The following is a 57,671-nucleotide window of genomic DNA, read 5'->3' as shown; positions in this document are numbered from 1 at the left end:
AACCTTCAAATAGCAGACTTACTTCAAAACAATATTTCTGAAGCCATAAATCATGCAAAAGAAGCTGAAAATGAAGTTCAATTCTTGAATGAGAATGATACCAAAGCACTCTATAGTTTGCTCACCGACCTCCACAGGCGGGATGGAAATCTTGATGAAGCAAGACGATACAGACAGTTGTGGAGTGAGCTATGAAAACGGATATTAACTTTATGAATCATTTGTTTAAAATGAGTTTTAAATCACTAATTTTGTCCTTGTTGTTGATTTTCAGTTTTATAATTTCGCTCCCAGCACAGAACCTCATGGAAAATGCTAATGTATCTCAGATCTTTAGGCCGACTGCCGAACTTACTCAACAGGATGCAATTCGTGAATTTCTAAGCGGTTTATTATTGCCAGGTGACGCACAGGATATAGAACGAATTGAAGTTGTTGATATTACGAACAATGGATTTGGACCGGATGATATGGTTGTGGTCCATCCATCCATGGAAATGTATATCATTGATCAGCCCGACCCCGGTATTTCTGAAATTATGAGAAGCTGGAATTTTGAAGAACAGCAACGTGATGCCAGTAATGAACTTTCTGCTGATTATTTCTACCCTGAAGGTGCAGACACGCTCGATCTTAATTTTGTTTCTGAGGAAGAGATGATGGACCTCGTTCAAAATTCTATTCTCTCGGATTTACTTGAGTCTCTTAACAGGAATTACAATGCCCTGCCGATCAGCCTGCGCCTTGAAAGAGACCAGGAGGGGTTTACGTTTCAGATGTGGGATTACCAGAGAGAAGCTTTCTCGTTTTCACCCCGGCCACCTGCTACTCCGGACAGTATCGGGGTGTATGACATGATGTACGTTCTCTACAGCGATTCCACTATTGTTGCAGATACCACTTACTACGACCTGATGTATATCAACCGCACCGTTGAAAATACGATTTATCTGCCGGAAGAAGATGAGGTTGTTACAGACCGTTTTGATACCGTCAGGCTTCCCGGCATTCCCCGAAGCAGGGCGAGATTAGATTGAATAAGAAGGCAAGATAACGTCTTTAAATCAGTATTCATCGAGACCTAAAACTTACTCGATACGATTTTTAAATTTTACCAGAAAATCAATCTTCCGTCCTGTTTGTAAACTCTTCACCATTCCAGTATAAAATGGAATTTTTATACTCTTCCAAATATTTATAGTCCGGATATCTCTCAATCGCTCCGATTTCATACAAATAATCGGCAGCCTCATCATATTCGTTTGATGTCCCAATACTCTGAACAGAAAAATCACTATTCAGGTAAAGATGAAGACGGCCCTCCTTGATATTTTTATTTTTAATTTCATAATTTAAAAAATCCATCATGTACAGTTCAAGTAGCCCGTACTCCTCTAGAAAATTGATTTGAAAAATACTACTGTGTGAACTTGATGTTGCAATAGTTTCACCAACTATTGACTTCGGGAAAAGCATATATGACAGCATGTTTGCAGGTTCATACCCTTCAAGAGCATATTCGTCTGTATAAGGAGCATAACCCTTAACTTCTTCAATATCCAATATAGCTAAGAATGCTTTATTATAGGCATTCGATATTCCGCCGATCGCCACCTCCATTTTGCCATCGCCGTTAATATCTTCAATAATATAATCATAGATGTAACCTGGGTTTATAAATTTTGATTGTTCATTTCCGGTCTCACCATTTCTAAGGGATAAAATTCCGGGAAAATATGTAATATGATTTGCGCTAACGAGCAAATCAGTGTTCTGGTCCTTAAGAAAGTCTCCCGCAATTAATTTCTTAACTGTGAAATCATTTTGAAATACGTACGGCTTGTTCGGAAATGTTAAATCATATTTTAGTTCATGGCTCCACAGTATCTCATTATCACCACTTTCTTTCATATATATTTTCCCGGGAGAGCTGGGTGAATATTCCGCCCAAATTATTTCCTGGATTTCATTTCCGCTGACATCAGCAAAATCGACGATTTCGTAAGGGTTAGAGCTCGGGTAATTTGCTGTGAATACCGTGTTCTCGCCAACACGTATTTCCTCGAGCATTACACCCGACTGGTTCATAATTTGCAACACTTCCCCACTAAATTCATAAAGCACAGGGTTCTTATCTAACGGACCGTAGAGAAGCCGAAATATGAATAATGCCATAATGATGATGACTGCTACTCCCACCGCTTCAAACTTTTTTCCCCAAATACGACTTGCAGCATACTTTATCGTTGAGGGATTCATATGAGTAGATATTCGTCTGTCATAAAAAAGGTCATCAAGCCGTTCAGCAGCGATCAGGGTAAGTTGATTTTTCGAATGTATCTCATTGAGTTCACCTAGTTCTTTGCGAAATATCTCTGCCTGTGATAACGGCACAACTAAAATGGTTACCCATGAATAAAATGCAGCATAGACTTTTGACTTAATACTATTTACCGCAACCGGAATGAGTTTCCCATCTTTATCAATGTCACCGGTTATTGCAATATTTGTATAAAGCTGGTAGCGTTCGCGAAGATCTGCCTTTTTTTGCAGTCCGGTAAACCACAGGGCAGCGATTGCTGCATTAAAAGAGCGGCCTTTGTGCATCGCTCCTGAGAACTCGTAATTCAGTTCTCCATGAAAATTCTTAATTCTTTTCCTCGGAGAAAAACGCTCCAGCAGATTGCGAGCAGCCAATGGAATATCAGAATCCTCCAGCAATAACGGCTTTTCAACACCCACAATATTAAACCGACGCCTAATTTGATCATATGGCTGATCATTTTCACCAGTTACGGTGACCCTTATACGCCTTAACCTTCCATACGATATGTCTTTCCCATTAAGTGTTTCAAATGTCTCTACAACGGGTACGAGCACCTCATTCTCTTTTTTTTCCCTGATGATATAGTCCAGATCACGCACAATTCTGCTGGTTTTAAGTCCAGTTTTTCTTTCCCAATTTTTACTGGTTTCCGAAGTTAGAACTTCTCTTAATTCATTAAAGAGCAGCTTCTTAGCATCAGGGTCAACCGAGCCATTTCCAGTTTTAACTTGTCGGGATAACAGGTCATCTGTAAATTCCAGCAGTTCATAAGCGGAATCTGATTCACCCACCCATAAATACATTATGACAAGGACTTCCGTGAGTCTGGCGGTAATGTCATTATATTTATCCAAAAGACCTAAGGTCTCAACTTCTTCTGCTATCTCTTGAAAGAGCCCCAGATCATCCGCAATCTCTGTTGGCGGAATTCCGGAGTAAGTGATTGGACTGGAGTACAATGGCCAATAGTGAATCAGCTCGACGATATAGCTCTCAAATTTTTTATAATCACCATTAAGGAAATAAAAAAACTCCCTCAGCATCGAGTTTCTCTGCCGGATAGATTCAATCCCTTCTATATCCTCTACCAGCGTCTGGAATGTTTCCTCAACACGTATTGGATTTGGCATTTTTCAGGGACTAACTGTAGAAGAATAGAGATACATCTTTATTTTGAAATTTTGTTTTAGGAACAATGGCCCTGCCATTTTTTAACTCCCATAGAGAGGGAACTTTACCAGTTTCAAAGACGACTAATTGGTTCAGTATTTTATTCTCTTCAGTCTGATCCGGACAAATTTCAATGTGGTTCTCTTTTTGAATAATTTCGATTGATTTAATACCGGCAGATGACGGCGATTTTGCAAGCAGATATCCATTTCTTTCAGTGCTTGCACGATCGGCTTTTGATTTAAGAACCGGAAGTTTCACTCTGCAGGAGCTCCACTTTTTAATATCCTCATGTGAAATTTCCTCTGACGAGATCTCCATCTTACCGCCCGGTTCGGTGACAAGGCTGATATCCGGCCCGGATGCCATTAGTATGACAATATCATCATCTGTTATAAAATCAGAAATGACATCAATCTTGGTCGTATTTCTTGATTTCAGGTTTAGTACTCTAATGAGAGTACCATACTTTTTGGAAGCAAATGTTCGAATCTGTTCTATTGTATTGAAGCTATCTGCCCCACTAGTTTGCGCAGCCAGCACGAAACCCCTTCTACCATTTTTTTTTGTGCTCTGCAGTGGCTCGAGATCCATGACTGAAGGTCTCTGTTTCTTTTCGTTGAATAACTGTCTGGCACCCTCAACATATTTGTCTAATGTATGATAGAAGCGGCGGAGCCAATCAGCAATGAGTCTCAGTTCCTCATCATGTTGAATGGCATGTTTCACCCTGTCAAATTCCTCATCGCTTAGTTCTGATGGATTTATCACAAAGGTTTCTAATTGCTTGTCAGACGGCTTTTTCAAAACACATTATTTTTAGTTAATTCCTTACAACATATCACCGATGCTGAAAATGTGCCCAATCTTTTTTAAACGAGTTTAGCATGTCTTCTCGTACCATTTTAACGATGTATTCTAATACACTGCGATGTTTATTTCTGAACTGCTCATATTCAAGCTGGTGATAATGTAGTTTGAGCTGTTCAAACTGCGACAAGCTTCCGGATGTTCCCTCGAAATTGGATTTAACAATCTCCTTAGCTGTCTGACAATAGATCTCTATTTCATGATGTTCGGCCTTTCCTTTTTCAATGTAGTGTCGTGATATATTGTCTTTGACCCTGTCAACTGATTTTCCAAGAAATCTATCGAGCTCCTTCTGTAGCATCTTTGAATATACATCGGGATCTAAATTATCGATTTGAGAATCTTGAATAATCACAAAGCTTTCCCTTATAATTGAAGCAAGAGTCACTAGGGAAAATCTTTTTTTATACTCGTTCTGATTCTCAAGGATATCGATCACTTCAATGAGAATATCCGGAATCATCAAACTTTCTGTCAGCCTTGAACAAAGTTTTATCTGCATAAACTCAGACGGCATTCTTAATAAATTATTTACCTTTCCGTCATCAACAATCAAATCTCCGTTTTCATAGCAAACAGAGTATTTACAATTGTGCTCTTTTACAGCCAGTTTAATGTTGCGAATGATCTTTTTGAGGGACGGATCTTTTTCTCCATAAAACCTGAATACATTATCTTCGACTTTTGAACAAACAAGCCTTCGAAGTTCAGTTTTTATTTCACCTTTGCTCATTGAATCTACACGCCTATTTTCGAAATAATCTTTAATTACAATCAACTCTCCTGTATCATTTTTCTGAAACAAATCAGCAATGAAATCCCAAGCCAGATCCTCAAGATTCTCTTCCCTGATCATAAATGATTTAAATGAACCGGATTTAATTCTCAGTGACGTGACTGCAACATTAAAACAATGTGTAATTAGTTTATTTATGTCGTTTCGATTATAAGAATCTTGGACACATCTCTGTACAGTTCTCTTAATACCCATAAGCCGTAGTTATTTTTTGATCTCACTCCAAGCATCAATAAATAGAATTGGCACCGTTTTAACAAGTAATTACATATTTTTAATTTAAATAAATGAGTTTTATCTCTCACTTATAAATTATTATTTTTATGATTAAAGTCATCTTATAGATCATATTAAACTACTTGATACCAATAGGTTAAAGAAAAAAATAAATTTTTTCTCTCTAAATATTTTGGAACAAATCTCTTTTCCGCCGCTTCTGCTAATAAAGAATTTTCTGCAGCTGATGTTTGTACAAGATATAAATTGAGCTTGCAGCAACCCATTTATGAAAACAAAGCGAGCCATACATGAATATTCAAACCAACTCCCTATCCGTCCCCACAATCTCCAGAATCAAATCTTCACCATATGCTGAGGCTGGTGTTTGGTAGCCGGTTTTGAAATTTTCTTCAGACACCTTTTGAGCGATGTGAAGAGCACTTAGTGCGGTAAGCCTGTACCCTTCAAGCGTAACCTGGCGGGCTGTGACTGTCTCTCCGCTACTATTTGTTACTTCACCCCAGATATAACTTTTCCCTTCTTCTCTTTCGGTTTGATCTGGTCCGGTCACCTTTTTACTGATCAGTTTCTTTACAAAATGTCTGACCACTGAAAGCTTAAGCACCGGCGCAATCCAGTTGGATCGTTTCAGCCAGCGAATGGCCGATTTTTTCATGGCAGTATAGACAACAATATTCTCGATACCGGTTGTGAAATGGGCCGTGGATACATCACCCCATGGGATCGTAACTGCCATACGCCTTTTTTCACCAAAATCGATCTCCCGGGTTTTCCAGGCGGCCGGCACTGATTTTATCTTTCCATCTTGTCGGATGGCACCGCCGAATCCAAGATTTTCCGCCATGGTTTGAGCTGTGCCATGAGAGACGCCGCCTCCGAGTCCCATAAACGCCAGTTCAAGGTTGGTAGCATCGGGCAGCTCTTTATTCAGGTAAAGAGCCAGACAGTCGGTCGGAACCACATCAAACCCGGTTCCCGGCATCGCCATAATTCCTGCGTCAGTAATTTCCTTATCTCTTGCCTTAATCCGTTCAAAAACCCCAATCTCACCCGTAATATCCAGGTAGTGACAGCTGTTTCGGATGCACGCATCGAGCATCGGTTTCCAGGTATAAACAAACGGGCCGGCGCAGTGAATCACAAGATGTGCATCTGTCAGTATGCTGTTCATCTGCTCTGTATTAGAAAGATCTGCCGCCCGATAGGGCAATCCAAGCTCCTCAGACTGCTGTATCAATTTCTCCCGGTTGCGTCCTGATAAGATCACCTCTTCATGCAGACCAGCTGCTTTTTCCGCAATCAATTGGCCCGTGTAGCCGTAGCTGCCATAAATGATCCATTTGTTCGCGCTCTTATTTACTGGCATGAGTGCTCACCTTTTAGTTTACTTAAATGAATTCAATTTAATTTCAAACGTCTAAAGCTGTCATATTGAGCACAAATTTTGCTCTAAAACGGGGCAACACCATTTAATAGCTCCGGAAATCTTTCATATCTGCTACTTGTCATCGATAACCTCTAATTTTGCCCAAAACCATGGCATCATCTTTTGTAATGATCTATTCATTGACCTACATGACTTTCTTGAATTAGCTTTTACAAATCATTCTTAAATCACCCTTAACAAAAAATGAGCAAGCTATTCACCAAGCAACGCTTTGTACGGATCTTCCAGAGCATCGCAGACATATCGTAAAAATCGTGCTCCTTCGGCACCGTCAATCAGCCGATGGTCGTACGAAAGGCTCAGCGGTAGTGTCTTTTGAGGCACGAATGTATCCCCGTTATAAACCGGCTTGATCTTCATTTCGGAGACTCCAAGTATGGCAGCCTGCGGGTGGTAAATAATAGGTGTGAATTGTGTGCCACCGATTCCGCCCAGGTTCGAGATAATAAAGTTACCGCCTTCCATCTCCTCTTTTGAAAGCTGGCCTCCCCGCGCCTTTTCAGCAAGGTTTGTAATTTCAACGGCAACTTCCACGATAGATTTTTGATCAACATCGCGCACAATTGGAACAAGCAGCCCTTCGTCGGTATCTGCGGCAATTCCTATATGAATATACTTTTTGAGGATAACCTCTTCTTTATCCATATCTATACTGGCATTGAACGTCGGGAACTGATGCAGGGCAGTGGCAATCAGTTTGGTCAGCACTGCCGTAATTGTCAGTTTCCCGCCTTTTTCTTTAGCTGCATCCTGATGCTCTTCTATATATTCCAAGATTTGAGTTACAACGGCCTCGTCAAACTGTGTGACGTGCGGAATCTCCTGCCATGACACCTGCGTTCGTTTTGCAGTCGCTTTCCGGATGTTTGATAAAGGCGCTCTTTCTACGGCTCCCCATTTACTAAAATCGGGAAGTTCTGTTGACGGAGTTCTTCTTTCATTACTCAAACCGGCTGCTTTCTTTACGTCACCTTCTGTAATAAGTCCATCCGGACCGCTGCCGTCAATTTCACTGAGATCGACATTATGCTCCCGGGCAAGTCGTTTTGCTCCCGGGGCAGCCGGAATCTCCTCAGTCTCCGGCTCCTCTTTTTCAGGCTCACCCTCGACTTCTTCTGCTTTCTTTTCTTTTTTTTCTTCAGGTTCTCCCGGCTCTTCCTTTTCCTCCGTTTCTTCTGTTTCCTCTTGTGGCTCTTTATCCTCTGTTTTTTTGTCGGGTTCCGCTACTTTCTCATCATCCTCATCCTCATCCTCTTCCATTTCTTTTTCTTCAGATTCACCGACCTCAAGAAGCAAAATCACATCACCTGTTTTAATGGTGTCGCCAGCACTGACTTTTATTTCCTCCACAGTGCCCGATTCTGGACACGGCACTTCAACTGTCGCCTTATCGCTTTCAACGGCAATAATCGATTCATCCTCTTCAATTGAATCGCCTGCTTCCACCATTATTTCGGCAACTTTTCCCTCATCAACATCTTCGGATAGTTTAGGTAGCGTTATTTCTTTCGCCATAAGTCAATTTTTTAGGAAGTTCTTGGATTCAATTTATCCGGGCTAATTCCCAAATCACCAGCTGCTTCTGACAGCTTTTCTTTTGAGATATCGCCCTTTTTTGTCAGTTCAAACAGGGCCGCATATGCGATATGATTGGCATCAACCTCAAAGAATCTCCGGAGTTCTTCGACGGACTCACTGCGGCCAAAACCATCGGTTCCCAAGACGCTCACCGGTTCCGGAAACCATTTTGCAACGCTTAGTGGAACGGATTTTACATAGTCAGATGCCATCACAAAAACGCCGTCTGTTCCGTCCAGGGCAATTTCGATATTCGTCCGCTTACGGTTCAAATTACCGGTCACCCTATTTTCCTGCTCGGTATCTATCGCATTGTCATACATCGCCTTATAGCTTGTAATACTCCATGTATCTGTTGAAACAGTATAATTGCCCTCAAGAATTTCGGCAGCTTTCAATACCTCTTGCATAATAGCTCCGCTTCCGAAAAGATGGGCTTTCAGATCATCGTTTTCCATTTCAGATTCATTAAACCGGTACATCCCTTTGATGATATACTCATCAATATTCTCAGGTTTATCCGGTTTGGGTGGCATTGAATACACCTGGTTTGTCACCGTGATATAGTAGGATAGGTCTTTTTTATTTACATACATCTCCTCTATGCCGTTCTGAACAATCACCGCAAGTTCATAGGCAAACGCGGGATCATATGCACGCAGTTTAGGAAATGCGAACGCGTAGAGGTGGCTCTGTCCGTCTAAGTGCTGCAGGCCTTCTCCTGAAAGTGATGTCCGGCCTGAGACACCCCCGATATAAAACCCTTTCGCCCCGGCATCGGCTGCAGCCCAGGCAAAGTCACCAATTCGCTGAAAGCCGAACATGGAGTAAAAAAAGAAGAACGGAATCATATTGATTCCAAGATGACTGTATGCAGTTCCGGCCGCTATGAAGGAGCCCATGCAGCCGGCTTCTGTGATTCCCTCTTCCAGGATTGCCCCGTGCTCCTCTTCCCGGTAATACATCAGGCTGTCTTCATCCACCGGATCGTACTGCTGACCTTCGGGAGCATAAATCCCAACCTGCCGGAAGAGTGATTCCATCCCAAATGTTCTCGACTCATCCGGAATAATGGGGACGATGTGATCTCCCACTTTCTCATCCTGAAGCAGCTTTCCAAGAATCTGGATCATCACCATCGTGGTGGCGGCTTCATCGTCTCCTGACCCTTCGAAATAATCTTCAAAAATAGAGGGATCCGGGTTTTCCAGTGGTTCAGTCCTGTCTTTGCGCTCGGGCAGATATCCTCCAAGATTTTCGCGGCGATCCCGAAGATATTTAATTTCCCCACTCTCATCACCGGGATTCAAAAAAGGCACGTCTTCAATGTCATCATCTGAAACGGGCACATCAAAAAAGTCGCGAAAATGTTTTAGTGCATCTGAATCCAGCTTTTTTTGCTGATGGGCTACGTTACTAGCTTCACCTGCATCCCCCTGGCCATAGCCCTTGATTGTCTGGGCGAGAATAACCGTAGGCTGACCTTCGTGTTCTAGTGCTGCTTTATATGCATTGTAGATTTTTTGAGGATCATGACCGCCCCTCTTCAACAGCTTTAGTTCGTCATCAGAATAGGGTTCTGCCAGTTTTTTTAGTTTCTCATCTCTTCCAAATAAATCTTCTCGAATTAAGTCACCTTCAGCGTACGCATATTTTTGCAGCTGACCGTCGGGGAGATTTGTAAGCTCATCTACTAATAGTCCCTCACCATCCTTTTCAAACAGAGGATCCCAGTCACTTCCCCAAAGGACTTTAATCACGTTCCAGCCGGCCCCTTTAAACTGGGCCTCCAGCTCCTGGATGACTTTCTGATTTCCACGGACAGGGCCATCGAGTCGCTGCAGATTACAGTCGATCACAAACGTGAGATTATCGAGTTTTTCATTTGCCGCTACCGCCAGGTTCCCGATCGATTCCGGTTCATCCATTTCACCATCACCAAAAAATCCCCAAACATGCGGCGGCTCTTGTTCAATCAATCCTCTTTTTTGAAGGTATTTGTTAAATCTTGCCTGGTAAATAGATGTGAGCGGTGCCAGGCCCATCGAAACGGTGGGGTTATTCCAGAAGTCCTTCATCAAGTGGGGATGCGGATATGAAGGCAGTCCGCCGTCGTCTGCCAGTTCCCGGCGAAAATTTTCGAGGTCTTTTTCCGACAGGCGCCCTTCCAAAAATGCCCGTGAATACACGCCCGGTGATGCGTGTCCCTGGAAGTATACGATATCCGGAATTCCATTCTCCGATACTTTAAAGAAGTGATTGAACCCGACTTCAAACAGGTCCGCGATGGATCCATGTGTTGAAATATGTCCGCCGATCCCCTCCAGCTTTTTGTTTGCCCTGACAACCATCGCCATGGCATTCCACCGGATAAGCGCCGTCAATTTCTTTTCAATCTCCGGATCGCCCGGATACTCTATTTCTTCCGTCGGCGGGATAGTATTTACATAGGGTGTGTTGATGGAATCAGGCGGGGAAACGCCGTATTTTTCAGCCTCTTGATTCAATAATGTCAAAAGTTCCTTGGCCCGTTTACCCGGCCGGTTATTTAAAATCCACCGTAACGAATTGATCCACTCCCTGTTCTCTATCTCTTTGCTGCTCTTGTCCATATTAAGTCTCTTCTATATTGATATAAAGTCAATAAAGGTGTTATTTAAAAATAGTTAACACCGCCGTAGAATTCCAGAATAATAGCTTTGAGGCCTGAATATCTATCTCTGATCTCTGATCTCTGGTCTCTCAGGACTCACTTCTACTGCTTTAAACTATCCGGAATCACATCAGCCTGTTCACCCCAGTGTTCTTCTATAAAACTGCTTCGGCCCGAGAACTTCCGGTAAATAGTGTACTGCACGGTGTCATCTTTGTAATAATCCTGATGGTACTCTGATGCCATCCAGAAAGGTTCTTCAGGGAGCACCGGTACCTTCAATTCCTCCTCAAAAACATTCCTTTGCGCAATATCAGCAAGCACCTCCCGGGCATCTTTTTTCTCTTCTTCTGTTTCATAATAAATGGCGGGCGAATATTGTTTGCCTCTATCCGTAAAAGATCCCTCTGCGTCAGTAGGATCAATATGCTTAATGAAGTAGTATAGCAGGCCTTTGTAGCTTACCTGCTCCGGGTTGTAGATGACCCGGGCTACTTCCCTGTGGCCGCCCTCGGCATAATTATCATAATCCGGATTCTTGATTTGTCCCCCGCTGTAGCCTGAAATAACCTCAATGACACCGGGTGCTTTCTCCATATCGGCCTCAACGCACCAAAAACAGCCGCCTGCTACAATCATATCTTCCCGCTGAGCGTTTGTTGTATCACTTGCTGAAACAGCATTCTGCTCTGCAATGTTAAGGTCGCTTTGATCTGAAGAATCCGGAGCGCATGAATAAAAACAAAGGCTTATGATTGTGCATAAAATCAGCAGAACAGTGAAGATTCTTGATTTATCAGATTGCATAATGCCAAATATTTGTTGAGTTCAACGTGCGCTCTACAGCTTAAAAACTATGAGCATGCTAAACTGTCGACCCAGCCTTTTCTTCAAAGTGTTCGATAAGTCGGTCCCGCTCGTCCTTCAGGGATGCCGACAAACCAATTTTGTAGATATGCGGGTTTTCAAATCGTTTAAATTCATCCGGTAATTTATTCAGGCGCTGCCGGCTGTACTCAGCGATGTCTGTGATGTCTCTCTTTTCGGTCAGCCGCCTGCCTTGTTCTACTATTTTCTCCAGCAGTGGTTCTTTACTATACTTTTCCAGGTTCAGTGATTTTGTGGGATCAGATGGGTGATGCATACTTTCGATATCATTTTTGTCCTCATCAGCAATTGCAACAACATCTCCGCCATAAAAACCGCCGTTCGATTTGAGCCGATAGACCTGTTTTTTTCCGGGAAGATTTATTTTTTCGACGTTTTCAGAAAGTTTGAGCCGAGGTTCACCGTTTGCGTACGCCAATTTGTAGACCCCATCAAGTGCGGCATCTGGCCTGCCGGTTACAAGACTCGTACCAACGCCAAATAAATCTATGGGTGCTCCCTGATCCAGCAGGCTTCTAATCACATGTTCATCAAGCTGGTTTGATGCGGCAATTTTCACGTAATCAAGTCCTGCGTCGTCCAGCATTTTTCTTGACCGCTTGGCCAGCCAGGCCAGATCTCCGCTATCAAGCCGGATCCCTTTCATCTTTTCGCCCCGCTCTTCCATCTCTTTTCCAACTTTTATAGCATTTGGAACTCCACTCTTAAGGGTATCGTACGTGTCCACCAGCAGCACGCAGTCATCGGCACGAACGTCCGCAAAATCCCGAAAAGCGGTAAGTTCATCATCATACCTTTGTATAAAAGAGTGAGCCATCGTACCCGAAATGGGGATATTGTAATCACGGCCGGCCCGAACGTTGCTGGTGGCATCATAACCGCCAATCATGGCTGCACGACTGGCAGAATACCCGCCGGCACCCGGAGCCCGTCGCAAGCCAAAATCTACAAGCTTTTTGTTATCACCGGCTGAGGATCTCATCCGGCTGGCCTTAGTGGCAATGAGCGACTGATAATTCAGAATGTTCAGCACCATTGTTTCCAAAATTTGAGCCTCAGGCAAGGGGGCTTCCACACTGATCACCGGCCGGTTTGGAAAAACTAGATCTCCCTCTTTTACGGCATAAATATCTCCGGTGAACTCAAACGTTTCCAGGTATTTGATGAACTCATCATCAAAACTCTTCTGCTTCAGATAAGCAATATCCTCTTTTGTAAAGTGAAAATCTTCGAGCGCCGTTAAGAGATCTTCCAGCCCTGCAAAAATAGTGTACCCGCCGCCAAAAGGATTTTTCCGGAAGAAATAATCAAAAATGGCCGTCTCTTCAGTCATCCCCTTATTAAAATAAACCTGCGCCATCGTTAATTGATACTGATCAGTATACGTGGGTGTGTAGTCAATCATGGACTCAACCTTAATTTTTAAATTTCTCTTTATAACTGAGGATCTCTCCCAGTTGCTTTAGGTAATAAAATACATCACTTTTTTAGATGTCGCGACAATTTGAAGAAACTATTCTTGCTTAGTACAAATGGCTGCTAACTGTATAAAAAACAGTTTAAACTTCGAAGCCATTCATACAATTTATAGATCTGCCGGAAACTTTAAGAAGGGAACTTAGGGCCAGCCCGCTTGGAAGGGGTAGTTAACAGTTTGGCAATTCTGTGACCGGGCAATCACTTTAAATGAGCCACAAGGAAGCTGCACCGCTTCGCGGGAAACACTTGTTAAATTCCACGTATTCAAAAAACCAGTGCATCGCACAAAGTTTTTAAAATCAAACCATTTATGGAATGTTAAATGTATTCCATAATTGCTCACCATCGGCTACCTGAACGATCCAGGCATATTCTCCGGGTTCGTCAATTTCTAAAGAGAAGTAAGTAGCACTTTCATCAGGAGTAGCATCATAGGTACTGACACCCCCGAGGAAATCAGCCGGGGCAGGAGCTCTGAGGCCACCCACTTTATACCAATCCATCCATGTATTTACTTCATTCAGATCGGTGTTTTCTTCTGTCTTGATCAGATGAATATTATTATGAACCGGACTTCCCGAAGAATCTGCTTCAATCAGCACAGCGAAAGAATGGAAACCGGTTTCAGCATTCCACTGAACATCAATCTCATTTTCTTTCAGTGTAATTTTATTTTCGGCGGATGGTTCAGGGCTATTGGCAGATTCATCCGTAACAGTAATGGGGCGCGTCATGCCGTTTGAGAGGTGAATAATACCATCTTCAGTCTTAACCCAGCAATCCAAGGCATACGATCCCGGTTCTAAATACACTGTTTTCTCAGCTGATCTGCCCGGTGAAACCAGCCCTCGGGCGTTCACATATTTCACACCATCAGCCCAATCGGGCAATAGCTCATTTATTCGTGCCGAAATACCGGATCGTTTAACTTCACCGGCCTGAAATTCTTTCAATAGAATTTCCCAAGCCCCAACATATTCATCCAGATATTCTCCGTAAGTAATCTCTTCAGGTAAACGGGCAAAGCTTAATTCATGGATTTCATGAGCTTTTTCATTATTTAAAATAAAGGTGATCCAGCCGGCAGGCAATTCCTCCGGAGCCTGAAATGCATAGTCGTATGCAGTAATCTCTACTCTATATTCACTCAGATCTTGTAAACTGCATCCCCAAATTCCAACTGAGATCAAGGCTAAACAGCTAAGACTTTTGAAGGTATTCATTTTGTATAGGGTGTGATTTTTTGATTGAATGAATAATGGCCGGCTTGGCATTTAATTTTCTTAAGGCCTCAAAGCACTGCGTTCTGGCGAATAGTAATCTAAATAGCCTGATCGTGCAAATGTATTCCAGGAAAGGCGCAGCTAATGTTTACCGGCTGAAGCAAAATGGAAGAATAAAACACATATAAGTAAGACAAGCTGATTTATCGCATAATTTAGATGGCACAAATCTGAGATGACATCTGAGTTTGCAGGTTCTGTAAATGAAACCGGTTAGCGATGCTCTTCTATCCCTTCCTGTATAGTTTGGAAACACTGTTCCAGCAGCTCTTCTTCTATGATCAGCGGCGGGGCAATTCGGACCAGAGAATTGGAATGAAGTGTCCAGCCTAGTATGATGCCTTTTTCAAAACAATACGCCACTACTTTTCGAGTCAGATCAGCATCGCGCAGCTGAAGGCCAAGCATAGCGCCCCGGCCCCGAACTTCCGTAATCCCTTCTCCCCTGAGCATATGGCAGGCGATCTCGGCAATTCGAAATGCTTTCTGCTCGAAGTTTCCTTCAAGCAGGGTTTGCAGGTTGGCGTGTGCGGCGGCGCAGCTGACCGGGTGGCCGCCAAAGGTCGTGACGTGGTTCAGCGGCGGATCGTGTTTAAACGCTTCAAACCGGTTGCTTGAGGAGACAAACGCTCCCATCGGCATGCCGCCGCCCATTGCCTTAGCGAGGCAGAGAATATCCGGGACCACGTTGTAGTGCTGAAAGGCAAACAGGCTGCCGGTCCGGAAAAAACCGGTCTGAATTTCATCAAAGATCAGCACCGCACCAGTTTCATCACACCGCTTTCGCAGTGCTTTCAGCCAGTCGACGTTTGCCGGTATAATGCCGCCTTCCCCCTGGATAGGCTCCGTAATAACGGCCGCGGTTTTGTCATCAATCTGGCTGAGCTGATCAGGTTTGTTAAAATCAAGAAAGGTTACATCGGGCAGAAGCGGCAGGTATGGATCCCGATAGACATCCCGGCCGGTGACGCTAAGGGAGCCGTGTGTGTCGCCGTGATAACTATTCCGAAACGCCACAAATTTTGACCGACCGGTAGACTTTTTGGCTAGTTTAAGAGCGCCTTCATTTGCCTCTGTTCCGCTGTTTACAAAATAGACGCGGTCAAGCTGAGAAGGGAGCTGATCACACAAAAGCTGGGCAAATTCGCTCTGCGGTTTTTGGATAAACTCGCCATACACCATCACATGAAGATGGGAATCGAGTTGCTTTTTGATGGCTCTGATTACATTCGGATGACGATGCCCCAGGCTGCTCACCGCAATCCCTGAAATCAAATCGACAAACGATCGTCCATCGGTGGTGTGGATGTAGCAGCCTTCAGCCCGTTCAATTTCGAGGCCCATCGGGGCATCGCTGGTCTGTGCGATGTGGTCGTAAAAGGAAGATCGAATATCAGGCATTACGGATGTATATTTTTTTGACTCATCTATCTGTCACAAAAACTGCTCGAACGATTCATTGGATGAAGCGAATTCATGCGATGAAGGATCCACATCCGCTGACTTTCCGTCATCGGATGAGTTTATAAAACTCAAGATCTAACCAAGATGCTGCCAAAAGGCGATAATGCACCACAATGTTGATAGATCTCACTCCGACACGGAAAGTCATACTGTGCAAGATCAACAATCAATTCAACGCTGTTAGACTGAGTATGTGCTCAGGTTGATAATTACCGAACTCTGCCAGGTCTCACTTATTGTCGACTCTTGCAGGTTCTCTATTGATTCACCCACTCGTCTATAGCATGCATAAATTCCTTTTGAATCTCTTTACCTTTGTCATCGGCATACCATTTATGCAGGTGTTCGGCTACTTCCTGATAGGGTTTATCAGTATTATTCCGAAGATCATCATACAGTTCCTGGGCTACTTTCGGCCGGGGGCCCCAGTCGCCAAGTACTTCAAGTGTATCGGCGTCGATACAAATGAGCTTTGGTATAGACCGGCTTTTCCCATTGTATAAAAACTGGTCCATCACATCCAGGTTTTGATCACGAAGGATCAGCTTCAGTTCTATATTCTCAGTCTGTTCCGCCATTTTGTTGATGATCGGTACAGATTGGGCGGCATCGCCACACCATGCTTCAGTGAGCACCAGCCAGATCAAATCGCGATCAACCTGCTGCAGTTTATCAATCATGTCATCTTTGAGCTCGGTGCGCTTATCATGGCGCTTCATTCTATGAACATTCATTTTGGTGTAGTGAAGCATCGCCTCGGAATGATTCTCACCCGTGGTTTTACCCTCTTCAAGAAGACTGTCGATCATCTCCCTGTATTCACTATAGCTCATCGCCTGATCAACCAGCTGCCGGTCGATTGTCCTGTCTTTTACTTCTGTCATCTGTCTGTAGATATTTTAATTATTATAATAAACCATTTTCAAAGCTCCCTATGAAGGCTTTCCAGAACCAGTGATTTTGTCAAAGTTCAAGGTCATAGTGACGTTGAAACCGGAGCGTATTCACTATACGTGAGGATTTCAATGTCACGATAACGATGGAATATGGCAAAAGCACGGTTCTGCAAAGTCATCACTTACATCCATCCATACTTGATTATATTGCCAATCAAAAAGAAACTTACGAATGAAAGAGACGCCAAAAATTTCGTTTTCATAACGTTTCTGTAATCTTCAGAATCTCCTTCTAACCTATTGATAATTGTTGCAATAAGCATGCCTGAAATGGCTATACCCGCAAATAACAAGAGTGCGGTCAAAAGGTCAGATATTGCAATTGCAAGACATAACAATAGAGAGCCACCTACAAATGTAAATCGGAAAAATGTCTTTACTCCGCTCACTCCATATCTGATTGCAAAGGTCTCATCATTCCTCATTCTGTCCTCTTTTATTTGGAATATTTGTGAAACCGGATACATCGAAATCAGGATAAGTGAAGCGCCTGTTGCACCCAACACTATCGATAATGAAATCGCTCCTCCCGCGGCAAGTGTTCCCATCAAAACAGAGTTGAATCCCGTGCTGATTGCAATGGCCACAACGCTGAGATGCGGATCGCCTTTCCATCGGGCGAGGGGGGTTGAATAGAGCCAGAAGAGAATGAGGCTGCAAAGAAATATGAGTGCATAAATGGTACCCATTGTTGTTGCAAAAAAAAGACCCGCTGCCATAAATAAAAGTGAAAGCGGGTGCATCCAGCGGGTCATTTTGGGTGGATTCCGAAGCCCGCCGATCGGTCCTTCGTCTTTGTCCCACCAGGAATTATAAGCTGTTGCCCCACCGAACAGAAGCACGTGAACATTGATGAACTGTAGTCCATAACTGAGCGTATCCATCTCCCCGGATAAAAAACCACCCAGCAGATAACCGCCTGACAAAATCAGCACCTGGTAGTGAAGCCGGAGGTGAATGATGAAGTGATAGATTTCTTTGAGCATGACGCTACAGTAACACGTGTTAATAATGACACCAGATTTTATTGTACTGATTTTGGGATTTACTTCGTAGTGAAAAGATTGATATTTTATGCAGATGCAACAAGATGTATTATCAGACAGACGAACAGCACAAATTTTAAGCTTTGATGAATGGTCCGAAAAAATGAACCATCATCGCACCTCCCTCGGGAGAATCCTCAATCCTTACCTGAAAAAACGGTCGGAACAGAAAAAGGATCCTGTCCTGGATTTTTTGTTTGAATACTACAAGTTCCGCCCCTCTCATTTGATGCGATGGAGCCCCGGAATTGGTGTTGATCTCCTGCACGGCGGACAACAGGATCAACTACCCGAGGTAAGCGAACTGAGCGTTAATGATGACACTGCATATTTAGATCCAAAATTCTTCCCCGAAAAAAGGCTTCGTGCCACTCGCTGGATTCACGAATTGCTGGTTAAAACCAATAGCAGGAAACCGTTCTTCGGGTGTTTTGGTATGCACGAGTGGGCGATGGTGTACAGAGCTGAGGGAGTGCGCCACAGCCAGGTACCGCTACGTTTTTCTGATGACAAGATTGCTGAGATCGTGGAATCACGGCCGGTGCTTTGTACCCATTTTGACGCCTACCGGTTTTTTACAGACGCCGCCAAACCGCTGAATAAACATCAACTGACCCGCGACACTTTCCAGGATACTGAACAGCCCGGCTGCATCCATTCCAACATGGATATCTACAAATGGGCATATAAACTTTACCCCTGGATTTCCAGTGACCTGATCCGTGAAGCCTTTTCCCTGGCCCTCGAGGCAAGAACCATCGACATGAAAGCCAGCCCCTACGATCTGCTTGATCACGGCCTTGAGCCGATCAAAATTGAGACGGAAGCTGGTCGGAAAGAGTACCTCCAGCATCAAACAGATATTTGGGAAAAAGGTAAGCCGGTCAGGCAGAAATTGATTGAGGCGTATGAGAAGCTGCTTGATTTTGTTGATTGACCCACCGCAACCCACCCCTCTCGTTCTCCCCTCCCTACGACGAAAAACACGTCGCATGGAAGAGAGAGGCTTCAGATCGAATTTCGAAAATCGTAAATCGGAAATCGGAAATCGGAAATCTTATAAATCGCTACATCACGATGGCTTCCAAACATTGAGAGGTTTTCGGGAGATTAATTCAACGATTTGTGAGACGTAGCGATTTAACGATATCGCAATTATTAATGAAGACCTCTCCTATCGGGAGGAGACCGCCTCCAAAGCGTCTGCCGCAGGCAGGTCAGCGACGAGACAGAGGTGGGTTCCGGACCCACCCCTCACAGTCTCCCCTCCCTATGACGAAAGACACGTCGCATGGAAGGGAGAGGCCTCAGATCGAATTTCGGAAATCGAAAATCAAAAATCAAAAATCAAAAATCGATAGATCCCGGAGGCGACTGCTTCTGTCCACTCCGGCGGATGGGAGTTTTTTCCATCATACCGGAAACGAAACCTTTCCCAGAGTAAATCGTGACCCATCGGGCTTTAGCCAGCCGTCACCTGCTATAAGCTCATTGGCAAATACCGCGAATAGGATTGCTTCTTTGGCATCTGAATTTATACCAAGTGTATCGGTAGATTTCAGGCTGCAATCTGGCAACTCCTCTGCTATCATCTCCATAAAAGTTTTATTGTGAACTCCGCCTCCGCTGGCGTAAATATTGATATCATAATCACTGATCTGCTGCCGGATTTCCCGGGCCACACTCCATGCACTAAAACGGGTTAGCGTAGCAACTACATCTTCTGGTTCTATTTTCTTGTTTTTTGCATCAAACAAGGATATCACCCAATCAAAACTAAATTCCTCCGGCCCGGTACTTTTCGGGGATTGTTTTTGAAAAAAGTGGTGAGCTTTTAGCTTCTCCAGCAGATCAGTATCAACAGTTCCCAATGCGGCTATTTTCCCGGATTCATCGTATGTTTTTCCCGGATAGTAATCCTTCACCGCCGCGTCAATCAGCGTATTGGCGGGACCGGTATCCGTGGAAAACGGCAGAGTGGCTTCTCCGCCCGAATTCTCGAGATAAGTGATATTGGCAATGCCACCCAGGTTCAGCAAAATACAGGGCGTGTGCTCATCGCTAACGAGGAGCCGTTCGCCCAGGGGCGCCAGGGGAGCTCCATCAAAACCGGCGACAATGTGCTTTTTACGAAAATCAGACACCGTAATAATTCCCAGATACGCGGCGAGAATATCGCCATCAACCAGCTGCCAGGTTGCCGCTTTATCACCATCGCCCGATGGCAGGTGCAGCACCGTCTGACCATGGCTGGCAACCAAATCAATCTCTGAAGGTGATAATCTCCACTTCGACAACTGTCGCTTGATGATCTTCACCCAAACCTCTTCCAGCTCTGCCTGCAATCGAAGTACATTACCTTGCGTGGCATTGTCATCAAACAAAACGTCCGAAAGCTTATCTGACAAAGTTTCCGGGTAGGAAACCGTACTGAATTCCAGAAGGTCAGCCGTGGTTTGCAGACCGCTTCCCCCACAGCGAACCAGGCCGATGTCCAGCCCATCGGCCGACGTACCGCTCATGAGCCCGAGTATTGTCCGTGATTCTTTTTTTGCAATCTTTTGTAGCGAAATCAATGATTGGTTCATGGTGAAGGATTCAATATTTTTGGTCAGATAATATTAGTTCAACAAATGCTGTTATGCCCGATGAAACAGAACAGGAGTACCAGGCCTGGCACGAAGATATCGAATACCTGGTAAAGATTTTAAAGGAGAGTTTTGAATCGACCAACGCGTCTTATTACGTCGATGAAATAAATGAAATTCTTTACGTGGAACTTGAAGGGCTTGACGACTATTCCGAAGAGGAAATTGTTGAAATAGCCGGGCCGATTCTCGAAGAGCTTGATCTCGATTTTGAGGATATCTTCCTTCTGCCTCTTTCGTAGTTGGGTTATTAGAAAATTGATGAATTCGTCTGTTTGTCTGCTTTGGTATTTAATCATTCAAAGGGATCTATTATCCGGTCAGGAATTAAGAGGCAAACAAATGGATCGGTGCTTAGAACGCTACCAATAACTATTTACCCAATAACGAATTAACTAACAAAAAGCGCTTCCATTTCAGTTTCGGCTTGATTGAATTGATTCGTATTTTTAAAAGCCTTTGTTAAGGAATAAACGCAATAACATCATATTACAAGAATGTCTGATATACACACCGGATACAAAATGACCTGCATTATGTGCGGGGCGATAAACAGAGAGAAAGAAACATCAACCTACTGCACCACATGCGGCGGAGTCCTTCAGATTGAGTATGAAGAGGCCCGGAGTGAGATTCAGTACCCACTGAGCTCCATTGTGCCTGATCCACTCAAAAATCACCCGTCTGCTCTGCGGCATCTCAATCGCCTGTCAGAAACCTATGGTGCCGATCTGTATGCCAAACTTGAGTTTGAGCATCCCACCGGCTGTTTTAAAGACCGGGGCAGCTATATTGAAGTCCAGAAAGCTATCGAGCTTGAAGCTGATGCTATTTGTCTCGCATCTACCGGAAACATGGCTGCGTCAGTAGCTGCCTATGCATGTTATTTTAAAATTCCGTGCTACGTGTTTGTGCCGGAGCAAACGTCTGAGGCCAAATTAGCCCAGGCTACTATTTATGATGCCATCATCATTCGAATCCAGGGAGATTTTACCCGGTGTGAAGCTCTCTGCCGTGAATTTGCCAAATCGGGCAACTACTACCTGGCCGGTGATTATGTGTTCAGGGAAGAAGGTCAGAAATCGTTTTCCTATGAGCTGATTGATCAGGATGATGAACCTTTCGACTACGTATTTATCCCGGTTGGATGCGGCACAAATTTCGGGGCTATTTATAAAGGATTCCGCGAAATGAAGGATGCCGGAACCATCGATAAAATTCCAAAACTGATAGCGGTTCAGCCCGAAACCAGTTCGCCGGTTGTTCAGGGAATTTTTAAAAGGGAGAAGATTGTGGACGCACAATCCAATACCATGGCCTCATCTGTGGCCACATCAAACCCGATCGATTTCTACAAAGTCTTACGGGGTATTGATGATACCGGCGGCGATGCACTGACCGTGACCGAAGATGAAATTCTTGAGTCTCTGCGGGAAATGGCAACCGTTGAAGGCCATTTTACGGAACCCGCTTGTGCACTGCCGCTTGCATCATTCAAAAATAACCTTGAGAAATTTGCCGGAAAACGGTGCCTGTTTGTACTTACCGGTTCCGGGTTGAAGGACACGAAAGTGGTGGCAAAACACTCACTCACCCCTCCCGTCCTCAAACCCGATCTTGACCACATTCACAGCTATATCAATTCAGGGTTTGTGGAGATTCAGCAAAAGTCGTTTGGTAAATCGCGCGATAACCTTCTGGCCAATCTTAAGCTGGGAGAAAATCAGCAGGAACTCTACCGCAAGCATGTGGAACGGATCAATAAACGAGGCAAAACGCTTCACAAAAATGAGATGCAGTATCTGCAGACGATGGTGCTGAATGAGGAGACCGATCTGGAATCGCCGGTTGAAGTGCTCGATTATAAAATCACGATGCGCAAGGAAGAGCTTATTGAGGCTGGTGTGATGCTGAAAATCAACGGCGAAGAAATCACCTCTCGCGAAAAAGGTGTGGGGCCGATTGATGCCGTCATCAACGCAATAAAAGCCGAAAGTGATAAAATTTTGCCGATTGAGGTAGTCGATCACGAGGTAGAAATACTGAGCCCTGATACGGACTCCCTGGTCGTTGTGACGCTTACCTTTGAAAAAGACGGACAGAAATGGCGGGCCAAAGGCGCGTCTGCCGATACCATTGAAGCGGCGATTAACGCGTTCGAAAAAGGCCTTGCGATTGCGCATAAGTCCATGCCTGTTTAAATGCTTCTTCAGGCCAAAAGTATCAATTTTTCATATGGTGATGAAAGCATCTTTGATGACTTCAGCTTTGAGATTGAACAGGGTGAACGGGTTGTTCTGAAAGGCGAGTCCGGTGGTGGTAAATCAACGCTGATGCGGCTTCTGCTTGGATTTGAAACACCCGACAGCGGAGCGTTAGAATATAAAGGATCATCGCTTGAAGGGACGCATCTGAAAGAATTTCGAAAGCAATGTGCATGGCTGCCGCAGGACCTAAATATCGGTGCAGGCAGCGTAGAAGAGGTAGTCCGGTTTCCATTTAGGTTCAAAGAAAGCGGCAATCAAATGCCGGATGATGATCGCATAACTAAGATTCTGTCCGACCTGGGTCTTGATGCCGGAATTCTTGAAAAGGAGTTCGCTGACCTTTCAACCGGTCAGCGGCAGCGCGTGGGTATCGCTCTCTGTATTTTGCTTGATAAACCCATTCTGTTACTGGATGAACCCACATCTGCACTTGATGAAGCGTCAAAAGAGAAAGCTGCTGATCATATCTTCTCAGACCCAAACCGAACCGTGCTTTCTACGTCCCATGATCCCTTCTGGATTGAGAAATGCGACAGGATTATTGATCTTGATTCCAGCAGCCAATGACGATAGCAAGCATTTCGTTGATTACACCTTCTGCTGCTGTAGCTATTGGTATATTTGTGAATTGGTTAATAGCAGACTTGAAGAATTTCCTGCACAATATCACTCTTGTGCTATATCAAAGATATGATGTCGAAATCGAGTCATCGGATGAGTTATCCATACATATTATATTGATCCAGCGTGACTTGATTATTCGAAAAACTCACCCGATGACTTTATGCCCTTTCATCAATTACAAACCAGTTGTTCCTTATAAATAACCTTGTACTATCATGGAAATCATACAGCTCAGCTGGCTGCAACTTGCTATAGGCTTCATCATTCTTATCATTCCCGGTGCCATTCTGTGGTGGTACAACACCGGCCTGAACCAGAAGATGGTAGTAGCAACCATCCGCATGACGCTTCAGCTTCTGTTCGTTGGATACTACCTGGAGTATCTCTTTGAGTACGATAATACCTGGCTGAATCTGGCGTGGATTATGGTGATGGTAATAGTGGCAGATTTTGCAACCATCGACAGAAGCGACTTAAAAACAACCCGCTCGCTTGTGCTACCCATTTTCTGGGCAACTTTTATCGGGATCATTCTGATCAACTTGTTTTTTCTTGAACTGGTCATACAGCTTCCAAAATTCCTGGAAGCTCAGTATGCCATTCCAATCACGGGCATGGTGCTGGGGAACTGTCTTCGAAGTAACGTCATCGGCATCAACGATTTTTATTACAACCTCAAAGAAAATAATGAGCGCTACCGGTTTTATCTGGCTTCCGGAGCAACACGTCAGGAAGCTCTTTATCCGTTTTTTCAGCGGGCGTTACAAAAATCAGCAAATCCCACCCTTGCCTCCATGGCCACTATCGGACTGGTTTCACTCCCCGGCATGATGACCGGGCAAATACTCAGCGGAAGCTCACCAATGACCGCCATTCAGTACCAGATTATGATTATGCTGGCTATCTTTTCCGGGACGATTCTATCCGTTTTTCTGGCAATATTCTTCTGCAACCGTGCCGTATTTCTTGAAAACGATATGCTGGATGAGTCGATTTTTAAGGAGTGAGATATGAGATTTGAGATATGAGAGACCTTCAAGCGTCCGCAGGTCCTTGAAGCGTCTCTTTTAAAAGCACAGAATCAGGTAGAAGACAGAAGACGAAAACGGGAAAGTGGCTCGTCTATGCTTGATGATAAAAATAGCCAAATACTCTTTCTACTAAAAAACGCCAAACACATTCAGGCAGCAATAATACATCATCATCTTGAAACGCTGACTGAATTTTGTAAGTCTCTGGTCTACTGTTTGAACTATAAACACAGTTATATCTTTTCTTTTCACGTTTGACGTTTCACTTTTCACATCATCAGTCTGATTAATGTGCCCGTATCAAATAACACCTTTCCGCGACGCTTCAAGGACCTGCGGACGCTTGAAGGTCTTTTACCTTTCACCTCTAAAGTCTCCCCTCTCACATCTCGATTTTCACGACTCAAGACCAGTCCCTGCTACATATACAAATACGGCTTCCAGTCGTCCTGAACAGAGCTGATCAGATTCTGGAAAAATGTGATATGTATTGGGCGGTAGGGGTCTGTTTTGAGGTGCATCGAGGCTTCATCCGGCGTACGATTTCCCTTTTTGACGTTGCAAATATTGCAGGCCGTTACCAGATTTTCCCAGCTGTCAGCACCATTCCTGCTTCGCGGCATAACGTGATCGAGTGTAAGGTCGGACCGGCGTCCGCAATATTGACAGGTGTGATTGTCCCGCTTCATAATGTTACGTCGCGAGAGCACGATGCGTTTGTAAGGAAGTCTGATGTATCGCGTCAGGCGAATGACCGATGGATATGAAAAGTAATCATCAACGGTACGTATTCGTCGCTTCGGATCATCATGGAGCAATTCAGCCTTATCAAGGAATAGCAGTTTCACAGAGCGCTGAACTGAGCAGACACTCAAGGGCTGATAATCTTGATTGAGAACGAGTACAGGGCTGTCCATTAGAAGATATTGATGTCGTATTATTTTATGAACCTTTATAACGGCTTAAACAGCCCTTATTATGGGTTTTTTATTTCTAAATATCAACTAAAAAAGTAATTCACCAGTTCATCCCAAATGACCGGGTTTATGGCAACAGCAATTATGATAGAAATAATCAGGCCAATCATTGCATAGCTTACATCTTTTGCAATCAGTTTGAAGCTGTAAGAAAGTGGCCGTCCTTTACCTTTGGAATCAGTCAGGCTCATAGCAATTTCCCGTCCGGCCAGCAGACCTATGAATACCCAGGTTGTACTCATTGGCACTACACTAACCGATTTAAAATAATATAGAACGCAGGCGTAAACGCCATCAATGATTGTAGCAGATCGAACATCGGTAACGTAGGATTTCTCAGTTACAATTTTCTGTATTTTATCCCCCCTGAGGTAAAACAGTATACCAAGGCCAAAGAAAATAAATCCCGTAAAAACCAGAAAGCCGGATAGTTCAAGACTCCTCGGCAGATACACCGCAATATTTGCTGCATCCTGCATCAGCCAAACAGCCCATAGCAAACCACTGACAATCCATTGTACCGGCATCCAGAATGAGCCCGCCTCTCCCTTGAACAATCTGTTTAGATATTTACTCAATCCCAGCCAAATCACAATGGCAACTGCAAACGCGATAAAGTATCCCGACAGACTTTTGATGAGTACATTAATTATTCCTTCCGGACTCGTTGCAAATGCACTTAAAAGCAGGAATGTGGTAGATACCGGCATTCGAAGCCGGGTAATAATAAGCAGAAACAACGGAGCCGCCACCTGTAGAAATTTAAATGAGGTGGGAGCTTCCGAAAACCCTTTTGAAGTGAGCCGCTGGTAGGTTACATCACCGTCGTACACGTACCAGCTGTAGGATACGGTGATCACAAAAATGCCGCCGATCCACAGCCACAATAACCACCATTTTTTATCGGCATTAGACGCCAGGAACGTACCGATGGTTTGAATACTGTCGTTGGCAATGGCAGAGTAGGCCGCGAAGAAAAAACCGAGCCACATTGCAACCTGTGGCCTATCGTAAAATGCACCCGCCAAGAAAAAGAATAGTCCAATAAGAATCAGAAAACGACGCTCTTCACGAATCAGTTCAATGAAGCTCGTCGGAAGCAAACTCTCGATGTACGATAGCCCGCTCTTTTTTCTATTCTTTTTTTTCCTATTGGCCACGTCTAAAGCAAATCCATTTTTTTGATTAGCTTGTTAAAATAGAATGCCAATGTTAAGAAACTATTACCCCAACCGATAATTATACCAGCACTTAGCTGCACCCGATTTACGGCTGTGTTTATGATCGATGTAAGCTCAAAAAAACTTTATTAAATTTCAGCTTCACCTTTGTTTAAAAGTGACGTATTTTTGGTATAAATTTAATCAAAATAGATCTTGACGGTCTAAAAAAGCGCTACCATAACAGCATACTATCTATGGCACATCAACCTTCTATTCTCACCTCTTTTTATAAAGAACCCGGCCCAAAACTCGATCAGGAATCTCCGTTTGACTCTATGATGGAGCGGTTTCGTTTTGCCGCAGATATTCTTCAGCTTGATGAAGGCATGTTCCAGTACCTGGCAAGTCCCGTAAAGCAGGTTATCGTGTCTGTTCCAATTGTGATGGACGATGGCAAAATTAAAGTCTTTGAAGGATTTCGCGTCATTCACGATAACGTACTGGGCCCGTCTAAAGGCGGTGTCAGGTTCGCCCCTGATGTTCACCTCGATGAAGTTAAAGCCCTTGCCGCATGGATGACCTGGAAATGCGCTGTTGTAAACGTGCCGTTTGGCGGAGCAAAAGGGGGAATCCGGTGCAACCCTAAAGAACTTTCAAAAGGCGAGCTTGAGCGGCTCACCCGGCGCTATACCGCTAATTTGCTTGAGGTCTTCGGTCCCGATCGCGATATACCCGCGCCCGATATGAACACCGACGAACAGGTGATGGCGTGGATCATGGATACTTACAGTATGAATTCTCTTCGTACTGAAACCGCTGTAGTGACAGGAAAACCAATTATTCTGGGTGGATCGCAGGGACGAAAAGAGGCAACCGGCCGCGGTGTCGTAACGGTAACGCTTGCGGCTCTCAGCAAAATGGGACTCATGCCAAACAAAACAACTGTGGTAGTTCAGGGCTTTGGCAACGTAGGATCCGTGTCGGCCCAGCTGATGTACGAACAGGGCGCTAAAGTCATTGCCATCAGTGATATTTCCGGTGGCTACTATAACGCAAATGGTATAGACATTCCTGAAGCCATTAAATTCATGAACGACAATAACCGGTCGCTTGAGGGTTATTCTAATGCCGACCCAATCTCCAATGAAGATCTGCTTCAGCTCAGCTGCGATGTTCTGATTCCAGCCGCTAAGGAAGATCAAATTAACAGGCACAACGCTCATAAAATTGATGCAAAAATTGTGTCGGAGGGTGCAAACGGTCCTGTCACCGCCAATGCAGACTCAATTCTGGAAGACAACGGAGTAATGGTAATCCCGGATATTCTTGCGAATGCCGGCGGTGTAACGGTTTCTTACTTTGAGTGGGTTCAGGATCGTCAGGGATACTTCTGGACCGAAGAACGCGTAAACAGACGCCTCAACCGAATGATGAGAAGTGCATTCGACAATCTGTACGGAGTGGCCGAAAAACATAATATCACGCTCAGACAAGCGGCTTATGTTTACGCGATCGACCGGGTTGCTGAAACACTGAAACTCAGGGGAATTTACGCCTGATGACAGTTTAGAGCGATGGGGTGCTGAAACAGTCAGTTCCTTATTTGTTAGTGTACCCTGAAAATTTTGCCTGCAAGCCGATTCCTGAATTCGTATAATGAGACAAATCATCTTATGTATGTTGCTATACTAATATTTACGGCTAAGGAATGGATAAAACCTACAATGTAACGCTATCATCCACCTTTGATCAGGCTGAAACAATCCCTGACTTTGTTGATAATATTGCGAAGGAGTGCAGCCTTGATGAAGACCCGGCTGAAACGTTTAAACTCATATTAAGCGAAGCTGTCACCAATGCAATTGTTCACGGTAATAGCGAAGATCCCGACAAATCTGTCCACGTTAAGGTCGTAATCAAAGATAATTTCATAACAGCGGATGTGAAAGATGAAGGAGTCGGCTTTAAACCCGAGGAGAAAAAAGACCCGCTCAAAGAAGAGAATCTGCTGAATACCAGTGGCCGCGGAATTTTTTTGATCAGGCAGTTCTCTGATCATCTTGAGTTCCGGGAGAACGGAACTCTACTGCATTTTCGAGTGGATTTGTAACCTGCATTTCTTGGTGAAAAATGCAGATTAGATACATGCATTTCACTTATCTGCAATTCATCACTAACGAGACGTCATCCTGCGCTTGACGCGGGATCTCCCAATCTGTACAACCGCCATTGGTATACCATTTCTCTTTGCATAGCTGGGAGATCGCGGCTCTGGGCCCGCGATGACAGTATCCTCGGTTCTCTTTTGATTTGAACGACCTTATACTTGAGTTCGATTAGTAAATCATAAAGGAAGGAGTCCCCCTTCCCCGCGAGAGATTCCTTATGGAGAAAAGGGGGAATTAGGACGATGTTTATCAGATTCAGGTAAAATCCGAATAACACCCCTCTCGATCTCCCCTTGTTAGGGGAGAGTTTTTTTCTAATTTTATTTTAACCAAACTCAGATTTACAGCTCACCACTCAATCTCAGCAGCTCTGTCTCTGCAACTTTGGCGTTGAACTGAGAATTAATCAGACGATTTTCAGCTTCCAGAAATGAGCGCTGAGCTTCCCGAAGTTCCAGGGAACTGATACCCCCTAGCCTGAATCTTTCAAGAGCTATATCAAGCGTTTCTTCAGCATTGCTGAGATTATCTTGTTCCAGGTCAACGAGCTCAATGTTGTTCTGATAGGTTCGAAACAGAGTTCGAAATCGGGATCGTATCAGCAACCGGCTCTCATCCAGCTGAAGATCACTGTTTTTCCGGTTGATGCGGGCATTCTCAACCCTTCGGTTTATGTTAAATCCATCAAACAGATTTACCCTTGCGGTTAACCCTACGCTAAAACCGGTAGTTTCGTTAAACTGAAAAAATCCGCCGCCAGCTTCATTCCGATTGTATCTGTATCCTGAATTGAGTAAAATTTCCGGGTACCGTTCTGACCTTATTTGCTGAACTTCAAGATCAGCGGCATTTTGCTGCATCCGCACAAGATCGAGCTCGGTATTTTCGGTAATGGTTTTCTCATACAAGTATTGCTCATCAAGTCCGCGCTGAATGGGAATCTCCCCGGTTACACTGTAGGCCGTATCGGGATCGCGCGCCAGGAGTTGATTAAGCACAATCTTAGCTTCGGTCAGGATTATCCCCTCCCGTAGTAATGCTGATCTGTCGGCATTTAAATCTGACCGCGCCTGAAGGAGTTCAACCTCGGATCCTGATCCCAGATCGAGCTTGGTCTCTTCAATTTCAATTCGCTCAAGAGATACATCCACCGTGTTTTCAAGAACACGCAGCTGGTTTTCAATACGAACAATATCAAAATAGGAAAGCGTGATCCGGCTGACAAGATTTTCAACTTCAAGACGATACTCCGCATCGCTGATCTCTTCAAGCACCCCAAGAAGATCATACGTTTTGAACATTCCCAGTCCGTCAAAAAGCGTCCAGTCCAGGGTTACCGCCGCATTTGTGGTGGTGCTCCGGGCTCCGTTTGTAGTTTGAGACTGTCCCCCTGCATTAAACTCACTATCCTCTACACTTTCCGTGCGGGATGCACTCAGGTTCAGCGCCGGCAGAAACCCGGCATTGCCAAAGCTCCTGTTATTTTCAGCGATAGAGAGGCGGTTCTCAAAAATCTGGATGTTATAATTATTTTCAAGACCGATGCCAATGGCGTCTTCGAGCGACAGCCGGTCCTGCGCTGAAACAGATCCTGCAAGTACTATGAATAGAATAGCGGTCAGAAATAGTAATTTGTTCAAGATATTATACGCTTGCAGTTTCAAGTTCTTCCGCTTCCCTGGCACGTTTGTCAATTTGTTTGGTTTCGCTTTTATCGGTAGACATGTAAGAATAAATGGCCGGTATCACATAGAGAGTAAACACACTTCCAATCAGCAGTCCGCCAATAACGGCGATCCCCATAGATGAGCGGCTTTCCGAGCCTGCGCCAAGGGCCAGCGCAATTGGGAGAATTCCAAGGATAGTTGAAATGGTGGTCATCAAAATCGGGCGGAAACGAACAGCGGATGCGTCCATAATAGCGTCCATAATCGACAATCCCTGTTCCTGCCGCTGGTTTGCAAATTCCACAATCAGAATTCCGTTCTTGGCAATCAGACCGATAAGCATAATCGCGCCAATCTGGCTGAAAATATTCAGTGTCTGATCGAAATACCAAAGTGATAACAACGTCCCGAACAGAGCCAGAGGCACCGTAAATAAAATGATGAGGGGATCGATAAAGCTTTCAAACTGCGCAGCCAGCACGAGGAAAATAAGAATCTGTGCCAGGATAAATATAAACAGAAGGCTGGCGGCACTTTCTGCAAAATCCCGTGACGGGCCTGCAAGATCCGTAACCACATTCGTTGGCAGCACACTTGCGGCAATGGCATCCATCGCCTCGATTCCATCCCCTACTGTTTTACCATCCGCCAGCTGGGCCGATATGGTTGCTGAGTTAAACCGGTTGAACCGGTAGAGCTGTGGCGGACTGCTGCTCTCCTGGATGGTTACAAGGTTATCCATCTGAATAAGCTCACCATTCTGATTTCTCACAAAAATGGTTCTCAGGTCGATGGGCGCATTTCTGAACTCGCGCTCCATCTGGCCAATTACCCAATACTGTTTGCTGTCTATAATAAAATAGGCAAACCGTGTGCCTGACAGACTCAGCTGAAGTGTTTGTGCGATATCCCTTACAGATACACCAAGTGAACGTGCCCGGTCACGGTTGATCTGTACCTGGAGTTCGGGCTGATTGAACTTAAGATCTACCTCGGCAAACACGAATGTTTCGTTGCTGTTGGCTTCTCGTAAAAACTGTGGAATTACTTCCTTAAGCTGATCGAGCGACTGAGCCTGGAGCACGTATTGAACCGGCAAACCGCCCCTGCGATTCCCGATGGACTGCGGCTGAGAAACAAATGCCTGTGCTCCGGTCAATGTTGACATCAAACCGGATAACTGGTTAGCAATTTCCTGCTGGCTGCGCTCACGCTCGTCTGCATCAGTCAGAGTTAAAAATCCAAACGCTGAATTAACGGATCCTGCAGCACCAAATCCGGGTGACGTGACCGTGCCGAGAAATTCAACCTCAGGTATATTGTTCTGAATCCCTTCTATCATGTCATCCACATAGGAGTCCATATATTCATAGGATGCACCTTCAGGTGCGGTAGCGAATATTCTTATACTCCCGCGGTCTTCTCTCGGTGCCAGCTCTTCCGGTATGTTGGCGTAGAGTAAGGCGATAAACACACCCGTGATCCCGATAATGACAAATGCCATCCAGCGAACATTCATAAATGATTCAAGAGACGACTTGTACACATTATTCAGCCAGACAAAAAACGGTTCAGTTTTACGGTAAAACCAATTTTTTTCAGCGCCTTTTGTTAAAATCTTCGTCGCCAGCATTGGGGTGAGGGTCAGGGCAACGAATGATGAAATAATTACGGCACCGGCAATCACCACTCCAAATTCCCTGAACAGCCGGCCGGTCTGTCCGCCAAGAAACATAATGGGGAGAAATACCGACACCAGTGCAAGAGACGTTGCCACAACAGCAAAGAAAATCTCTTTTGAGCCAAGGATTCCGGCCTCAATAGTCGGCAGGCCTTTTTCCATCTTGGCATAAATATTCTCAAGAACAACAATGGCGTCATCCACTACAAGGCCAATCGCCAGAACGATGGCTAACATGGTGAGTACGTTGATTGAAAAACCTGCTACATACATCACAAATAGCGATCCAATCAAAGCGATAGGAATAACGATCACGGGAATGAGAGTCGACCGCGGATCACGCAGGAAAAAGAAGATGACCAGAATAACAAGCGCCAGCGCTACAAAAACGGTCTGCTGCACTTCATTGATAGATTGCTGAATATATTCGGTCGTATCGAAGCCAACCGCCACATTGATATCTTCCGGAAGGTCTGTCTTGATCTGATCAACACGTTTGTGAAACTCCTCTGCGATTGACAGCTGATTTGATCCCGGCTGAGGAATAGCTACCACACCCACCATTGGAATACCATCTCGTTTCAGTACGGTACGTTCATTCCGGGCTCCTAATTCAGCTCGCCCAATATCACGGAACCTGATTTTTTGCCCGTCCTGTTCCCGTATTATCAGATTATTAAACTCTTCAACCGTAGAAAGCCGCCCCATGGTACGAACGCTAAGCTCGGTTGACGTTCCCTCAATTCGTCCCGATGGCAGCTCTACATTTTCGCGGTTCAGTGCATTTTGAACATCCAGCGGAGTGAGTCCGTAAGCCGCCAGCCGAATCGGATCCATCCACATGCGCATCGCATAATCTTTAGATCCCCAAATCTGAATTCCGCTAACGCCGGGGATGGTTTGTAAACGCTCTTTAAACGTGTTATCCGCAATCGATGTGAGATCAAGCAGATCGCGGCGTTCACTGTTTATCGTCATAAAAACAATAGGCGATGCATCGGCGTCGGCCTTTGTAACGGTCGGTGGCTCGGCATCTGCAGGAAGGCTTCTCTGAGCACGAGACACGCGATCACGCACGTCGTTGGCCGCTGTTTCGAGGTCCACATCAAGGTTAAATTCCACCGTAAGTGTACTTTGCCCTTCCCGGCTTACCGACGTTAACGTGCGAATCCCCGCAATTCCGTTGACCGACTCTTCAAGCGGTTCGGTAATTTGAGATTCCATCACATCAGCATTCGCTCCCACATAGCTGGTTGATACCGTAACGATGGGCGGGTCAACCGATGGGTATTCACGTACTCCAAGGTAGAAGAACGAAATTACACCAAAAAGAACAATAACAATAGACATGACCGATGCAAGAACCGGCCGCCGGATACTTAAGGATGAAATACTCATAAGTCAGGCCCGTTTATCAATTTGGTAATTTCAACCTCAGTTCCCGGGTTTACCTGGAGAATACCTGTTGTGAGCACAGTATCGCCTGGAGCAATACCACTGATAATTTGTACTTTTTCGCTGGTTCGCAGTCCTGTCTGAACTCTCACCTCTTCAACTAAACCGTTTCTGATCACATAAATCTTTTGACTGTTCAGTTCCGGAATTACAGAAATGGTAGGCAGCATGAGCGCGTCATCAATTTCATCGAGTACAAGCGTGATATTTGCAAAAGCCCCCGGGAAAAGCAATCGGCCGCTGTTATCACTGCGCGCCCGAATAGAGATAGAACGGGTGTCGCGGCTGATTCTTGGTTCAATGGCATATACCTGGCCGCTGAACGTGCTATCGACTCCTTGTACTGTAAAGCTTATTCTGTCGCCAATGGCAATTCTGCTGATATACCGCTCAGGTATTGAGAAATCAATTTTGATTGGATCCAGTGATTGCAGTGATGCAATCTGGGAATTCGGGCTGATGTAGCTTCCCTCACTCACATACTTCAAGCCAACTTGCCCGCTGAAGGGTGCCCGTATTTCGGTTTGATTGATTCTCGCGTTGATCAGATCGAGTTCCGACCGGATCACGTTCACTTCGTTTAGAATTGCATCATAATCATCCTGACTAATGCCGCCGCGTTCAAGAAGGGCTTTCTGACGTTCTTCGCGCTGTTCGGCGAGATTGAGGCGGAACGTGGCACGGCGCTTTTCGGCCTGCAGTTCACTGTCGTTTATTTTTACGAGAAGATCCCCTTCCTCAACCATGGACCCTTCATCAAACAAAATATCTGTAATGATTCCCGAAGCCTCTGCACTGAGCTCCACATCTTCTTCAGCGAGAACAGAGCCGCTCGTAAATATTTGGTCCTCGATCGTTTCTTCTTCTACCTGAACTGCTTCAACCTGCAGCAAACTAGTTCTGTTTTGCGAATTTTCTGTAGTTGCTGGCGTACTGAATAACGGCTTAACTTTGGGATAAGCAAGTAACGCTGCGCCGACGAGAACAACTGTTATACCAATGACCTTTTTCAAAGAATATTGACCTTAGGGGTTAATCTTATGTTAATTTTAACGTAAAAGTTAAAAAGAAAGTTATGGGTAAGCCCGAATGAGTTGTAAAACTATGTATGGCCTGTCTGCACGCTGCTTTTGCGAACTGAAAGGTTACTGATTCGAACTCCGGGAAGAATTATTGAACAACTCGTGATTCAACTCTCAAAAAAAAGAGGCCCACTTTAAATAAATGAGCCTCTAATAATATTATTCCGTTTGTACCTGAAAATCAGGCTAGCTGAGCATCGAGCTGTTTTTTGATCTGTGCTTTTGGAACGGCACCTACGATTTGGTCAACAACTTCGCCGTCTTTAAAAATCAACAGAGCCGGGATGCTGCGGATGCCATACTTCACTGATATCTCAGGATTATTATCTACATTTACTTTTCCAACTTTTGCTTTGCCTTCATATTCGCCGGCAATTTCGTCAACAACCGGACCTACCATTCTGCAGGGGCCGCACCATTCTGCCCAAAAATCGACAAGAACAGGTTTATCAGTTTCTTCGACTTCATCAGCGAAATTGCTGTCTGTAAATTCAAGTGTATTACTCATGGTATTCTTTGTTTATTTTTGATTTTCTTTAATATCGTAAATTATTCATGGATAACCTTATATCGAAATCCTATCAATTCTATCACAAAATGTTATCGCTTTCCAAAGTGTGCTGTCTAATAAAATAACATGCACTACCGACGCAATCGTTCTAATGATCGGGTAGATCCTTCCCACTCAGTCGAATGTATCTATTGCGGGTTTTTTCTACAACTCAACACTAAAAACTGATAACTAATCACCAAATTCATACCCTACTCTACAACATACCCCGGGCCTTCAATTCAAGATATTTATTAATTGCGTTCACAGATAGCTCTTTAGGTGGCGTGAGGATTGTTTGGATGCCGTGGTGATTCAGCGTTCTCACAATCTGCCGCTTTTCGTACATGAAGGATTCAGCCACTGTTTTGGTGTAAATATCTTCCACCGTTCCGGGTGCATTTTCTAATAATGATGTCAGTTCCGTATTCTCGAAAAATATGACCACAAGAAGATGATCTTTTGCGATGGCTCGCAGAGTTGGCAGCTGTCGCTCCATCGACGACAGGCTTTCAAAGTTGGTATAAAAGAGAACAAGGCTGCGGCCGTTCACACTGTTTTTCAGTGACACCATCATCCTTCGGTAATCCGATTCAAGAAAATTCGGCCTGATATTATACAGCTGTTCCTGTATGCGCCGGATGTGCGCCCGTTTTTTCTGAGGTTTCACAAATGATGTGCCTTTGTTACTGATGGTCATCAGGCCGGCTTTGTCATCTTTCAGGAGCACAATGTTTGATATAACAAGACTCGTATTGATGGCGTAATCCAACAGGTGCATCCCGTCAAACGGCATCTTCATCACCCGTCCGGTATCAATCACGTTGATGACTTGCTGCGAGCGTTCATCCTGGTACGTGTTTACCATCAGGTCACCGGCACGGGCTGTGGCTTTCCAGTTGATCGCCCGCACATCATCACCGCGAACATATTCTTTAATTTGGTCGAACTCCATGGTATGCCCCAGCCGCCTTATTTTCTTGATACCCGCATCCGCCGGTTTATTTGAAAAGGCAATCAGCTCGAATTTTCTCATTTGGATAAACGACGGGTATACGGGAACACTTTGCTCATCGCCAAACGTATATCGCAGCTTAATCAGCCCGAGCCGTGATTGAGCATACACCAGGAGCCGGCCAAATCTGTACTCGCCCCGTTCTGTGGGCCGAAGCGAATAGCTTTGCGCCTGTTTTTCGGCCGGATTTAGATGTATATCAAACCTAAAATTTCTGAGTTGAAACTCTTCCGGAAGTTCATCTATCACCTCAGCTTTTATCATGAAAATATACCGGTTGATGACCGAAAACTGAATCCTGTTTTCATCACCGTTAGAAAGGCGTTCCGGCAGGTGGCGCTCAGCCTCAATACCGTTTAGGTTGCGGTAAAGAAGCAGCAGATCCGTCACAAGAACGACCGAAAAAACGATTAGCGACACAGTGACCACGGTGCCTGGAAGTGACAACAAATATTCCAGCAGATAGAGCACTACCAGCCCTGCGATACAGAGGAAAAACCGGTTGGTAAGGTAGAGCCGTTTGAGCTGGTTAATTATCGCGGCACCTCCACACTTTCAACGATCGATCTGATTACTTTATCGGGGGCAGTGCCCTCCATCTCTTTTTCCGGCGTGAGTGATATCCTGTGGCGAAGCACCGGCCCCATCACCCATTTCACATCTTCAGGGGTGATGAAATCCCGGCCGTTCATGGCAGCCCACGCTTGGGATGCCCTCATCACAAATACAGCGGCCCTCGGTGATGCGCCAAACGAAACCTGGCTGCTGCTTCGCGTTTTCTGGATGATTTCAGCAATATACTGCATCAATTTTCTTTCTACATGAACATCACGGACAACAGCTTGTTGGCGGACTATATCAGATGCCGTCACTTTTTTCTCCAGCGCTGAAAAGTCAATTCTGCTTTTCCGGCTGTAGCTCCCCTCCAGTATTTGAACCTCTTCACCCAGGCTGGGATATGGCACACTTATTTTGAACAAAAACCGGTCGAGCTGCGCTTCGGGGAGCCGGTAGGTGCCTTCATGCTCAATTGGGTTTTGCGTGGCCAGCACCAAAAATGGCGATTCGAACGCGAAGGTTTGCCCGTCAACGGTAATCTGACGCTCCTCCATTACTTCAAACAGCGCCGCCTGTGTTTTGGCCGGCGAACGGTTGATCTCATCAATCAGCACGATGTTGGAAAAAACGGGTCCGGGCTTAAATTCAAACCCAGTAGTCTTCTGGTTGAACACGCTCGTACCAATTACATCAGCCGGCATGAGGTCCGGGGTAAACTGAATGCGCGAGAACCGGGAATCGATCAGGTGGGCAAGAAGTTTTGCAGTCAGAGTTTTTGCCACGCCGGGCACGCCTTCAATCAGCACGTGACCATCAGCCAGCAGAGCAGCGATAAGCAGATCCACCATCTTCTTTTGACCCACAATCACGGAACCAATCCCCTCACGAAGATCCTTAACAAGAACTTCCACCCCGCTCAGGTCAACTCGAGATTGAAATGATTCTTGTGTTTCGGGCGCTGCTTCTCCGCCTGATTCACTGGTTTGAGATGGCTCGTCGGGGTCGATATCATGTTCGTTCATCGTAGGCTTTTTTTATAAAATTGATCAATTTTTGATGTTACGTCTTGTAAATCTTGTTTGCTGATCTCGGGTTTCTTCTTCATGTTAAGAATGATATCCATCATCTCTTTAATCTCCGGCTCAGGAATTCCAGACCGTTCAGCGATTGCACCAGCCGGATCATCTTCTATTTCAATTATGTTGATTCCGAGATTGCGCCGGCAGTAGTCGGTAAAGAACCTGATTTTCTTTATGGCAATCTCTTTATGGGTTCCCTTTTCGAGGTACAGGCTTCCGATTGTCCGGGCAAATTCAAGCGTGCTGTTCTTTGGCGGATGGCGTTCCGGAATAGCCCGCTGCACACGACGGCCTTTAAAAATCATGAACAATACGACGCCTGTCAGGGTTAAAAACCAGGCTTTTCTCAGGGGAGGCTGACTCAACACATATCCCATCGGGGTTGTGTAGCCGCTTCGGCCGGCTTTGTAGTATTCATCCCAAACCACATTGCGAACCGGTAAATAAGAAAGCGCCCTGAACACATAATTTGCGTGCTGAAAATCCCTGACATAGTAATTTGTAAACGCCCTTGGAAACAGGTGTATATAGATATTACCATCCCCATGGCCAATGCGGATGAAGTTGAGCCGGCGGCCATCCGTATAGCCAAGGCGTGCGGTGTTGGCAGTATCAACGCGGGTAAAATAAGCCGATAGCCGTTCCTCATACTCCCAGTTGGCGTCTCGCTGAAGCTGTGGATTTTCAAAGTTAAGCTGTGTATCAAACCGGGTGGTATCGAGAAGTGTTTCAAGGGAATCACTCGTCCCAAGCGCGGTTCGGTAAGCAACATCAAATCCGAGTGTGTCAGCCAGTGCCTGTCCGGGGGCCGATGCTGAAATGAACAGATCATCACCCCGCGAAACGGCGCCCATCAGCAGCTCAAGCTCCAGCGGGTCCGGATTGATCTCGTTATTAATGAAAATCCAGTTTCTTCTCTCGCTTTTATCAAACCCGGGATTCCTCAGGTATTCAAACGGCGGAATGATGAGTTCATGGATGTCACGTTCCGGGAACACCTGGCTCAGCTCTTCGTTGAGAATGTATGTGCCGTATGGAATGGTGTCGTCCCGGCTATAGGAATCACTCCAGTCTGTTGGTTCGGGAGCGGTTACCTGGTAGCCAATGTATAGAATGGTGATCAGCCCAAAAAGGAACAGAAAAAATTTATCCCGCTTAGACATCCGAGTCCCCGTTCAGATGATCATTCATAGCAACATACAGCGTACGCATCCGATTGAATCCGTCCCGGTCGATTTCAAAGTCTCCGTACTCAGTGTATTCGTAGATGCGTGTTAGCCGTCGGAATGATGCCGACGAGGAATGGGAATCCATCTCGTAAAGGTAATCGAGATTGGTTTTACTGGCCGTCCACCGGATCAGACCTGCCCCGCTGAGTTCTTTCAGCGCTTTTTGATAGAGTAGTCGAACCGCCTCCCGGTAGTTACCGTCACGGGCTGCTGATTCAATTAACCGGTTTAAATCTTCATCTTTTTGGACTGCCGGATCCTGCCTGAAATGGATGGTCTCTGACGCAGATTGACCGGTGAAGGCGGTAGAGATTTTTCCTTTCATAATCTGGTTGAGAACCAGGTACACAACACCAGCCATAACTGCGAAGAATATAACCTGTAAAATTGTATTTCCTGTACCCTCACCGAGCGCCTGATCTAAAAACTGAATTACTTCACGAATGATCATGCCAATCAAGGAGGTCTCAGGCTCAGATTCATCATACACAAACGCAGGATCATTTTTGTAGGACTCAATCCGGTCGGGGTCAGCCTGACGCACGTTTACGTCAGACTGATCCGCCGGAATTTGACTATGTAACACGACCGGCGACAGAAGGAGCAACAGTGCAGCAAAATACACGACAGTAATTTGTTTCGAATGTGGATGCATGATTGTCATCAAATTTCAAACAACAGTACGGTATCAGCCCTGACTCATTCAGGCTTGATGTATTTAAAGTTTTCGTTGTATTAAGTAAAAGGTTAAGATGCCGTGAGCAAGTCATCGGATGAGTCATCCATGAAATACAAGCTAATTTAGCATGACTCGACATTTCGAAAAAAACTCATCTAATTACTTTCGATTTTTATCGATGTCACTGCACCTTATTAATGCACTCCCATTTTTTCTCATCCATGTTAAGCTGTTTCATTTTCCAGCCCGGCAACCTGCTCGCCTAAGGTTTGTCCCTCTTTTCGTTCTTCAAGATTAAAATAGTGAAGGCCGAGAGCAATTGACTGGGCCGCGAAAAACAGCACTTGAAAAACAAAGGACAGTGTGTAGGTAAAAACCACTATAATCTCCATTATTCCACTCTCGGTTCCCAGGCCGGCACCGGCAATTGCCGTCACCACGAAAAGCGGGGTACTCAAAAGCTGAGACAGAATCCCGAAGACAATCGTAATTAATAAGTAGACACCAAATGTTGACCAGAAATATCCGTTTGTCAGCTCCCAAGATCGGACAAGTGAATTGAATCCACCGGCGTCTTCCACGAAAAATGCGATGGGGAACAGAACTAACTTTATCATCAGGTAGACACCAAGTGGAATGAAAAAAAGCACAAGAAATCCCGAAATTTCAATAGCAGCAAAACCTCCCAACAGCACCACAAAAAAGAAGAGTGCAGCAACAATCAGCAATGCAGGAATGAGTCGCAGGAGTTTCGAAAACATCCCGTCACTAAAATCGGAAATACTTTCCGGCACCTCTCCTTTCCCGGCATAATAGATATGCTGGTAGACAACTCCCATCAATAAGAAGTAGGAAATCATCAAAAAAAAGAAACCGGCAAAAAATTCAAGACCCGTACTGAATAAATTGGGATCGGGCTGATCTTGTAGCCCCGCCGTGAATTCGGTCATCAACTCTCCCATTGAGCTTGAAATAACTATTGAACCTACCATAAGCGGTGCTAAAACATAAACGGCAATCATTTTTGCCAGGCTTTTATAGTATACCCGGATGTAGGTAAAGGTGTCGCCAAGAACGTCCCCCACGGAGCGCGCCTGTCTTACATTAAAGTTGTGATCCATTGGTTGTGGTATTTGATAGAGGACTTTGCACCAAAGCAGTGCCCTCCGATGGTGGTTCTAAATTAAATTGAGAGCGTTTTATTTTTTGCGGTAACCAAACGTAATACCAAAGTATAAAAAAGGAGGACAGCCCAATGATGGCAAGGCTTAGGGCAACCGGCATTCCCGTGTAGCGCGTCACAAAAGACTCAAGCACGCCGGCAGTGATAAAAACCGGGATCAGCCCCACAATCATTTTCACACCTTCTTTGGCACCTTTCAAAAAAGACCGGCTTCGGGTATAGGTGCCCGGAAACAAGAAGCTATTGCCTAAAACAAAACCCGCCGCGCCGGCAATGACAATAGCAGACACTTCGAGCGTGCCGTGAATAAAAACGATTCGCAGCGATTCGCCCATTAAATCGTACTGGTTGAAAAACTGCAAGAACGACCCGATCATGATTCCATTCTGAATCAAGATAAAACCGACCCCAATGGCAGTCAGCAGACCGAAGACAAAAATCAGAAATGACACTCGCACATTATTAAAGGTGATTCCCAGGAACATATCCATCTGACGGTGGCTCGAATAAACTGCCATGGGATCGCCGGTTTCGATATTGTTGATCGTCATGTTTACATACTGATCGCCCAGTATAGATCGTACAAAATCAGGGTCACTGCTTTGGCTCAGGTAACCGATCGACAGTGCGAGTATCATCACCACAAACGAATAGAGTAGCTCTTTTTGCCTGATCGCGTAAATTTCGGGAAGCTCGCGGGTCCAGAACGTCACAAACCGCCCCATCTCCTCTTTGCGGGTTTGATGGATTTCATCGTGGACTTTTACCGTAAGCCGGTTCAAATACCGTTCCGACTCACTTCCCGGAAAGTGGCTTTGTGCATAGGCGAGGTCATCGGTCAGTTCGATGTAGAGTTCCGCAAGCTGATCGGGATCTGCGACCTGGTCTATATGAAGCAGATTCTCGAACGTTTTCCACCGCTCTTCGTTATTTTTTATGAAGGTAACTTCTCTCAACAATAGCTGGTTTTAGTTAACAGGGAAAACAGAATAGTGTTTAGTCAAATATGAAATGTCGAAAGCAACCTGTCAGCACCCACCGCCCCGAAGGGATCCCTATGGGGGATCTGACAGCGTTGGTTTTAGACGCTGACATCTCGACCGCCGCGGGACGGAAAGCCCCGAGGGATCGGGACCAGAAAACACTGGCACCGGGGATGCTTTCAGGTCTTTATTCGATAAATGAAAGTTGACATGACACTATAGGTGATCTCCATTCGGTTTGTTAGTTTTCGGTCTATTTCATCAGTTGAACGGGACGTTGTATATTAGCCGCAGGAAAATTTCTTGGTGAGAAATCCGGGTTAGAAGATAGTAATTGATTTGAGTGATAAAAGAAAAGAAATTTACAAATGGACCAGATTGGAATTGAAACAAGCAGGCATGTTCGTCTTACTTACAAGCCTGCACCCCTTATCTACAGAATAGTTGCCTGGCTGTATGACGTTTTTTTATATGTGATTTATATCATGGTTTTTATGTGGTCATGGGGCGGTATTGTTCCTTCCGATATTGTTGAAAGCCTGAACATAAACTGGATCGTCACACTTGCCATTTTTCTGCCCTATTTCATCTATTTCCCCCTCATTGAAACGCTCTGGAATGGCCGGACCGTTGGTAAAAAAATTATGGGCATTCGCGTCACCCGCATTGACGGAACACGCGCCTCACTCGGTTCCTACTTGATACGCTGGCTGTTTCGGTTCATCGAGATTTCAGCCACCGGAGGAGTCGTGGCCATTTTAACCATTCTCATCAATGGCAGAGGCCAGCGACTTGGCGACATAGTAGCCGGCACCTGCGTTGTAAATGAGCGGGATGATCAGCTCTCTCACCGGCAGCTCTTTAACCATACAGAGCTCGATCGTGATGTTGTCTACGAAGGTGCAGCCGAACTTGAGGACAAGGATATTAATGTGATCAAAAATCTTCTGAACGCCCGCCAAACCTACTCGCCCGACGCTCATCGAAAGCTAATGGCCCGGACGCGAAGCGCCATTGAGCAAAAAACGGGAGCTGAAGATTCGTCCATCTCTGATGAAGCCTATCTTGAAACTGTCATCAAAGATTATAATACTATTTACGGTTCAACGTCAGACTAACCAGCCAATTAGATTTCTCCATCATACAGCGTTTACTTCATGTTTTTTATGAATTTAATGCCAAATTTTTCTCCCCTTTTAATAGAAGTTGACAATCGAAATCCACCGCTTTTGCATTGTGGCTTAAAGACTGTAGGTGCCTAGCATAGGTTGACATAAATTTTCACTTAAAACTTGAATACTTATGTCTAAAAAATATCTTCGGCAACGCCGAACTTTTTCACCTACCTTGCGCAAAGAAGTTGTCCGGTTGGTTGAATCCGGCAAACTCAGTATAGCGGCTGCTTCGCGTGAATATCAGGTCTCTATGACCACCATTTATCGCTGGATTCACCGCTACTCAACCTATAATAAAAAAGGAGCCGTACTCGTGGTCGACAAAGATTCTCAAACCGAGAAACTTAAGCAAATGCAGCAGAAGATCGCCGAACTCGAACAGGCCGTAGGCCACAAACAGATGCAGATCGATTACTATAAGAAGTTTATCGACCTGGCCAGTGATGAGGTCGGCGAGGATTTAAAAAAAAAGTACGACTCCGCTGCTTCGAGTGGTTCTTCGACAACAAAGAAAAAATCACCTGGACAATGAAGCTGATGCTTGACTGGCAAAATATTTCCCGACAGGGTGCCCACCAGGGCATTGCCCGGCTGAACCAGGAGAAACGGGATTTGCTTAAAACCGTAGAACTGGCCAGCGAGGTTCGCGAGCAGCATAACCAAATGGGGTGCCGTGATATCCACTATGCAGTGCGCGAGCAAATGCCTCGTGGCCGCGATTGGACCGAACAGGTACTGCTTAACTGTGGGTTTCGGGTAAAATCATCCCCACGATCGTTTACCGTAGCTGGAGTGACTATTTGTTCCAACTTGATTGAAGGGATGAATATAACCGCTCCGAACCAGGTGTGGCAAACCGATATCACCTATGTGTGGAGCGGCGGTCGCTGGTATTACGTCAGCTTTGTAATTGATGTATATACCCGCCAGATCCTGGCCAGCCGGTGCAGCCGGGATCTGAGCGCGGCAAGTCAGGTTCGTTGCCTCGCCAAGGCGTTTGCCGGCCAAAAAGGCGAGGATACAAGCAACCTGGTTGTTCATACCGATCGTGGGGTCCAATACACCAGTGCTGAGTTTACCGGCTATCTTGGCCGACGGGAGGTCCGTCACAGTATGGCTCACTATGCCTGGCAGAATGCCTATTGCGAACGGGTCAACCGAACGATCAAACATAATTATCTGGCGTATTACACAACTGATGGTTATCGGTCATTATGCCAGGGAGTTGCCAAAGCAGTGCGGTTGTACAACCGTAGTAAACCACACCGGGGGCTTCCGAAAAAGTTGTCACCGAATCAATTTATCAAAGAACGTAATCAGGGTGGCCACCCTGATTATCGCGTAAATATTTGGTCGCCGTTAACGGCGACCAATAGGTTACATGTTAATTAAAAGTGTCAACCATATTTAGGCATCTACAGACTTAGAATATTTTAATGACACTCATGTCCCTACACTTACGCAAGTTATGTGTAAGGATAACTTATATCATCTGATTCGGCATCATAAATCATCTACGGAAAAAATCCGACCGAATCTCTGCTTTAAATTAATCAGAACTACAGGCTACCATGACGAAACGAATACTTTCTATTACCCTTCTATTGTCACTATTTTTGCTCACTTCAACTGCACTTGCTCAGCTTACAGTTGACAGCGACATCACCACAAACACAACCTGGGCAGCTGCCGACAGCCCGGTGACCGTATCTCAAACGGTTACCGTAACCGCCGGCAATACACTTACGATCGACCCCGGAGTTACGATTATCATGGGAAGCGGTGCCTCGCTTTTGGTTGATGGAGCCCTGGCCTCAGCGGGCTCTGATACTGATGGAATAATCTTTACATCTACTGGTGAAAGTCCGGGTGACTGGGGATCAGTTGAATTTCGAAATACAACAGACGCCGGTTCGGTGATCGACTACACCACGTTTGAGTATGGTGCGGGAGCCAGCCGATCAGGGATGATATTTTTCACGACAGATGCTTTTCCGGTATCCATCAGCAACTCGGTATTTCGCAATAGTGGTGAGCACGGAATTAATCTTCGGGCATCTTCATCAGATATCAGCAACTCTAAATTTTATGATAATACCGGGTTTGGCATCTTTGCTGATTTGAGCCTGAATTTTAGCGTAACCCAAAGTGAGATTTACAGAAATACGGCCGGTGGTATTCGAATCCCTATCAATTCTCAGGCTGTCATTAATGAGTCCCTGATTGATACAAATGGCGTTGGTATCCTGATTGAAAACAATGGACGACCGGAGATAACTAATTCCGAAATCAAAGCCAATGATATTGGTATCCAGTTACAGGAAGTAGGTTCGTCACAGCCTACGATACGTGATAATAATATTGCCGGGAATTCAACATGGGGAATTGAAAGCCTGGGCGGTGATGTACTCGATGCACGTTTTAACTATTGGGGAAGTCCTCTCGGTCCAACAGTTGCATCAAATCCCACCGGAAATGGAGATGCCATAACAAGCAATATCAACTATACACCCTGGCGAGACGGCTCCGGCATGGATCTGCCAGTTATTGGAGTAACATCTAACATTAGCTCCAACACAACCTGGGAAAGCGGCAATGTTTATTTGGTATCATCAAATATTACCGTGACTGCCGGTAACACGCTAACCGTTGAACCGGGGACGATCGTAAAGTTTGGGTCCGGCATTTCGATGACGGTTAATGGTGTATTATCATCAAATGGTACGGGAAATTCACTTATCATCTTTACATCGACGCGCGATGATGCGGCCGGCGGCGATTCCAACGGCGATGGTGATGCCAGCACGCCCGGCCCTGGAAACTGGGGTCAGATTGAGTTTTTTGGAGCGGGCTCACAACTTTCACATAGTGTATTCCGGTATGGTTCAAGTAATTCAAATGACGGAGTCCTCTATTTTGATAACACTGCAAGTTTATCCGATCTGTATGTGAACAATAACAACGGTAACGGAATTTATTCTGAGGTATCTCAAAGCGGCTGGAGCAACGTGAACTCCATAAGTAATAGCCGAAATGGTTTCTATTTTCGGGAATCTTCACTCAATATGACCGGGGGAGAAACCAGCCTCAATGGAAATACGGGGCTCTATTTTTTATCTGCAGAATCAAACGCACCCGTCAATCTTGATGGGTTTACATCAAATAATAATGGTGACCACGGCATTTATATTAATGGCGGGGGCAGCAGAACCAAAACCCGCATTGAACAACTGGCAAATTCCGAGATTTCAGGCAATTCGGGAATAGGGGTTGTTGCAGAATATGCCGATTCGGGACCGCAGCTTTATGAAAACAACACGATCAGCAACAACTCAAGTCATGGGGTAAGGCTCTATCATGGAATGAGCACGGCTGATATTATTTTCCGCGGCAACTCATTTGCCAACAACGGTCAATCCGGTCTTTTAACCAATAGTGCACGCGTGATTGACAACGCCTTTGATGGAAACAGGTTTGGCGTTGGAACCTGGCAAAATATGTCTCTCTCCTATACAGATGATTCTGATGTCGACAGTAATACGTTCTCTAATAACACCTATGGCGGGGTTGCACTTTACGCTGAGAACCTGCGAGGCACTATAAGTGCAACCGTTCCTGAAGCACTGCCGAATCCTACCTATGTTCTGGCATCATCTGGAAACGCAAGTGCTAGTGGAAGCGTCGTTACTATCGAAGCAGGCGTTACAATCAAAACGGCTCCATCTATAACAAATTCGAACACAGCATTGCGGTTTGAAGGCCAGGTAATCGCACAAGGCACCCAGGAAAACCCAATTACATTAACATCACTGTATGATCATGATTACGGTGGAAATATAGCTCCCGAGGGCAGTACCACATCACCGTCTCGTGGCGACTGGGGTGGAATTCACCTGCGAAACAACGGTACACGAAACTCAAGTTTTGATCATGTTAATATCCGCTACGGACGGTACAACCTGGAGATGGGGACTTCATCTTCAAACACGGTCGATTATTCCAACACATTTAGTAATATCTTGATTGACAATGCTGAATTTTATGGGATATTCATCGAAGAAAGTCTCGTTTCCTTCGACAATATAACCGTTACCAATAGCTCAAGAAACGGAATCTGGCTTCGCGACAGAAGCAGCAACGGGACTGTTTCGGTTGTTGAAATCAACAATTCTCTGATCAGCAACAATGGCGGATCCAATGGTTCCTATGCCGGGCTATACGCGGATAATAATGATGACGGAGCTACATTCGGCAGTGTCACAAATTCCGTGATTGAAAACAACGCCAACGGAGTGGTCATTGAATCTGCAACAGCAGTTACTATTTTTGGCGCCAATCAGATTCGCAACAACGTTTATCATGGTGTTAGCTTGAACTCGAATCGGCAGCGACAGGATATCAGTTTATTTGGGAATACGTTTGCTAATAACGGTCAATCCGGCGTGCGAAGTTCAAAAGCAGTATTTATTGACAACCGTTTTGAAGGAAACCGGTTTGGAGTTGCTGCGTGGAACCGCCTTGGGCATATATTTGTGGATGAAAACGGTGTAGACGGCAATGAATTTGTTGATAATACATACAATAATTCAATTGCTATTTACTCTTCAAACCTCAGTGATACACTGAGCGCCACAATGCCGGAAGCATTCAATAACTCGAGCTACCTGCTTGCGTCTATCGGTAATGCGGTAAACAGTGGCGACAGCCTTGTCATTGATCCCGGTGTTACCATTAAAACGGCTCCTGAGCTTGTAAATAACAATACTCAATTCAGAGTCGAGGGAAAACTGATTGCTGAGGGTAGTGAGCAAGATCCAATTGTGTTCACGTCTCTTTTTGATCACGATTATGGCGGAAACATTGCCCAGGTAGATGATGAAACGTCTCCATCCAGAGGTAACTGGGGAGGCCTTCATCTGAGAAATAACGGCAGTGCCGATACAAGGCTTGCCAACGTGTATGTGCGATATGCACGCGTAAACCTTGAGCTTGGGACTTCCTCGTCATCACAAGTTGAGTACAGCAGTATTTTTAAAAACCTCTGGTTAGATAATGCATCGCTATACGGGGTGTTCCAGGAAGAGAGTGCCGTTGAATTTGATTCGCTTACAGTTACGAACAGCAGCAGGCATGGTGTATGGATCAGGGACAGAAGTTCAAATGGATTTGGTACCCGGGCGATCCTTCGAAAATCTGTGATTCAAAACAATGGCGGCTCAAATAACAGTTACGCCGGTCTGTTCGCCGATGATAATGATGATGGAGCATCATTCACTGAAATCACGAATTCCGTTATCGAAAATAATAGCAACGGTGTGATTATTGAACGATCAACCCAGCCAACATCCATGCAGTTCAACGAGATTCTCAATAATGCCGGTAACGGTATATATGCGAGAATATCAGGAATAGAATCTGATGAAGCGCTGGAGATTAGCGGAAGTACAATCAGCGGACATACATCAGGGACCGGAATTATTTCGACACGTGCATTTATCGAAGACAATACGTTCGAGAATAATAATTTGCCCATCGCCGTAATGGGGGAAATTTCCCGGGATGGAACCACCAATGCCGATGGTAACTTTTATGATGGTAATACTTTCACAGATCATACATATGCCGATGCGATTGGTATTTATTCCAACAATAATCTGCCGCTCAATGGTAATCTCGGCTACAGCTGGCCTTCTTCATATACCAATCCGGCCTATATTCCGATAACAGGGACAACCTACATCAATTCAGGCGACAGCGTTAATATTGCACCCGGAACCGTAGTAAAACTTGGCAGAGGCAGCAATAATGATTCTTTCAGGATAGAAGGCAGCCTGGTTGCCGAGGGAAGTGCAGACAGCAAAATCATCTTTACATCTTTGCTTGATGACACCTATGCAGGAGATACAAACCGTGACTCGACAGACACGGCTCCTTCAAGGGGAAACTGGCGTGAACTTCTGTTCTATGGATCCTCCTCTTCACAATCTCTTGTTAAGCACGTGATCGTCCGGTATGCCAACACAAACTTATTTTTTGACCAAAACTCAGAAATTCTGGTCGACTCAAGTTTTGTGTCGAATGCTACTTACGGAATTTTTTCTGAAGATGGCGCGAAACCAACAATTCGCAATTCGGATATCCACAGCAACCGGTACGGGTTTAGAGTTCAGAACGATTCGGACGATCCGAATATCCATCTGAATAATTTCTACAATAATGATGATGCAGCTCTGTACGCATTTCGCGATGTAACGGCCATCAATAACTACTGGGGAGATTCCACAGGTCCATTTGTTGCTGATGATTCAAATACCGATCCCAACCTTGGCGGCCAGGGTAACCAGATTCTCGTCAGTGGTTCGAACCGTGTTGAGTATGAGCCATGGCAGGTATCGCGGTCAGGCGTGCTGCTTGGTGATGTAAGTGAAGAAGGATCCGTCACCGCATTCGACGGTTCGCTCATTCTTCAGTTTGTCGTAGGAGATTTAGAGTTGGCCGAAAGTCAGCAGACCGCCGCCGACGTCACCGGTGATGGAGATATTACGGCTTTTGATGCATCCAATGTGCTTCAATATGTTGTCGGAGCTATCGGCGGGTTCCCGGGTGCCGGAAAAGCGCCGTCTTTTGCTCCCGAAGATCTGTTTGAGCTGAACACGCAAATCAGTGACGCGTCTTTTGATCTGATTATACAATCGAAAGGTGCCTTGCCTTTATACTCCGGACAGATTTCTCTTGATTACGACGACACCCGTTTCACTTCCGTTGAACTGATTGGAACTACTGAAACAACCGAATGGTCTGACAGAATCAGGGCCGAAGATGGCACAGTTACGGCAGCAGTTGCCGGTGTTGAACCATCCGTAACTATGGGAGATCTGGTCCATCTTCGATTCCATTTTGACGAGTCCTTTGCAGGTTCGCCTGGTGATTTTGACATCACTGACTTAAAACTTAATGAGATCGACCTGACCGAAGCAGCTAACCAGGTTGCCACAAGCACAATGGATGAGCTTAACTTACCGGAAGCATTTTCTCTTGAGCAGAACTACCCGAACCCATTCAATCCTGCTACAAACATTCAGTATCAGCTGCCCGAAAGCGGTAAAGTAACCGTATCGGTTTTCAATTCCATTGGTCAGCAGGTTGCTCTCCTCGCAAACAGGGAAAACCGACCGGCCGGAATTTATACGGTGAGCTGGGATGCCGGGTCTGCAGCCAGCGGTGTCTACTTCTACAGAATTGAGGTTGCCGGCGAAAGCGGCGCCACCTTTATGGATGTCAAGAAAATGACATTGATCAAGTAATCATAGAAATCAATCATTGTAGAGGAGATATCCATGTTTATAAAACGACTCACATTCATACTGTTTCTAACACTGTCATGGGCAGCATCCGGTGTTGCCCAGCAGATTACAATCTCTATGCCCGATACAGCCGTTGATGCAGGCTCAGAGATTGAAATTCCCGTAAACGTAACCCAGCTCACTGAAGCCGACGGCGTGGTATCCGGTGAATGGGAGTTTACCACATCTTCCGGAATGGTTTCACTGGTTGATGTCGATGCCACAGGAGCACTGCTTGAGGGCCGTAACCTGTTGTTCAACTCCACAACCGGCCGGCTGGCTTTTGCCGGCACGGACACCCTCACCGGTTCCGGTACGCTATTCACGCTTACTGTTCAGGTTGATGGCGAAGCAACAAAATTCCAGGAAGCCGACATCGGGTTCCGGAATACACAGCTTAATGAAGGCAATCCTGGTGTTACCACGGAGGGAGGAACTGTTCGTATCCGCGGCATTTCTATTAATCCGCAGACTCCCCGCAACGCAATTGTTGAAGGAACAACGTTTCAGTTTAACCTGGAAGGTGATGCAGTAGCGCCGGTCACATGGTCTACATCAAACAATTCCGTGGCTCAGATTAACTCAGATGGCCTGCTGTCAGCGCAGACACCCGGTACTATTCGCGTGTATGCTGAAGACAGCAACGGACTCAAAGATTCTACCAGCCTGTTTCGGATTGAACCGGAATCGCTGCTGGACCTGACGATGTCTGTGGGCGATGAATCCATCACCCAAACGCTCGAGGGTACCGTAACAATATCTATCACCGACATCACAGGATTGGATATTCAATCGGGGCAATTTGAACTGACTTTCCCATCAAATAAAATCGATATTCTTTCCTTCGACACGCAGGGGACAATCTTGGAAGGATCTGAGCCAACAACGTATATAGATGGAAATCTAATCAGCGTGGCATTTGCCAATTCTGATCCGTTCTCTGGTGCGGGTGATCTTTTGAAGATTAATGTTCAGATACCAAGAAACGCAAGTGGTGAAGCAACCATCACGCCACAGAATATTCTGTTTAATGAGTCCATTGAGGCAATGGCCCAGGCCGGGACTATTACGATAAATGATGCCCCCGTTCCTGAGATCACGCCTCTTCAGGCGGAACTCACCATAGGTGACACTCAGCAGTTTAGCGTGGAATCAGGCGGAACGGCGCCCTTTACCTGGAGCAGCAGCGATTCTGAAGTTGCTTCTATTGACCCATCCACCGGCCAGCTTGAGGCTGTGTCGCGAGGCGTTACCGAAATTACAGCCACTGACGCGGACAATTTTTCATCTGAAGTTGCCGAAGTGATCGTAAATGATATTACGATGACGATCTCCGAGTACTCGTTGTCAGATGGCGGCTCCGTATCTGTACCATTGGAAGTAATGGATGTGACCGGCCTTGGTATTTATTCCTACGAGATTGAAATTGAGTACGATCCGTCTGTTGTGGCTTTTGACGTTCTTGATGCTTCCGGTTCAATTTCCGACGGAATATCAACAAGTGCTTCAGCTGAAAATGGCGTTGTTACAATCGCTGCCGCATCAGCATCTCCGCTGGAAGGTAGCGGCAGCCTGACTGATGTGGTGTTTAAGCGAAGTGAATCACCCGGATCTGAGCAGGAAACAGATCTCACCTTAAAAAGAGTACAGTTCAACGAACCCGGACCTGATGCCCCCACTGCCACTCGTATTAACGGATCTATTTCAGTTGAAGGCGTAAGCTGGACCGGAAATGGCGACGGCTCGTCCTGGGACGATCCAGCAAACTGGAGTTCAACAGCCGTTCCCGGTACCGATTCTGATATTTTAATCGGCCTTAACCCCGGGAATTCTTACACGATTACTGTACCGGGCGATGTAACCGTCAACAGTATTTTGCTTTCAAGCCCCACCGCTGAGCTAAGCATACAGGATAGTATGTCTGTCCTCACCTCATATATTCAATCGGGGGGGACACTTGGCGGGCCGGGAGCAGTAAGCGTTACCGGTCAACTGACCTGGAACAGCGGTACGATGAGCGGCGCTGGAACAGTATACCCACTGAATGGAATGGAAATTTCCGGTAGCGGTGGAAAAGTTCTTAACGCAAAAACCCTGATTATTCCATCCGAAACAGAGCTGACCCTCTCAGGCTCAAACCTGACCGGTGAGAATGGCGGCTTACTCAAAATTAGCGAAAATGCACTGCTCAATCTCACCGGTGACAATGGCAGCTCACTGTCTCAAACAGGCACAGGCGGAGCCACACTTCGAAATCTTGGCAATATTCAGAAAAATTCCGGCTCCGGATCGATCTCAGTCGGCTGGGCTCTGGATAATTCTGGTTCCATTTCAATCAACGAGGCTAATTCTACATTACGGTTTACCGGGCCTGTCACAGACAACAACGGCTCGTATCATTCAGCTTCCGGTTCATTGGAATTCAACACCAACGGCACCTATAGTTTTTCCGATGGTTCAACGATCACTGCTGCGCCCGAGGGAACGATAAGATTTGGAACATCAGGTGACGGAAACTCAGACATCACGCTGTCCGGCACATATAATGTAAATGGAACAACGGAAATTCGCTCTTCAGGAGATGGCATTGCGACGGTTACCTTTCCGGCGACAGCTGATGTAACATCCATCGGCGGTAGCGGCCTGATTATAGGCGGCAGCCAGGGAGAACTTTTTCTGGAAAGCAATACCTCCGTCACCATCGGAACATTGGTTCTGAATGCCGGGGGTTATTTATCGCTGAGTTCCGATCTGACGGTTACAGACTCTTATGAGCAAAACCATCAAACCGCCACGCTCGAAAGTGACTTTGATGTTACAGTGGACGGTACTTTTACCTGGAGCGGAGGTACAATGGCCGGCAGCGGGACCACGTTTGCCACCAACGGCATCAGCATCAGCGGCAGCAATGAATCAAATACCAAGGTGCTGGACACGAGAAACCTCAGTATTACCGCCGGAACAATTGACTACCGCGGCGACCGGTTTTTTGCCGGGAACGGCAGTACATTTCTTGTTGGTGAAAATGCAGAAATGGATCTGCGTCCCACTAATGAAACAACCACGATGAGTGTGCTGTCAGAAAGCAGTGAAGCTCCGTTATTTCTGAACGAAGGACTGATTAATTCCATCGCCAATAACAATGTGCTTACGGTTAACTGGGAGCTCGAAAATTCAGGAACCCTCGATCTTGGTAATAACATGCTCGTTATTGATGCGCCAAACGGCCTGCTAAATCGAGGAACCATAAATGGATCAGGGAATATTATTGCTGATGTAATGAATAACTCCGGTGGATTGGTTCAACCGGGATCAGCAACAGAAATAGGACAGCTGCAGATCCAAGGTAATTTAACTCAAAGCCCGCAATCTACCATCGCCCTAAAAATTGCAGGAACCACAGCGGGCAGCACGTACGATCAAATTCGTGCAAGTAATGTGGCGCTTGCCGGAACATTGTCTGTAGAGCTTCTGAATGACTTCACCCCGGGGCAGAGCGATCGGTTTCAATCCCTTGTGTGGCCCGGTGGTTCACGAACCGGAAATTTCACTCAGTTTGAGGGGATGGAGACAGGCAGCTTAACTCTGGCTATCCGGTTTCTCGACGGGCTGATGGAAATTTATGATGGAAGTTTTGGATCAACACCGGGAGCGGTATCCATTAACGTAACGGTTACAACACCGCCGTTTCAGCGGGCAGGACGCGATGTTCCCATCGAGGCCACGATACAAAATTCGGGCGGCGCATCCATGCAGCGCATCCGGGTTGAAAATTTTGATTATGGCGTTTCCTCGTCACCCGGCCCTAATTGCCCGACGAATGATGCTTATGAAAATTTGAAATGCAGAATGGAGCAGTTTGGCGTGACCCCTCCCCCTCCGGAAGACGGCATGGAGGAAGAGTACCCGTTTTTGCCGCAGCAGCGTTTTCCGCAGGCAATTGGAAGTGGCGGTGGAGGAGGTGAAGGCACAGAGTTTACAAGCGTTACAAGCGGCGGAAGTTCGTTTGGAATCAGCGGAAGTAAAGTCTGCGAAAACGAACCTGTAAATCCTGTAGTCAAAGCCGGAATGCCGGTAACTGGCGCAGACTTGAACAAATGCGCCTACGAGATCGCAAAACTGGCGCTTGAATTTGTGCCTGGAGCCGACTGCTTTAAACTGGGCGCGGGCATTGCAACCTCTATTGGAGAAGGCTTTTACGATAAACAATTTGATATATACGCCCATATAAGTGCCAATGTGGTTGGGGCCATCAACTGTGCAGGCGATGCAGTTCCGGCAACAAAAGCCATCAAAGTCATGAAAAAGCTGAATGATCTCGCAAGTGGCGCAGGCGGCATTAAGGGCGTTTCCGAAGCGTGCAGCAATTCAGCAGGCGGAGGGTCCGTGAGCGCATCGGGTTCATCCAGCACAACCTGTATCGGGTCGTTCGATCCCAACGATAAGGTGGGGCCAAGCGGTGTCCTCGACAATCGCTACATCGCATCAGGCGATTCCCTGCCCTACGTTGTCTTTTTTGAAAACAAGGCTGAAGCCACTGCAGCAGCTCAAACCGTGATCATCAAAGACACACTCGATACCAGTGTTTTCAATGTCGACACGTTCTCCTTCGGTATGATTGCCTGGAGCGACACATCCATCAGCATGGAATCGAATGTACTGACTACCAGTAAAGATGTCGATTTGCGTCCCGCGATGGACCTGATCCTGAGAATCGAAGCTGATCTGGATGAAACAACCGGCGTTCTTAGCTGGGTGTTCAAGTCACTTGATCCGGAAACAATGGAACCCACGCTGGACCCCCTGGCCGGATTTCTACCACCTAATGAAACGTCCCCTGAAGGTGAAGGGCTAGTAAGTTATTATGTGAGTACGAACGAAGGAACTCCGTCTAACACTACGTTTGGGAATTCAGCCCGCATCATATTCGATGAGAACGACCCGATCGATACGCCGGTCTGGTCCAATACACTTGACATTGAAGCCCCCGTCAGTTCCGTTCAGTCGCTCGACAGCCTGCAAACGGAAACAGACTTTTCCGTAAGCTGGAGTGGTGATGATGACGCAAGCGGTACTGAACTCTACAACGTCTACGTATCGGAAGATGGCGGTGAATTCTCGATCTGGCAGGAAGAGACGACGGAAACATCCGCTACCTTTACCGGAGAAAACGGAAAAACATATGAATTCTTTAGCCAGGCTATCGACTATGTTGGCAACGAAGAAGACCGCTGGGATGAAGCCGATGTTCAAACTGAAGTTCAGATTGGAACAACGGTGGAACCATCCAGCGGAATTCCGGGGCAGTTTGTGTTAGAACAGAACTACCCGAATCCATTCAACCCAACCACAACCATCCAGTTTGGTCTGCCTGAAGCGGGCGATGTCTCTCTTGAGGTGTTTGACATGACCGGACGGCGCGTGGCCACGCTGGTCAATGAAAACAAATCAGCAGGCTGGCATAACGTCACATTCGACGCATCCAACCTGGCCAGCGGCATGTACATTTACAGGATTCAATCGGGCAACTTTATCAGCACCCGAAAACTGACCCTGATTAAATGATTCTGTAACATTTAAAGCGCTTAATCAACCAAAAAAGCCCGCTCTCGAAAGAAAGCGGGCTTTTTTTATATCCTCCTCTGCATTCTGCTTTTGAAGGCTGACGAGTTCATGTGACTCACAACCCAGTCAACGCGATCCTTGGAATGAGTTCTCGCCCTCAGAAATTCGTCAGACGAAAAAGACAATCGTCAGACGAAGTTACATTACTTATCCGTCAGCGAGGCCACACCGGGCAGCTCTTTGCCTTCAAGATATTCCAGGCTGGCTCCGCCGCCGGTTGAGACGTGTGACACTTTATCGCTCAAACCCGCTTTTTTGATGGCCGCTGCAGAATCTCCGCCGCCAACTATGGTGATTGCATTATTTTCGGCTGTTGCATCGGCAAGTGCCTGTGCAACCGTAAATGTGCCTTCAGCGAAATTTTCCATCTCAAACACGCCCATCGGCCCATTCCAGAGAACCGTTCTCGCGTTTCGGATTCTGTTGCCGAATGCGATCGCAGATTGCGGGCCAATATCGAGTGCCATCCAGCCGGGCTCAATTCCGTCTTGGTCCACGACTTTATTTTCAGCATCGTTTTTAAATTCTTTAGCCACAACGGAATCGATAGGCAGCATAAAATGAATACCGGCCTCTTCAGCTTTCTTCATCAGTTCGCCCGCAAGTTTTACTTTGTCATCTTCAACCAGCGAGTCGCCCACGGGAAAACCACTTGCTTTATAGAACGTGTAGGTCATCCCGCCGCCGATAATAATCGTATCTACTTTGGTGATGAGATTTTCAATCACGCCAATTTTATCCGACACTTTCGCACCGCCAAGAATAGCCACAAACGGGCGGCTGGGGTTGTTCACGCTATCTTCCAGGTATTGAATCTCTTTCTCAAGCAGAAACCCGGAGACCGAGGGCTGCAGAAATTCGGTCACGCCCGCCACGGAAGCATGTGCTCTATGGCTGCTTCCAAATGCATCGTTCACAAAAAGATCGGCATGAGTGGCAAGTTTCATTGCGAACTTTGGCTCATTCTGCTTCTCTTCCGGGTGAAACCGCACATTTTCAAGAAGCACAATTTCCCCTTCCTTTGCTGATTTGATGATCACTTCTGCCTCTTCGCCAATACAATCTTCAGCAAAATGCACAGGTACATCCACAAGCGTGGCCAGGTGATCGGCCACCGGTTTTAAACTCAAGTCGGAGGATGGCTCGCCTCCGGGCCGGCCCAAATGGCTCGTCAGAATTAGCTTTGCTCCATGCTCAACCGCATAATTTATAGAGTCAAGTGCTTGCACAGAGAAGTTACCCCGTTATTTTAGGTGAATCCGATGCCTAATTGGTTGGGATCAAGCCCTTCGG

The 57,671-nt window shown here is 45.7% G+C and carries 40 protein-coding genes (1 of these 40 running past the window's edge); 14 read left to right on the top strand and 26 right to left on the bottom strand.

Translation table 11 applies throughout. The features are described from left to right. Both AABW11_RS16755 and AABW11_RS16750 read left to right on the top strand, forming a co-directional pair. Positions 1-195, top strand: partial view of a tetratricopeptide repeat protein gene (locus tag AABW11_RS16755; protein ID WP_340106289.1) — the 3' portion only. 1,320 nt of this gene lie to the left of the window's left edge; 195 of the gene's 1,515 nt are visible here — the last part of the coding sequence; the start codon falls outside the window, past its left edge; the stop codon is at positions 193-195. A 110-nt stretch (positions 196-305) separates the two neighbouring features. Then, positions 306-1,037 carry a Sec7 domain-containing protein gene (locus tag AABW11_RS16750; protein WP_340106288.1) on the top strand — a complete coding sequence of 244 codons (732 nt, stop codon included), beginning with the start codon at positions 306-308 and terminating at the stop codon, positions 1,035-1,037. An 85-nt stretch (positions 1,038-1,122) separates the two neighbouring features. Here the strand turns inward: AABW11_RS16750 and AABW11_RS16745 are convergent, their stop codons facing one another. From AABW11_RS16745 to AABW11_RS16690, 12 genes are all read right to left on the bottom strand, one after another. Further along, positions 1,123-3,456 carry a hypothetical protein gene (locus tag AABW11_RS16745; RefSeq protein ID WP_340106287.1) on the bottom strand — a complete coding sequence of 778 codons (2,334 nt, stop codon included), beginning with the start codon at positions 3,454-3,456 and terminating at the stop codon, positions 1,123-1,125. Between the two features lie 10 nt (positions 3,457-3,466). Then, a complete protein-coding gene (locus AABW11_RS16740; RefSeq protein WP_340106286.1) occupies positions 3,467-4,303 on the bottom strand; it encodes a hypothetical protein in 837 nt (278 codons plus the stop codon). 34 nt (positions 4,304-4,337) lie between these two features. Beyond that, a complete protein-coding gene (locus AABW11_RS16735) occupies positions 4,338-5,222 on the bottom strand; it encodes a hypothetical protein (protein WP_340106285.1) in 885 nt (294 codons plus the stop codon). Between the two features lie 475 nt (positions 5,223-5,697). Further along, the gene (locus tag AABW11_RS16730; protein ID WP_340106284.1) at positions 5,698-6,768 is read right to left on the bottom strand and encodes a saccharopine dehydrogenase family protein; all 1,071 of its coding nucleotides are present in this window, start codon (positions 6,766-6,768) and stop codon (positions 5,698-5,700) included. A 273-nt stretch (positions 6,769-7,041) separates the two neighbouring features. Next, on the bottom strand, positions 7,042-8,364 hold the full coding sequence (locus AABW11_RS16725) for a dihydrolipoamide acetyltransferase family protein (protein WP_340106283.1): 1,323 nt from the start codon (positions 8,362-8,364) through the stop codon (positions 7,042-7,044). A gap of 11 nt (positions 8,365-8,375) precedes the next feature. Beyond that, on the bottom strand, positions 8,376-11,039 hold the full coding sequence (aceE, locus tag AABW11_RS16720; protein ID WP_340106282.1) for a pyruvate dehydrogenase (acetyl-transferring), homodimeric type: 2,664 nt from the start codon (positions 11,037-11,039) through the stop codon (positions 8,376-8,378). Positions 11,040-11,182: 143 nt separating this feature from the next. Beyond that, on the bottom strand, positions 11,183-11,887 hold the full coding sequence (gene msrA / locus AABW11_RS16715) for a peptide-methionine (S)-S-oxide reductase MsrA (protein WP_340106281.1): 705 nt from the start codon (positions 11,885-11,887) through the stop codon (positions 11,183-11,185). A gap of 58 nt (positions 11,888-11,945) precedes the next feature. Continuing rightward, the gene (locus AABW11_RS16710) at positions 11,946-13,373 is read right to left on the bottom strand and encodes a nicotinate phosphoribosyltransferase (RefSeq protein WP_340106280.1); all 1,428 of its coding nucleotides are present in this window, start codon (positions 13,371-13,373) and stop codon (positions 11,946-11,948) included. A 382-nt stretch (positions 13,374-13,755) separates the two neighbouring features. Beyond that, positions 13,756-14,670: a hypothetical protein gene (locus AABW11_RS16705; protein WP_340106279.1), complete on the bottom strand. Its 915-nt coding sequence runs from the start codon at positions 14,668-14,670 to the stop codon at positions 13,756-13,758. A 273-nt stretch (positions 14,671-14,943) separates the two neighbouring features. Next, positions 14,944-16,131: an aspartate aminotransferase family protein gene (locus tag AABW11_RS16700; protein ID WP_340106278.1), complete on the bottom strand. Its 1,188-nt coding sequence runs from the start codon at positions 16,129-16,131 to the stop codon at positions 14,944-14,946. A 320-nt stretch (positions 16,132-16,451) separates the two neighbouring features. Continuing rightward, the gene (locus AABW11_RS16695; RefSeq protein WP_340106277.1) at positions 16,452-17,078 is read right to left on the bottom strand and encodes a thioredoxin family protein; all 627 of its coding nucleotides are present in this window, start codon (positions 17,076-17,078) and stop codon (positions 16,452-16,454) included. A gap of 194 nt (positions 17,079-17,272) precedes the next feature. Next, a complete protein-coding gene (locus AABW11_RS16690; RefSeq protein ID WP_340106276.1) occupies positions 17,273-18,136 on the bottom strand; it encodes a UbiA family prenyltransferase in 864 nt (287 codons plus the stop codon). 88 nt (positions 18,137-18,224) lie between these two features. Between AABW11_RS16690 and AABW11_RS16685 the strand changes: the two genes are divergently transcribed. Continuing rightward, complete coding sequence (locus AABW11_RS16685; protein ID WP_340106275.1) at positions 18,225-19,133, top strand: 3-methyladenine DNA glycosylase; 909 nt, start codon at positions 18,225-18,227, stop codon at positions 19,131-19,133. A 475-nt stretch (positions 19,134-19,608) separates the two neighbouring features. Here AABW11_RS16685 and AABW11_RS16680 read toward each other — a convergent pair whose 3' ends face one another. Next, positions 19,609-20,784: an anhydro-N-acetylmuramic acid kinase gene (locus AABW11_RS16680; protein ID WP_340106274.1), complete on the bottom strand. Its 1,176-nt coding sequence runs from the start codon at positions 20,782-20,784 to the stop codon at positions 19,609-19,611. A gap of 53 nt (positions 20,785-20,837) precedes the next feature. On the opposite strand from AABW11_RS16680, the gene AABW11_RS16675 reads away from it, so the two are divergent. The 4 genes from AABW11_RS16675 to AABW11_RS16660 all read left to right on the top strand — a co-directional run bounded on the left by AABW11_RS16675 (position 20,838) and on the right by AABW11_RS16660 (position 24,742). Then, entirely contained in the window at positions 20,838-21,086 is a 249-nt protein-coding gene (locus AABW11_RS16675; RefSeq protein WP_340106273.1) for a hypothetical protein, read from the top strand. A gap of 255 nt (positions 21,087-21,341) precedes the next feature. Next, a complete protein-coding gene (locus AABW11_RS16670; RefSeq protein ID WP_340106272.1) occupies positions 21,342-23,045 on the top strand; it encodes a pyridoxal-phosphate dependent enzyme in 1,704 nt (567 codons plus the stop codon). After that, on the top strand, positions 23,046-23,678 hold the full coding sequence (locus tag AABW11_RS16665) for an ABC transporter ATP-binding protein (protein ID WP_340106271.1): 633 nt from the start codon (positions 23,046-23,048) through the stop codon (positions 23,676-23,678). Between the two features lie 272 nt (positions 23,679-23,950). Beyond that, a complete protein-coding gene (locus tag AABW11_RS16660; protein WP_340106270.1) occupies positions 23,951-24,742 on the top strand; it encodes an ABC transporter permease in 792 nt (263 codons plus the stop codon). Between the two features lie 443 nt (positions 24,743-25,185). Here the strand turns inward: AABW11_RS16660 and AABW11_RS16655 are convergent, their stop codons facing one another. Beyond that, positions 25,186-25,614 (bottom strand): HNH endonuclease, encoded by a 429-nt coding sequence (locus tag AABW11_RS16655; RefSeq protein WP_340106269.1) that lies wholly within the window; start codon positions 25,612-25,614, stop codon positions 25,186-25,188. 152 nt (positions 25,615-25,766) lie between these two features. Then, the gene (locus AABW11_RS16650) at positions 25,767-26,903 is read right to left on the bottom strand and encodes a hypothetical protein (RefSeq protein ID WP_340106268.1); all 1,137 of its coding nucleotides are present in this window, start codon (positions 26,901-26,903) and stop codon (positions 25,767-25,769) included. Between the two features lie 257 nt (positions 26,904-27,160). Between AABW11_RS16650 and AABW11_RS16645 the strand changes: the two genes are divergently transcribed. Together AABW11_RS16645 and AABW11_RS16640 are read left to right on the top strand one after the other, a co-directional pair. Next, the gene (locus tag AABW11_RS16645; protein ID WP_340106267.1) at positions 27,161-28,465 is read left to right on the top strand and encodes a Glu/Leu/Phe/Val family dehydrogenase; all 1,305 of its coding nucleotides are present in this window, start codon (positions 27,161-27,163) and stop codon (positions 28,463-28,465) included. Positions 28,466-28,614: 149 nt separating this feature from the next. Then, a complete protein-coding gene (locus AABW11_RS16640; protein ID WP_340106266.1) occupies positions 28,615-29,016 on the top strand; it encodes an ATP-binding protein in 402 nt (133 codons plus the stop codon). Between the two features lie 399 nt (positions 29,017-29,415). Here AABW11_RS16640 and AABW11_RS16635 read toward each other — a convergent pair whose 3' ends face one another. The 10 genes from AABW11_RS16635 to AABW11_RS16590 form a co-directional block, all read right to left on the bottom strand. Then, the gene (locus AABW11_RS16635; protein WP_340106265.1) at positions 29,416-30,714 is read right to left on the bottom strand and encodes a TolC family protein; all 1,299 of its coding nucleotides are present in this window, start codon (positions 30,712-30,714) and stop codon (positions 29,416-29,418) included. A 4-nt stretch (positions 30,715-30,718) separates the two neighbouring features. Continuing rightward, complete coding sequence (locus tag AABW11_RS16630) at positions 30,719-33,820, bottom strand: efflux RND transporter permease subunit (protein ID WP_340106264.1); 3,102 nt, start codon at positions 33,818-33,820, stop codon at positions 30,719-30,721. Then, positions 33,817-34,890 (bottom strand): efflux RND transporter periplasmic adaptor subunit, encoded by a 1,074-nt coding sequence (locus tag AABW11_RS16625; RefSeq protein WP_340106263.1) that lies wholly within the window; start codon positions 34,888-34,890, stop codon positions 33,817-33,819. The genes AABW11_RS16630 and AABW11_RS16625 overlap by 4 nt, the downstream gene beginning before the upstream one ends. 250 nt (positions 34,891-35,140) lie before the next feature. Further along, positions 35,141-35,467 (bottom strand): thioredoxin, encoded by a 327-nt coding sequence (trxA, locus tag AABW11_RS16620; protein WP_340106262.1) that lies wholly within the window; start codon positions 35,465-35,467, stop codon positions 35,141-35,143. Positions 35,468-35,726: 259 nt separating this feature from the next. Next, positions 35,727-36,944 carry a DUF58 domain-containing protein gene (locus AABW11_RS16615; protein ID WP_340106261.1) on the bottom strand — a complete coding sequence of 406 codons (1,218 nt, stop codon included), beginning with the start codon at positions 36,942-36,944 and terminating at the stop codon, positions 35,727-35,729. Positions 36,945-37,057: 113 nt separating this feature from the next. Next, positions 37,058-38,104, bottom strand: a complete 1,047-nt coding sequence (locus AABW11_RS16610; protein ID WP_340106260.1) for an AAA family ATPase — start codon at positions 38,102-38,104, stop codon at positions 37,058-37,060. Continuing rightward, entirely contained in the window at positions 38,101-39,324 is a 1,224-nt protein-coding gene (locus tag AABW11_RS16605; RefSeq protein WP_340106259.1) for a DUF4350 domain-containing protein, read from the bottom strand. The genes AABW11_RS16610 and AABW11_RS16605 overlap by 4 nt, the downstream gene beginning before the upstream one ends. Then, a complete protein-coding gene (locus AABW11_RS16600; RefSeq protein ID WP_340106258.1) occupies positions 39,317-40,045 on the bottom strand; it encodes a DUF4129 domain-containing protein in 729 nt (242 codons plus the stop codon). The genes AABW11_RS16605 and AABW11_RS16600 overlap by 8 nt, the downstream gene beginning before the upstream one ends. 248 nt (positions 40,046-40,293) lie before the next feature. Beyond that, positions 40,294-41,190, bottom strand: a complete 897-nt coding sequence (locus tag AABW11_RS16595) for a hypothetical protein (protein ID WP_340106257.1) — start codon at positions 41,188-41,190, stop codon at positions 40,294-40,296. Then, a complete protein-coding gene (locus tag AABW11_RS16590) occupies positions 41,174-42,208 on the bottom strand; it encodes a stage II sporulation protein M (RefSeq protein WP_340106256.1) in 1,035 nt (344 codons plus the stop codon). Before AABW11_RS16590 ends, AABW11_RS16595 begins: the two co-directional genes overlap by 17 nt. A gap of 395 nt (positions 42,209-42,603) precedes the next feature. Here AABW11_RS16590 and AABW11_RS16585 point away from each other — a divergent pair, with 395 nt between their 5' ends. The 5 genes from AABW11_RS16585 (at position 42,604) to AABW11_RS16565 (ending at position 56,318) form a co-directional block, all read left to right on the top strand. Next, positions 42,604-43,353 carry an RDD family protein gene (locus AABW11_RS16585; protein ID WP_340106255.1) on the top strand — a complete coding sequence of 250 codons (750 nt, stop codon included), beginning with the start codon at positions 42,604-42,606 and terminating at the stop codon, positions 43,351-43,353. Between the two features lie 184 nt (positions 43,354-43,537). Beyond that, positions 43,538-43,942: a transposase gene (locus AABW11_RS16580; protein ID WP_340106254.1), complete on the top strand. Its 405-nt coding sequence runs from the start codon at positions 43,538-43,540 to the stop codon at positions 43,940-43,942. Next, positions 43,939-44,802, top strand: coding sequence for a DDE-type integrase/transposase/recombinase (locus tag AABW11_RS16575; RefSeq protein ID WP_340106253.1), 864 nt, complete (start codon positions 43,939-43,941; stop codon positions 44,800-44,802). Before AABW11_RS16580 ends, AABW11_RS16575 begins: the two co-directional genes overlap by 4 nt. 179 nt (positions 44,803-44,981) lie before the next feature. Continuing rightward, the gene (locus tag AABW11_RS16570; protein WP_340106252.1) at positions 44,982-50,714 is read left to right on the top strand and encodes a right-handed parallel beta-helix repeat-containing protein; all 5,733 of its coding nucleotides are present in this window, start codon (positions 44,982-44,984) and stop codon (positions 50,712-50,714) included. A gap of 33 nt (positions 50,715-50,747) precedes the next feature. Further along, the gene (locus AABW11_RS16565; RefSeq protein ID WP_340106251.1) at positions 50,748-56,318 is read left to right on the top strand and encodes a cohesin domain-containing protein; all 5,571 of its coding nucleotides are present in this window, start codon (positions 50,748-50,750) and stop codon (positions 56,316-56,318) included. Positions 56,319-56,521: 203 nt separating this feature from the next. Here the strand turns inward: AABW11_RS16565 and AABW11_RS16560 are convergent, their stop codons facing one another. Further along, positions 56,522-57,607, bottom strand: a complete 1,086-nt coding sequence (locus AABW11_RS16560; RefSeq protein ID WP_340106250.1) for a phosphoglycerate kinase — start codon at positions 57,605-57,607, stop codon at positions 56,522-56,524. Between the last annotated feature and the right edge of the window lie 64 nt (positions 57,608-57,671).

The sequence above is a fragment of the Rhodohalobacter sp. 8-1 genome (assembly GCF_038150125.1).
Taxonomy (GTDB): Bacteria; Bacteroidota; Rhodothermia; order Balneolales; family Balneolaceae; genus SW132.
Note: the sequence above shows the minus strand (reverse complement) of the source record. Positions and strands in the feature narration are given on the sequence as shown.

Excerpts from the sequence above, each read along its gene's own strand:
- AABW11_RS16750 (WP_340106288.1), top strand. The coding sequence starts at position 306 with ATGGAAAATGCTAATGTATCTCAGATCTTTAGGCCGACTGCCGAACTT.
- AABW11_RS16745 (WP_340106287.1), bottom strand. The coding sequence starts at position 3,456 with ATGCCAAATCCAATACGTGTTGAGGAAACATTCCAGACGCTGGTAGAG.
- AABW11_RS16735 (WP_340106285.1), bottom strand. The coding sequence starts at position 5,222 with ATGATCAGGGAAGAGAATCTTGAGGATCTGGCTTGGGATTTCATTGCT.
- AABW11_RS16730 (WP_340106284.1), bottom strand. The coding sequence starts at position 6,768 with ATGCCAGTAAATAAGAGCGCGAACAAATGGATCATTTATGGCAGCTAC.
- AABW11_RS16725 (WP_340106283.1), bottom strand. The coding sequence starts at position 8,364 with ATGGCGAAAGAAATAACGCTACCTAAACTATCCGAAGATGTTGATGAG.
- aceE (WP_340106282.1), bottom strand. The coding sequence starts at position 11,039 with ATGGACAAGAGCAGCAAAGAGATAGAGAACAGGGAGTGGATCAATTCG.
- msrA (WP_340106281.1), bottom strand. The coding sequence starts at position 11,887 with ATGCAATCTGATAAATCAAGAATCTTCACTGTTCTGCTGATTTTATGC.
- AABW11_RS16710 (WP_340106280.1), bottom strand. The coding sequence starts at position 13,373 with ATGATTGACTACACACCCACGTATACTGATCAGTATCAATTAACGATG.
- AABW11_RS16705 (WP_340106279.1), bottom strand. The coding sequence starts at position 14,670 with ATGAATACCTTCAAAAGTCTTAGCTGTTTAGCCTTGATCTCAGTTGGA.
- AABW11_RS16700 (WP_340106278.1), bottom strand. The coding sequence starts at position 16,131 with ATGCCTGATATTCGATCTTCCTTTTACGACCACATCGCACAGACCAGC.
- AABW11_RS16695 (WP_340106277.1), bottom strand. The coding sequence starts at position 17,078 with ATGACAGAAGTAAAAGACAGGACAATCGACCGGCAGCTGGTTGATCAG.
- AABW11_RS16690 (WP_340106276.1), bottom strand. The coding sequence starts at position 18,136 with ATGCTCAAAGAAATCTATCACTTCATCATTCACCTCCGGCTTCACTAC.
- AABW11_RS16685 (WP_340106275.1), top strand. The coding sequence starts at position 18,225 with ATGCAGATGCAACAAGATGTATTATCAGACAGACGAACAGCACAAATT.
- AABW11_RS16680 (WP_340106274.1), bottom strand. The coding sequence starts at position 20,784 with ATGAACCAATCATTGATTTCGCTACAAAAGATTGCAAAAAAAGAATCA.
- AABW11_RS16675 (WP_340106273.1), top strand. The coding sequence starts at position 20,838 with ATGCCCGATGAAACAGAACAGGAGTACCAGGCCTGGCACGAAGATATC.
- AABW11_RS16670 (WP_340106272.1), top strand. The coding sequence starts at position 21,342 with ATGTCTGATATACACACCGGATACAAAATGACCTGCATTATGTGCGGG.
- AABW11_RS16665 (WP_340106271.1), top strand. The coding sequence starts at position 23,046 with ATGCTTCTTCAGGCCAAAAGTATCAATTTTTCATATGGTGATGAAAGC.
- AABW11_RS16660 (WP_340106270.1), top strand. The coding sequence starts at position 23,951 with ATGGAAATCATACAGCTCAGCTGGCTGCAACTTGCTATAGGCTTCATC.
- AABW11_RS16645 (WP_340106267.1), top strand. The coding sequence starts at position 27,161 with ATGGCACATCAACCTTCTATTCTCACCTCTTTTTATAAAGAACCCGGC.
- AABW11_RS16640 (WP_340106266.1), top strand. The coding sequence starts at position 28,615 with ATGGATAAAACCTACAATGTAACGCTATCATCCACCTTTGATCAGGCT.
- AABW11_RS16630 (WP_340106264.1), bottom strand. The coding sequence starts at position 33,820 with ATGAGTATTTCATCCTTAAGTATCCGGCGGCCGGTTCTTGCATCGGTC.
- trxA (WP_340106262.1), bottom strand. The coding sequence starts at position 35,467 with ATGAGTAATACACTTGAATTTACAGACAGCAATTTCGCTGATGAAGTC.
- AABW11_RS16610 (WP_340106260.1), bottom strand. The coding sequence starts at position 38,104 with ATGAACGAACATGATATCGACCCCGACGAGCCATCTCAAACCAGTGAA.
- AABW11_RS16605 (WP_340106259.1), bottom strand. The coding sequence starts at position 39,324 with ATGTCTAAGCGGGATAAATTTTTTCTGTTCCTTTTTGGGCTGATCACC.
- AABW11_RS16600 (WP_340106258.1), bottom strand. The coding sequence starts at position 40,045 with ATGCATCCACATTCGAAACAAATTACTGTCGTGTATTTTGCTGCACTG.
- AABW11_RS16595 (WP_340106257.1), bottom strand. The coding sequence starts at position 41,190 with ATGGATCACAACTTTAATGTAAGACAGGCGCGCTCCGTGGGGGACGTT.
- AABW11_RS16585 (WP_340106255.1), top strand. The coding sequence starts at position 42,604 with ATGGACCAGATTGGAATTGAAACAAGCAGGCATGTTCGTCTTACTTAC.
- AABW11_RS16580 (WP_340106254.1), top strand. The coding sequence starts at position 43,538 with ATGTCTAAAAAATATCTTCGGCAACGCCGAACTTTTTCACCTACCTTG.
- AABW11_RS16575 (WP_340106253.1), top strand. The coding sequence starts at position 43,939 with ATGAAGCTGATGCTTGACTGGCAAAATATTTCCCGACAGGGTGCCCAC.
- AABW11_RS16570 (WP_340106252.1), top strand. The coding sequence starts at position 44,982 with ATGACGAAACGAATACTTTCTATTACCCTTCTATTGTCACTATTTTTG.
- AABW11_RS16565 (WP_340106251.1), top strand. The coding sequence starts at position 50,748 with ATGTTTATAAAACGACTCACATTCATACTGTTTCTAACACTGTCATGG.